Raw genomic sequence first — 57671 nt, forward strand, 5'->3', positions numbered from 1 at the left:
TCACTTCTTTTTTTAACTTCAATAACATGCTTTCGAATTTTGACTTCCATACATCATTTTTAATATTAACCAATTCTTCTTCATTCATTAAATCATCAAGAAGTTGATTCCAAGTAGTCACATTTACATGATTTTGGCAATCAAATATAATTTTTGCATCATCTTCATTCCCTGCACAATACAGGGTATCTCGAATTCCATTAAAATAGCAACTATCTACGATAGGCTTTCCAAGTATCTCTTTCATACCCTCTCGTAACGTAATTAAATAACTAATGAGATTTCCACTATCCACTGTTGAAATATATCTGGGTTTTAGTGGAATTAAAGTTCTTGTATCATACCAATTATATAGATGTCCATTCCATTTTTCTAATCGTTCAATAGTGGAAACCGTTTTTTCTATTAGATCAGTCATTTCACAACTTCCGATATATCCCAAATCTCTTGCTGTTAAAGTTGCAAGCAGTCCCAATCCGATATTTGTTGGTGACGTTCTTGCTGCGATACCTTTTGGTGGGTCCACCTGGTAATTGTCAGGTGCCAGATAATGATTTCCTGAATTTGAAAATTCTTCGAAATACCTCCATGTTTTTCTTGCGATTTTCCCCAATTCATACATATCAGTTTGCGAAATATTATCGGGTTTCTCCTTTATATCTTTACTAATCCAATACGCAATGAAAGGCGAGCTTGCCCAAAGGACAAAAAGGAATAGGCCAATTGGTATCGCTTCAGGTTTAAAAACAATTGCAACAAAAAGAATGAGAGGCGAAACTATAATCGAAACTTTCATCATCCATATATAACTTTTGAGAGAGTTCTTGTTTGTTTTCTCTACATTATCTGAGGTTTGCCATTCTAGTAAGTTCTTTTTTGTAATAATAACACGGTACAAAGTCACAATAATTGACTTGCACATAAGCCACGCTTCAAATGGTGAAAAGGTCAAAGTCAATAATGCCTGTAGAAGTGCCGCTTTTACTCCAGCTATAACCGGCACATAATGTTTACTACTTACATTTCCCAGTTCTCCTGCAAATATATATCCGATTGCCTCAATTATAAAAGGAAATGCCAACGAAACGACAAAAATGCCAATCCAAAAATACATACTTCCAGGTAGCACACAAAATCCCAAGGCAAGCATGATAAAGAGTGTTGGCGCTACAAGACTTCTTCTAAGATTATCAAATATTTTCCATCTAGAAAGTAACGTTAGCGGATTAGTCGACATTTTTTTAATACGATTTGAAAGCTTACCAAAAAGAAGTGGAAATAATTGCCAATCGCCTCTTGCCCAACGATGCATTCTTTCAGAATACGAATTATACCTAGAAGGAAATGAGTCAATTAATTTAAGGTCACCAACCAAACCTGTTTTCATATATGACCCCTCAAGCAAATCATGGCTTAATACTGAGTTGTCAGGGACAATATTTGTCATAACTTCTTGAAATACATGCAAATCATAAATTCCTTTTCCTGTATAAATGCCTTCACCAAATAAGTCCTGATATACATCTGAAATAGCATTGGCATAAGGATCAATACCTTCTTGCCCAGTGAAAATGCGTGAAAAAATTGAAGAGTTAGAACTCTCAACATCAACGTCCACCCTTGGTTGCATAATACCATAGCCTTCAGTAACAATTCCTTTTTTACTATCTACAATTGGCCTGTTTAGTGGATGTGACATCGTTCCTATCATTTTTTTGGCCATACCCATTGGAAGAATTGTATCACTATCTAAAGTGATAATATATTTTACATTTGAGAATGGGGGGTTTTTGCATGAAGAGTAAATAAAGCTTGTGTCCAATGACCCAAGAACTAGCTCATTGAATTCCATCAATGCTCCTCTTTTTCGTTCCCATCCAATCCATTTATTATTACTTTTATTAAATTGACTAGCCCTGTGGAAAAAATAGAATTTATCAGTCCCTGTTTTAGAATACTTTATATTCAGTTCTTCTATGCCACTCATAGCAGCTTCTATTATTTTTGTGTCGTTCTCTATAACCGATACTTTTGAATCTGCAAATGCTCCAACCAACGTAAAAAACAGATTATCTTCTCTATTTGACAGATAATGTCCTTCCAATATAGCTAACATTTCTTTGACACGTACTACATCTGGTAGCAATGTTGGTACAACGACAATCGTACTTAAGTTCTCAGGGATCCCATCCTTTAACTCCATTCTTGGAAATATAGCTGGTTTTAAACATTTACATACAATTAAATTTACTGCATTAACTGCAATCTCTGATGCAGGAATAAGGACACAAAACCCTGCTAATATAACTATAGGAAGAGAATGAAACCCATCAGATAGAATAGAATACTCTATCGCAAAATAAACAAGGAGTATTGTCAACAAGGAGATTGAACCCAGATACAACCACGTTGAATATTTTTTAAATATATTATCTCTTTCTGGTTTGAACTTATTTATAGGTTCTAGCATTTTTTTTAGTTTTTCGCGGCCTGGTCCTAGCAAATAGTATCCCACATGCCATTCACGGCTAATCTCTTGGCTTTCCAGACTGTCTGCTCTGTTTTCGTATGCACCTTTGGCAAGCTTAATGGCTACTCTTGCAATATGGATTTCTGACATTCTGTATTTATGCGCAAGCTCCTCAGCTTTCCCGATATAATTCATTCGAGTAAAATAATCCATAGACTGATATGTTCCATCTGGATCCCCTTTTAAAATCTGATCCACGAAGCTTAAATCCTCAAACATATCCTCCCAATCTAATGTAGAGAAATAATGAAGGCTAGTAATGCTGTTACTCATTGAAATTGTAATATCCGACTGTGCGCTATGTTCCTCCTGCGCAATATTCTCAGTACTAATACCTAGTTTAGCTAATTGGATATCCATTGTTTTTAAGACTTCTGCATAAATTCGTCCTGATTTTCTCAAACGATAGACCAAATGCTCGACAAACGAACGATTTTCTAAATCGACTGATTTCAAACTATTCTTGAATAACTTTATAGCTTTATTTGTGTCTATGCTATCATTAGAACTCCAAGTTTCAAAGTTTTCATCCGCTTTATGCCACTGATTTTGTGTTTGTTTAATATTCTCGCAAACATTCCTGATATTCTCTATAATCGCAAGCCTTATCACCAACGGCAATGCTTGTATCTCCCTATCAAAAAGGACACTATGTGACTGATAAGCCTTCAAATAATCCGAAAGTATTTTTTCATCCATTTGCCCGTTTGTATGTGCAACGAGTTCAAGAACAACATCAAATATTCTTGCATACCCAACTAATGGCCCTGATTGCAGAGCTGGAAGTTGCGAATAACTTTTTCGATTCAGGTCTCTCCTAAGTCCTTTTACCTGTTCTTCAATCACATAGAAGTTATCTAATAGCCATTCCGCTGCTGATGGAACGGCATATTTTTTTTGTATATCTTCATTCAGTTCCTTATATACAGTAAGTATAAAATTATAATTACTATTCATCCTTGTCATCGGCCAAGATGACTTTTTTTTATTTCCAAAAACAGAATGCCCCATTGCTATACTTTTTGCATGATATTCAAGTTCTTCACTTGAAAGTGAAGCATCATGAACGTTTATTTTACTATTCGATTTTAATTTTAATAAAATCAACAAAAGACATATGACTGCTAAGACAATCAGTACAATTCCTTCAATAAAAACTTTATCATAAACACTCATTTCAGTCTCCTTTTCGTAGTTATTTTAAATATCTTTTTCTTTAAATTTCACTTTCATTTTCTGCGACAGTAATAATTAAGTTGAAGTTAAATTCAGATAATATTTAACTTCTTATATAATTATAACACAATTTGGTATCTTTTTCATGTAAATTCAGAATACATGCATGTATTGCAAGATATTATTATTTATTTATCTTCTTTGATATCTTCCATAATCAATATCCAGCCAATAAAAAAAGACTATTTGATTTTCAAATTACTTGAAAACAAATGGTCTTTGTTTAATTATTCCTATATATTTAATTAATATACTGTTATAACACTATTGTATGCAATGATTGTCCCAAACGTATCCATTAAGTTGTATGTGATTGTATATCTACCAGCCACTGCAGTATTTACACTGCCACTTATAGAAATATAACTGGTAATGTCGTTACCATCCAAATCAACAGCATAAATGCCTTCCCAAAGGTTAATGGACGCTCCTACTGCAACTTGTTTATCTTTTACTCCTTGCAAATAATCGATTTTGTGTTGCACAATCTTATTGGTTGTTCCACCATCTGTGGGGTCATAACCAGTCCCAAATGGAAGAGTAACTTTATCCGCAATCGCAATTGCAGGTTCCTCTGCTGGATTTTCATATACCTCTACTACGGTTTCATTTATACAATTCTCATATATCCATTTGGAATCAGCTACCGTTAAATATATTGAGCCAATTGATGCTGCACTTCCTAACTTATTATAGGCGTCCGTAATTAACGAGGAACTTTTTTGACTACTATATGGTACTGAATGAATATAAAATGTGGGACCAATTCTTGACGTATATTGCGCATATTGATTCGTATCTAACATTCTCCACACAAACTTTTCGGAAATTTTATAACTGCCCATTGGCACATTTGAATTAACTGCGCATCGAAATGTTTTAAAAGCGATTGCCTTTCCAGTATTATCAATTTTAAATATTGTAATAAAGTATTTACTCTTATTTATTTTGATTAGATAGGAATTATTCTCTGCACTAAAATTAGTACTGCCAATTGTCCCATTTTCTGTTTCAATCGCAGCACTAGTATCTTCACTATTATATGTTTCTTGGGTACCTGGCAAATTAATATTTTTAAATGTAAAAAATATTATTATACCAAGTAGTAATAATATTGGTAGATATATCTTTGAATGGCTATTAAAAATCCATTTTTTTATATCATTTCTCTTCGACTTATGATACATATTATATTTCCTTATTAAATTCATTAAATAAAATTATAAATAATTTTATTTTATAAATTGATTTATTGTTTGATTTTATATGGTTCAATATTAAATTTAAAACTGTCGTTCTCTCATTTCAATAAATTTTTTAATCACTTCGATTGTACCATCAATTCCAAGTTTCCCACTATTCAAACACAGATCATATCCTTTGGCTTCGCCCCACTTCTTACTAGAATAATAATTATAGTAGCTTGCGCGACGTTTGTCAGTTTTCTGAATTAAATCAGCTGTCTTTGAATCATTTAGTTGATATATTCTCTTGATGCGATCAACTCTAGCAGATATATCGGAGGTTATCCATACACTGATTGCATGTGGATTACTTTCTAGTGCATAATCTGCACACCTACCAACGATTATACATGATTCTCTATCAGCTAGTTTTTTAATTGTTTCAAATTGTGCTAAAAACACTTTGTGATTAATTGGCATATCGACATAAGATGTTGTGTATCCTAATGAATACGTGTCCATTACTAGGGAATACAAAAAGCTGTTTGTAGGTTTTTCATCATGATTAATAAATAGTTCTTCACATAAGCCACTATCCTTTGCTGCTAATGCTAACAATTCTTTATCGTAGCACTTAATTCCTAATTCCTCCGCAAGTTTCTGACCAATCTCGTGACCTCCACTACCGAATTCACGTCCTATCGTAATTACAGTTTTCTTATTCATAATAGTACCCCCTTTGTATAAATATACAAGTTTATTATATGTACAGTATACAACGATTAAACAGATATTTCCAGTTGTTTTTATGATTTACCAATAATTTCACATAGTTTTTGGTAAATGCATACAATTATCATCTTATAATTTCATATTTTGACAATTTATTATATATTTGTACTTCTAAGTTCATTTTCAATTTCTACAGCTCGTGGTGTGATTCCGCATCCACCACACGCAGTTTCTTTGTACATCGTATCCATGTTTTCGCCTATCTCTTTCATTGCGTCAATAACTTGATCTACTGGCACTTGGCTTTCTATTCCGGCTAGGGCCATATCGGCACAGGAAAGTGCATTTACAGCTCCTATTACATTTCTTTTCACACAAGGAACCTCAACTAATCCGGCTACAGGATCACAAACAAGTCCTAATAAATTTTTGAGTGTCATTGCTGTAGCATGGCATATTTGCTCAACCGTTCCATTTTTAAGGAATACAAGTGCTCCTGATGCCATGGCTGATGCTACTCCAACCTCTGCTTGACAGCCACCAGCCGCCCCTGAAACAAATGCTCTTTCCGCTATTACTTGACCAATTCCACCGGCAACGTATAATGCTTGAATAATGTCTTTCTCGGAAATATCAGCGTATTGGTAATATGAAATCAAAACTGCTGGAATAACTCCGCATGACCCTGCTGTAGGTGCAGCGACAATTCTTTTCATACATGCATTTGATTCTCCCATTTTAAGTGCCTCAGCAATCACTTTTGTTGTAAATGATCCGCAATAGCTGTCTTTTTTATCTAAATATTCCAACATTTTCAGGCCATTTCCACCAACTAATCCACTTTTTGATTTTAACTTTCCATCATAATTATCGCTAGCATCAATCATAGCTTTCCACATTTGAGTCATTTTATTTAAAGATTCCTCTAACGTTATAGCACTTTCATTGATATCTTCTTCTATTATTATTTCATAAAATGATTTGTCTTGTTCTAAACATAGCTCAACTATTTTTTCCATTGATTTAAAAGACATAGAAACTCCAATCTCATATAATTATTTGGATTATTTAACCGCACTCAAATATGTTACTTTAATTACACCTTCTAGATGATTCAGCCAATCAATTGACTCATTGGGTATATCTTGGTCGGTCTCGATAACCATAACAGCATATCCACCTCTAGCGTCTCTAAATAATTGCATCGTTGCAATATTCACCGATTTATGTGAAAGTGTTGATGTCACCTCAGCGACATGCCCTGGTTGATCAATATTATGAACGATTAGTGTATTTTGTTCCCCTGAAAAATTTACAAGAATTCCATCAATCTTATTAATCAAAATTCTTCCACCACCAATTGAAGATGCTTGTACTTCAATTTCTCTACCATTTCTTCCAATCACATGAATCAACGCTGTATTAGGATGTGCATCTTTGATTGTTTTATATTCAAAATTATATTCAAATCCTAATTGATTCGCTATAACATCACTTTGAGGAATTCGCATATCATCTTGGAGCATACCAAGAAGTCCGGCAATTATAGCCTTTTGTGTTCCATGCCCAAAACCAGTTGCACTAAATGATCCATGTAATGTAATTGTTGCACTAACTGGTTCCTGTGCAAGCAAATGTCGTGTCACAAGTCCGATCCTTACTGCTCCAGCAGTATGCGAACTTGATGGGCCAACCATAATTGGGCCAATAATATCAAAAATATTCATTATAATGCTACCTCCTAATTATATTTTCCATATATATTGTTATGAAAAGTGATCTTATTATGCATTAATTATAAATAAAAAAGAGAGTATACAAGCCTGTATCGCTCAAACAATCTCTTTCCTAAATTAATTATTATATATTTCAATAAATTCAAGTACACGTACGAAATAATTTGGCAAAGGTGCTTCAAATTCAACATACTCCTTTGTTCTTGGATGAATAAATCCTAAAACACGGGCATGTAATGTCTGACCTTGTAAATTATATGGAGACTTTGCTGATGTATATACATCATCACCTAACAATGGATGTCCAATGCTTGCCATATGAACTCTGATCTGATGTGTTCTTCCAGTTTCTAATTGACATTCAACATAAGAAAACTTATTCATATTCTTTATGACTTTATAATGAGTCACTGCTCTTCTACCATCGAATTTATCAATAGCCATCTTTTTTCTATCATGAATATTTCTTCCAATAGGTGCATCAATTGTTCCTTCTTCTTCTTTAAAACTATTATAGACGATTGCATTATATTTTCTTGTAATTGAATGAACACTCAATTGCTCAGCCAGGCTATTGTGTGCGAAGTCATTTTTGCATACTACGATTAAACCGGTAGTATTCATATCGATTCTATGCACGATTCCTGGTCTCATTACACCATTTATTCCAGATAGGTTATCTTTGCAGTGAAACATAAGCGCATTTACTAGTGTTCCAGTATAATGACCAACTGCCGGATGCACAACCATTCCCTTTGGTTTATTAATAACGATTAGATCGTCATCTTCAAAGACGATATCAAGTGGAATATCTTCTGCAACTATTTCAGGTTGTACCAAATCAGGAATAGTAACATCTAATGAATCTCCTAATGAAAGTTTGTAATTTGACTTTACGATTTTATCGTTTACTGTTACACAATTATCCTTTATAAGTTTCTGCATATATGATCTAGAAATATCTTCGAGCTCATCTGACAGAAACTTATCTATTCTATTTCCTACATCATCTTTATCTATTATCAAATTAATTTTATCCATCTATGCCCATATCTTTCTTCGCTTTTTTTAGTGATAAAAAATTAAAATCTTCTTCTTTATATACAAAAAATATTAATATTATAAGTAATCCCATTGAAACTGACACATATATATCAGAAACATTAAATATTGGAAAATCAATTAATTTAAAGTAAACAAAATCTATAACATAACTATTTACAATTCTATCAATTATATTCCCAATTGCACCAGCACAGAGTAAAATCAATACACATCTAAAAGGTAGGTACTTCTTTTCATCAGGAGTTCGATATACAATGAAAGCAATAATAATTAACACAATGCAGGTAAATATGATTAATATAATTCTTCCACCACTAAATATTCCCCATGCTGCTCCTGTATTTCTAAGATAAGAAAATTCAAATACTCCTTTGATAATTACAAATGGACTATGTCCTTTTAATTTCATTTCAACTATATATTTTGTAAATTGATCGATTCCAACAAGTAAACACACGCTTATTATAAAAATGATTAGTTGCCTAGCTTTTTTAACGTTTCTCATATTAACTCCTACTCAACTGTATATAGTATATATATTATTTCTATTTTATTAGTATTTCTAAAGCTTTTTTCATTTCTTCATCTGTAACAGTTTTGTCAATATATGCATTACCAATCTCATTTAATAAAATAAATTTAATTTTACCTGCATCCATCTTTTTATCATTCTTAGAAATTGCGATTATATCCTCGATTGTAATCCCTGAAATGCTAGTAGGAAATTCGTATAATTTTAACATATCCAAAGCTTGTTCCATTTCTAATTCAGTTATATGTCCTCTATTCTTAGAGATTTCAAGTGAAGCTATCATCCCAAGTGCAACACATTCTCCATGATATAGCTTGAAATCCATTAATTTTTCAATTGCATGTCCTAATGTATGACCAAAATTAAGCAAAGCTCTTTCCCCTTGTTCTGTTGGATCAAGTTCTACTACTTTACATTTAATATTGCAACTCACAAAAATCATAGCTTCAAGTGTTTGCATATCTAATTCTTTAATGCTATCTGCATTCTCTCTAAGCCAATTATAATATGCTTTATCTTTAATAAAACCATGTTTGATTATTTCGCCAAAACCAGAATTAAATAATCTAGTACTCAGTGATTTTAAAGTAGCAAGATTAATATAGACCAATTGGGGTTGATGAAATGCGCCTACCATATTTTTATATGCCCTAAAGTCAACTCCGGTCTTACCACCAATACTAGAATCTACTTGAGCTAGTAATGAAGTTGGTATTTGAATGAAATCAATACCGCGTAGATATGTAGCAGCCGTAAATCCAGTAAGATCACCTACTACACCACCGCCTAATACGACTAACATATCTTTTCTATCAAATTGATTCATAATCAAAAATTCATATAAATCAGAAACTACGTCAAGATTTTTATTTTCCTCACCTGCCATAAATGAATAGATAAAGACAATATTTCCAGTCTTCTCTAACTCCGTCTTTACGGTATCAGCATATAGTTTTCCAACATTGCTATCGGTTACGATACATAGCTTTCTTCCTAAAACGGATAGCTTTGAAAAAGAATCAGATAAGTTCCTAAAATTCTCCTCAATCATGATATTATAAATTGGTTTTTGATCATAATGAACTGTAATTGTCTTCGACATAAATATAACCTTATTGTATCACATTTTTAAATTATGATACTGCTCATATAAATACAATCAAATAAATATACGAAGCACCTTTCGTTTTGAATTTTTGATTTATATATATTTATGAATTGTAGCAATAAATCGTCCTTTTTTAGTAACTCCAGAAGTTCCCAAATATTTGAATTTGCCTAATCCACGAACTGAAATAATATCGTTTTCTTTTAGATTATAACTATTTGTCGTCATAACTTTGGCATTAACAAATACTTTACCTTCTTCAATATTAGAAATAATACTTGAACGAGAAGACTCAAAACATATTGCCAAAACACTATCTAATCTCACCGATGAAATACTACCGCTAATTTCTGAATAGTTCAAAGATACTTCTTCATCAAACTCACTAACTTCACATATGACAGGAGTATGTTTAATCCTTGTAAGATTATCTATAACATACATTGCCATCTTATCAATGCAAAACACAAATGCACCCTTCTGATTGACCACTATATCTCCAATTTTACTTCTATCAATTCCTAAATTTAAAATTGCCCCTAAAAAATCCCGGTGAGTTAACGTGTCCGAAAACTTTGCATTTAAAGGCTTAATCAAAATAGTAACAATTGGAGGAAGTACTACGCTAGTGCTATCTATTGGTGTGATTGCAATAATTGTTCTTTCAGCTAAATTATAGCCACCTAAAGCTTCAAAGCTAACAGGTGGCATTTTTGATATTTCCCTTTTAAATAAACTTTGTTCGTTAATATTAAGAAAATCAGAAAACATTGGAATACCTCGTTGATAAGATGTATTCGCTAATTCCTTTAACCTATTAACTATAATCTGATCATCTTTATCCATCAATTAATCCTAACTAAAATTTTTCATTAAATGTAGTCAAATCAATTCCACCAGCTACAAGTTCTTGAAAATCTCCTGATACGTCAACATTAGGAGGTGTAATTATAAATATGTAATTTGTAATCTTTTGAAGGTTGCCACCAATAGAATAACTTGAGCCGGCTGAAAAATCGATTATTCTTTGAGCAACCTCTACATGAATTCCTTCAAGATTGAGAACAACTGCTTTTCCAGATAATAATGTATCTGTAATCTCTCTTGCATCTTCAATAGAAGTTGGTCTAATAACACATACTTCAAGGCCTCTATTATTCTTCATCTGAATCACCTTGCTTTTCTGTCTAGTAACTAATTTGTTTTGTTTTAAAGCCTTATCGTCAATTTCATTATCGTCATCTGGCTCTGATTTTCCACTAAATAAACGTTTTCTTGTAGATTTAGTTTCCTCATAATCATCTTCATCATTGCCATATCCATCATCGTAATCATCATCATAATCGTTATTAGATAAATTAAGAACATCTAATAATTTATTTATCATACCCATATTTAATTCTCCTATTATTTATTATAATTTCGCTCTCCAAAGATTGCTGTCCCTACCCTTACAAGTGTAGCACCTTCTTCTATCGCGACTATATAATCATTAGTCATACCCATAGACAAACTGTCCATACAGACATTATCAATGTTTTTGCTATTTATGTCAACACATAATTGCCTCAAAGAGCGAAAATATTTGCGATTTTCTTCAGGATCTACTACATATGGGGCACTTGTCATTAAGCCTTTTACTCTCAATCCTGGTAATTTTGAAAATAACCGAACAGCCTCTTCGGTTTCATCTATTGCATATCCGAATTTTGTTTGCTCTCCAGCTACATTTACCTCAATTAAAATACTTACTGTAAGTTGCTTTTTCACTGCCTCTTTGCTGATTTCTTCAGCCAATCTTAATGAATCAACTGAATGAATCATTGCGACTTTATCAACAATATATTTCACTTTATTTCGCTGTAAATGTCCTATCATATGCCATTCAATATCTTTTTGCATCGCCTCGTATTTATCTATTAGATCTTGAACTTTATTCTCGCCGAATTTTCTTATGCCTACTTCATATAACTGTTCAATCATTGATATCGGTTTTGTTTTACTTACAGTAATTAAGGTTACTTCTTCTTGTTTTCTACCAGCTTTTTCACAAGCTATTTTGATATTGTATTGCACTTCATGTAGATTATCAACTAACATACTTGCTCCCATTCCTGCGCATCTTTTATTGTCTCGCTCGGTGAGACAATGCGCATATCAAGTTCGTGCCATAGACACCAATATGATTTTTTTTATATCTGTCCCTAATATATAATAACATTTTCTTTCATATTATATCCGTCTAAAATAATATGGTCATATACTGTTATGCCATATAATGTACCTTTTTTGACAATACAATATTCTTTATTTTGTTCGATAATTTCAACTTTACGAAATGTTGTGTACCCTGTATTGACACAATACACACCTTTTAGGGCGGCCGTCGTACCAATAATATGACGCATAGTTGAATCTATCTTAACAATATTATCACCCGGAGAAAAATCTGCTGTATTAACATAACACAAAGTATCTGTTGTGCTATATATATTAACTTCTTTAAATTCGGTAACTAAGTTCCCATCTGAGTTTAAATGCTCACATAAAAATCCATAAGAATTACTATTGCCACCTGTTGTTAAATACTCCTTTGGAATCGTATAAAAATCTTTATCCACTAATGAAGTCACAGGGATTTTCAAACCGGTAGAATTAGATGCAATAAGCTCTATATCTAAAAATCTTTCATTGGCATATCGAATCATATATTTGCTCAAAGATAGCTTTCCATACATCCCACCGTTTTTTTCGACAATACTAAAATCAGCATTTGTAGTAATATCATCTTTTACAAATCTGATTTTAACTACAGATTTACCAGTCAACTCATATTTATCAATATCGCTTTGTACAAGTGGTATGTATACGAACCAATCTTCGCTTGTAATCACCTTGTATACTGGATTATTCGCAACAATCAAAGATTCTGTTTTAAGATTGTTTTTGGGATTATTATTTTTGTCAAAAACTGATGATGAAAGCTTATCTTCATTGAATTCTTCATATCCGTCGATTGCATACTCTACAACGCCGCTTGTATCTGATTTTATAGTCTGAAACAAGTTCTCGCTACCTGTTTTACTTATTATAGAATCAAGATTATTTACTATATTTTCATTAATTGACTGCAAAACAGTCGAATTAATATCTGCCTTTAAATCATATACTTTATTAAATTCATCACCTGAATAATCCACTTTAAAACTATTAAGTGTACTTTTAATTACTTTCAAATTATCAGCTGATAACGAATTTTTATCATTATTTAGTTGAGATAAGATTTCCGCCACTCTTCCTGTCTCATCAACCGTATATATCGTATCACCAACCTTAGCTTTGACGCCTTCTCTAATATAATAATTAATATTGCCCGAAAAGCTTGAATTGAATACTTTTTCTGTTCTTAACGCAATTCCTTTATATACACTATTGGAAGTAAGCGATCCAGCGTATACTTCGTAAGTTCTTACTTTGGATTTGGAAATGTACATTGAAATAAATGCAATCAAATATATAAGTATGATTGTAAAAATAATAACAGCAGCTCGAGGTTTTTTTCTAAACTTTACAATGTCTCTTCTACGATTTGCCATTTTAAACCTCCAGGATTTTATTAATATATTGTAGCATTTTAGATGTTAGTATACAAGCAAAAGCCTAGTTTTTTTCTATAAATCCACCATAATCTGCCATGAAATGCAAAAAGATTTCCATTTAATACCTTAATATTATTTGATATAACTTCAAACAATACTATATGTAATATTAAAATATATAAAGGAGGATTTTAAATGAGAAAAGGATTGGACTACGCTGCTTTAACAGTTGTAATAATCGGATCAATTAACTGGGGCCTTATAGGATTTATAAATTTCAATCTGGTTTCATTTTTATTTGGTGCAACAAGCATGCTAAGCAAAATAATTTATGCTGCAGTAGGAATTTGTGGACTTTATTTAATTAGTGCATATGGTAGAATTGAAGAAATAGATTAATATCACCTTTCATTAATAACCATATACTTACAAAATCCCCTTCACTTTAATAATGAAAAGTAAAGGGGATTTTAAGTAATACAAATCAGTCTTATTGGTAAATTTCGCGCCATTCCATATCTCCTCGATCGAGAGATTTTATTAACAATTCTCCAGTAGCCAAATTAGTAGCCAATGGTATATTATACATATCACATAAACTAAAAATATTATTAAAATCTGGTTCATGTGTCTGCGGATTCAATGGATCTCGAAGAAAAATAACTAAATCGATTTGATTATGCTCGATTTGTGAACAAAGTTGTTGTTCTCCTCCTAAATGTCCCGCTAAAAATTTATGCACAGATAAATTCGTAACCTCTTCTACTAAACGTCCAGTTGTTCCTGTTGCAAATAACTGATTCTTATTAAGAATTCCACGATATGCGATACAAAAATTTTGCATAAGTTTTTTCTTTGAATCATGAGCTATTAATCCAATATTCATAAGTCTATTACCCTCCTAATCATTATCATATGAATTCCTTTGCATACATATATTAATTACAACTCCCATACCACCAAACAAAGCGACTAATGAACTAAGTCCATAACTCACAAAAGGTAATGGTAACCCAGTATTTGGTAATAGCTTAGTTGCAACACCTACATTAATAAATGTCTGATAAGAAACTAATGCTGCCATACCACAGCAAATTAAGCGGCCAGTAAAATCCTTTGCTCTAATAGCCGCCAAAATACATTCAAATATTATCAATGCTAATAAAAGCAATACAATACATCCACCAGTAAATCCTAATTCTTCGCCAATTACGGCAAAAATAAAATCAGTTTGTGCTTCCGCTATGAAATTACCGTTTTTAATTGATGACGCATCATCATTATTAAGACCCTTACCCATTAATTGTCCAGAGCCAATTGCTTGAACGGAATACTTTTGTTGATACTTTCCAGCAGAATTAGCATCTGACTCGTCCGGACTCATAAATGTCAAAATACGGCCAACTTGATAAGGTTGAATTAAAATAGGTTTTGCCTGCTGAATATCTATTGCAACAACACCTATCATTACTACTATTGATAATACCATTATTCCAATTATTTTGTAACTTAAACCTGCACAATAAAGAATTGTAAATATTATCATACAAGTTAGTAAAGTAGTAGATAAATGAGGTTCTTTTAATACGAGTCCAACTGGAACACTTAAAAAGACCCCTAAAATCAATAAGAATTTCCAAGTGTTCAGTCTGTTCTTATACATTGAAAGCACTTTCGCTAAAGCTAAAATTAGCAGTATTTTTGAAAATTCAGATGGCTGAATCTGCACGAATCCAAAATCCATCCATCTTTTTGCATGATTAGCCTCTGTTCCAAAAAAGTGAACAAGTAGTAATAAAAATACATCTAACAAATACATAAGCCAGAAATACCTTAGCAGCCAATTATAATCAATAAGAGAAATAACAATTAATATTGCCAGACCAATTCCAATACCCTCAAATTGTCTAAGGGCAAGAGAAAAATTCTTGGCACTATTAATAACAAGTACTCCTATACCTGAAGTAATCAAGATTAAAATAACCAATCTGAAATTGTAGTAACGTAATTGAAATTTTTTAAACATAGCAACACCTTTTCGCGGTTATTTCTTTTCTAGCTTTCCATTCCTCAAATCTAAAATTGGAATATTTGCAAATAAAGCAGGAACAAAGCCATTATTATTTTCAGATTCTGTTTGTGTAATCTGAATATCAAGGCCTTCTGCGTCAATAACCATATATTTTGATATTACTTTAATAATATCATTTTTAATCATTTCCATAATCTCTGGTGAACAATTCGCTCTATCAGAAACAAGCAAAAGCTTAAGTCTGTCTTTTGCTACATCACTGGAATTTTTCTTTTTAAACATATCAAACAAACTCATTATTCAAACCCCCTCCAGATCAATTCTTTTTAAATATACTAGATATTTTTTGCCAAATATTACTTTTTCCACTTAAATCAAGTAGAGGCACTTCTTCACCAATAATTCTCCTGCAAATATTCATATATGCTTGTCCAGCTAAGCTGTCATCGCCTACCAACGGTTCACCTTGGTTAGTTGAAATTACAACATTTTCGTCATCTGGAACAGCACCAATTAAATTAATTGATAAAATATCTACAACATCCTCAATCGACATCATATCACCGCGACTTACCATATCCATTCTAATTCTGTTAACAATTAAATCGCTGCGTTTCATCTCTTCTGCTTCTAATAATCCAATAATACGGTCTGCATCTCTAATAGCTGAAACTTCTGGTGTTGTTACGATAAGTGCTCTATCTGCACCAGCAATTGCATTCTTAAAGCCCTGTTCGATACCAGCTGGACAATCAAGAATTATGTAATCAAATTCTTCTTTCAGTTCTTCTGTAAGCTTTTTCATCTGTTCAGGTGAAACAGCTGTTTTATCTCTAGTCTGAGCAGATGGAAGTAAAAACAGATTAGGATAACGCTTGTCCTTAATCAATGCCTGCTTCGCTCTACAATTCCCTTCTACGACATCTACAAGGTTATAAACGATTCTATTTTCTAACCCCATTACTACATCTAAGTTTCTAAGTCCTATATCTGTATCGATCAACACTACTTTTTTATTCAACATAGCAAGACCAGTCCCAACATTTGCTGATGTGGTAGTCTTACCAACGCCACCTTTTCCAGATGTAACTACAATTACTTCACTCATCCCAAATCCTCCTACAATTAATATATCGTTCTAATATACATTATGCTTAATTTTACAACTTAAATCAATAGGTTTTTAATAAATAAACAATAATCAGACAATTCTATACTCTAATATCTGACAAAACATCTTTTTCAAGCTTTTCTATATAGATATTTCCGTCTTCAACATATGCAATCTTGGCTTCACTCTTTTTTAATTTTGACTTTGTAGTTGAATCTGAACATCGAGCAATTACACTACCAATTCTAATCTGCATCGGATCCATCTCAATAGCCACCACAAATGCATCTTCATCGCCACCAGCACCAGCAAAAATATTCCCCTTTAAACTACCAAGAACAACAACATTACCTTTTGCTATTACTTTACCACCAGGATTCACATCACCAAGTATAATAATACTACTTTCTGATTCAAGGACTTGTCCTGAACGTAGGGTCCCTTTATAAAATTGACCACTATGTGCACACGATTCAGCGATTTTTGTATCAACAGCATTTTTAAAATACTGCTGGCGTAACTCATCATTATCAATCACACATACAATATTGAGTTCTGTTTCTTTATCTATTACATCCAGTATTTCTCTTTCTTCATTATCTGACAGCTTTCTTCCTTCAAATGAAATTGCCATATTCGCATTTTCAAAAAACTTAGAAGCACTAGTGAATTTTTCAATAAGACAATTTTTCAATTCATCGAATTCTATATTTTTATCTAAAACAACGACGATTCCATTCTTATTGCCTTTAATAACCACTGAATTATTCAATCATTCCACCTCAATTCTAAATATAAAACTATTTTCTAGTTTAATTCATTCCCATTATTTTATAAATGTTAGCTGTAAGTTCAGAAACATTACCAGATTTATAACCATTCGGAATTACTACTGCCATAGCGACCTGTGGAGCATCATATGGAGCATAACTGACAAACGTTGCATGATCGGGCTTATTCGAATTTTCCTGCGCAGTACCAGACTTACCAGCCACAATTACTTTAAATCCATTAAATGGAGCTTGAAAATCAATAACCATCTTCATTCCCGTATGGACTGCAGTCCATGTTGAACTACTTACATTATCCATTGTATTTGCTACAACAGCCGAATTATCTCGGATCAAGTTTCCCTCTGAGTCTGTAACTTTATCAACTAATGTTAAATCATGATTAATCCCAGAAGTTGCTACTGTAGATACATATCTTGCCAAATTCAAACAAGAATAATCATGCGTTCCTTGTCCAATTGCAGAGGCAATTGCGTTCGTGTTAGAAGCTTGAGGCTCTTTCTCATATATTTCAATGTTAGATTTTGTTGCAAGTCCTAACTGCTCCGCATATTTTTGTAATGTAGAGGTACCTTTTATAGAATTATACTTTCCATTTTCAAGTGCAAGCCGGTATCCAACATTGTAAAAAAATACGTTACAAGAATCTCTAATTGCCGTAGATACATCTCTATCACCATGTCCTTTGATTTTCCAACACTTCGGTGGCGGTGTAACTAGATCAAATGAACCACTACAATTAATCATTGTACTTGGAGATATAACACCTTCTTCAAGTCCTGCAATGGATGAACATAGTTTAAATATCGAACCTGGAGCTGTTTGAACCGAAGTTGCTTTGTCATACAGTGGTTTTGAAAGATCATTATTTAATTGATTATAATAATCCGCATCCACCGTCCCAGATAATTTGTTAATATCATATCCTGGATAGGAAACCAATGCCAAAACATCACCAGTATTAGGATTCGTTATTACACAGGATCCAGAACAAGGTTCCAAGGCTAACTGTGCAGGTGTAATCTCCTTATTCAAAACTTTTAACTTAATAAAATCAAATGGACCAGTTCTTCCGGAATTAAGAGAAGCATAATCGGCATCATTAGGAGCTAATACGCCTTGATCAAATAACATCAAACAGATCTGTCTACCGTTTACAGTGCCTGAACTTATAAGGCTCTTGTAAATTAATTTTTGGAACCCTGTATCACTTTGAATCTTATTAATGATATATTCAACTAGTGAGTTATATCCTTCTCGTAAGCTTGAATACTGTTCTGACGTAAGCTTTGACATATCAATCCAATTCTTTGAAATTGCATAAGTCAAATATTCTTCAAGACTAATATTACCAGCGCCCCATTTTTGATAAGTATCATCCGTCTCATCGATACTATCTTTGTTAATAATTTCGTTATCTTTAAGCATTTTTTCAATATAATTCATGTATGCTTTATTATCTTCTGAAAGTTTTGTATATACTGTCGAAGAATTCGTCGTAAGCTCATTATTGATTTCAGGAACCACTTGTGCTTGCTTACTCAAAAACGAATTATATACATCCGCTTCAACCGGTAAATCCTGACTAGCAATTTTATTTAATGAAATGATATTATTATCAATCAAAGCAAAATAAACCTTCTTAATTGGGATTGCCCAACCAGCTGTGGTTCCTTCATTATCTCCTAGACCAGGTTCTACTCGTGTTTCGATACCATCTTCATTCCTAATATTGGGATATAGGATATCAACCAACTTTTTTTCTATTGCATCATAAACTTTTTTCTGTAAATTAATATCAATGGTCAAATATATATCATTACCTGTCGCGGGTTGTGTTTCATCAAGTACTTCCGTCACTCGTCCAACTGTATCAACATATACCTTTTTTGACCCTTTTGTACCTTGAAGATCTAAGTCTAGTGACTGCTCAATACCTGCTTTACCAACAACATCATTCGCTTCATATTTAGTATTATCTGTCATATCACTACTAGATACGGTTCCAGTATATCCCAAGATATTAGATACGTAAACACTATCAACATATCTTCTCACATACTCTTCTTCAATCACTACTCCAGCTAATTGACCGGAATTTTCTAATATTGCAGCTACCGTTTTATCGGAAGCTTCATATGCAATTGTAAAAGACAAATATCTATTATAGGAATTGGCGGACATATATAGTCTAAGATTAATAATTTCCAACCTGTTTTGGACGGAATATTCAGACGACACTCCATATCCATTTTTTTCATCTGTGCTTAAATACTCTATGAGTTGCTGCGCTGTTACATTTTTTTGTTCATCTGAAAGAAGATTAATAGATTTTAATTTATAAACATCTCTCAAAAACCTTAACAATGACGTATCAGCAACCGTAAATTGAAAATTGCCGCTTTCATCAACTGTAATAGGTAAATCATTCGTTATTTTATCACCATTGCTCTCAATTAAATTAATAGTATTATTAATCGTTTCGTTAATGGTAGCATTTTTAGTTTCATTTGAACCATACGTACCACTATCACTAATCTTTACAGAGTAAGCCAATTCGTTATAAGCTAATAGCACCCCATTTTTATCAAAGATTCTGCCTCTTGTAGCCGCAATACTTGTATCTTTTTCAATTGATTTTGCTACATTCTCAACATATGATTGCCCATTGATAATCTGCAAACTGAAAAGTCGATTAATCAAGAGAAAAAAAAGGACAACAAAAACAACTATCATTGGTAAAAGTCTGGATTTAAAAAAGCTTAATACATCATCAATTATATTCCTAATCAAAATTTTTAACTCTCCTTTTTTCCTTACTCTCAAGCTTCGCATTCAAGAATACAAATGGCTTATAAATTATAATAGTTACAAATATGGTATATACTACTTCGGGTATAACAATTCTTGTCATATAATATAATATATCAAGTTTATTATGTAGTAAAAAGTTTCCAATATAAGCAAATAATTCAAATCCCATATTTCCAAGGAATAAAATCAGCAATGGGAACAACATTTCAGATTCCTCATATTTTTTATAGTAAAATCCAGCAAAATATCCAATATACATAAAAATAAGTGCTGTGAATCCTACAATATTATTGAAGAACAAATCATATAAAAGGCCACTCACCAAGCCCACATATATCCCTTCATTTTTACCATTTAAGAACCCAAACAAAACTGGAACAATTATTAAAAGATTCGGCGTGATTCCCCCTATTTCAATATATCTTCCATAAGTACTTTGGATGAGATACAAAAACACTATTAAAATTAATTCACCTATTTTTCTTTTCATAATGTTATTTTTTCTCCAAAATCACTAATACTTCCTGCAATTGTGAAAAATCTACCGCAGGTTCTAAATATCCAGATTGACTAAGATTATTCGGATCTAATTTTACATCTTTTAAATATCCGATAAGAATCCCTTCCAGATATTTGGTACTGATGTTTGATGTTACAATCTTATCTCCGTCTCGTACAACTACATCCGTTTTAAAAGACATAGCATGTATCAATCCAGAATCCATTAATTTCAAATCGCCTTTGATATTACATCCTTGGCTCGTGTTAATTAACATGCCGGTTACATTGCTGTTATCATCAATGATTGAACGCACAGTTGAACTGTCACTACCAACTTGTGTAACAATACCAACTAAACCTCCACCAGCAATAACATTCATATCAACTTCAATTCCATCATTACTACCTTTGTCTATTTGAAAAGTACTAAACCAATTACCTGGATCTTTACCCATCACTCTAGCTCCGACCTTTGTATATCCTGGATATTTTTCATCTAGTATATATAAATCACGAAGACGGGTTAGTTCATAGCTATCTTGTTTTAATTGGTTATTTTCTTCTACTAAAGCGTCAACTTGGCTTTGTAGTGTTACGTTTTTCTGCATCACTTCGCTTATCTCTTGCAATGTTGCTGCTTTACCAGACGTCCAAAGTCCAATGTTGTTCATTCCCTTTTGAAATGGAATAATAACTGTTGAAACTACGCTTCTTAATGGTGTTACTAACTTGTCAGTAAAAAACGAAACACCAATAAAAAGCAAACAAAACGCTGTAAACCCGATAAGCAAAGATTTAGATGAGAATAAAAAACCATACTTTTTCTTCATGGAATCAATTCCTTAATTATAATTTTTGTCTTGTGGTGTATATGCCACAGTTTTAAATGATGGAGTATTTACAACTCCCATAAGGCCTCTAACTACACTTTCAGATGGATTTTCAACAATATTAACATTAAGATTCGTCTCTTCTTTAATAAATCTTTCAAGATTGTTAATATTTGACGTACCACCTGTTACATAAATACCTGTATTAATTATATCAGCAGCAAGTTCTGGCGGTGTTCTTTCCAAAATCATCTTGATAGAATCCATAATTGAATGAAGTGGATCAACAATTGCACTATATATTACATCTGATGATATATCAACGCTTACTGGTAACCCAGAAACTACATTACGTCCAAATCCTTTACAAAATATCTCATCAACTTTAACTGCGCTTCCTAATTGTCTCTTCAAGTTTTCTGCAGTTTTACTTCCAATCACTAGATTATACACTCTCTTAACAGTGCTAATAATACTATCATCTAATCTGTTTCCACCAATCTTGACTGACTTGCTGATTACAATACCACCAAGTGATAAAACAGAAATTTCAGTTGTATCAGCTCCAATATTAACGATCATAATACCGCGTGCTTCAGTCACATCAATTCCAGCACCAATTGCATCAGCTACTGGCTTATCTACAATAAATACATTCTTAGCTCTAATTTTTGAATCAACGATCAATTCATAAAAAGCTCTCTTTTCAACTTCTGTAATATCAGTTGGTACCGCGATATAAAATTCTGTAGGTCCGTTTAATTTTTTGTTATCATTAATCAACTTAAAGAAACTTGAAAATAAAGTTTGCATATTCTCTATATCCGCAATCACACCATATTTTACTGGAAATGAAACCTTAATACTATCAGGTGACTTTTCATACATCTCATAAGCTTTATCTCCAACTGCAAATATTTCTTTTTTATTTGCAATTGCTATTATATTTTTTTCATTTAAAATTCTGCTTTTTTCCTTTGAAAACATCTTAAAATTACTTGTACCTATATCTACTCCATAAACGTTTTGTGCCATAATTAATGGGACTCCTTTCAAATTACATAATACCCTTTTCTCTTAAACTTGTATACTTATTATCTCCAATAATAATGTGGTCTATCAAGCGAATCCCTAATATTTCTCCAGATTCCTTAATTCTTTTAGTCACCATCAAATCATTATTGCTTGGTGTAGGATCACCACTTGGATGATTATGCAAAATAATAATTGAAACTGCATTATACTTAAATGCTTCTAAAAACACTTCTCTCGGTGTGATTAGTGATGCATTTACAGTTCCAATTGATAATACTGTATCATTAATCAGCCTGCATTTTGTGTCTAACATTGCAACTATTAGCTGCTCTTTTGAACTATGACGCATTTCCTCCATATAGTAATCAGCAATCGCTGAAGGATTATTAAAATTAAGTCTCATATAAGCACTAGATTTTGAAATACGCTTTGAAAGTTCTCCAATACATTGTATTTGAATTGCTTTCACTTTGCCAACGCCTTTAATATTCATCAGCTGAGGAATTGATAAGTTCATTAATCCAAAGAATCCTTGATTTTCCTTTGAATAATTCAAAATTGATTTAGAAAGTTGAATTGAATTAATACCTTTTGTCCCCGTCTTAATAATTACTGCTAACAGTTCAGCATCAGTAAGACTATTAACGCCTTGACCAATACACTTTTCATACGGCCTTAACTCACCCGTTAAAGACTTTACTCCTAAAAAATCATTCATCTGCTCTCCTTTTTTGGGATAAACAGACTTTTCTCAAATACAATTATAAAACTTTATAAATTATAATTGCCAATACTACTCCTATCAAACTAGCGATTGTAATCTTTATCTTAAGCGCAAATGTAATAACAATTACACCAAGATCTAATACGACTGGATTATCTTTAATGCCAAATTCATTTCCAAATCCCAGCCAGCTAAGAGCTGAAACACTTTTCGTTAATTCAGCAATAAATCCGCCCAGTACAATGCCTGCAAGGAGTAGCAAAAATAATGCCCAATTGTTTTTGCTCTTTGTAATAGCCATTTAAACGATTACCCCCATCATAATTAACATAGTAAAACAACTTGGATTATATCACTTTTTAAAGTCCTTGTATACCTTTAAATGTTCTATTTTTTCTACATTTTTCTAATAATCCTATTTGAGCACATTAGGAGAAGTCCTTGAATTGACTGGCTTCCATCATTTTTTGCATACTCATCAAAATTCCATATTTTGCATGATACCAAGTAAGTCCACCTTGAAAGAACACTGTATAGGGTTCTTTTAACGGTCCATCTGCACTCAGTTCAATGGATGATCCTTGAATAAATGCTCCAGCTGCCATAATTACATCAGAATCATAACCTGGCATTGCCCATGGTTCTGGAGTTACATAACTATCAACTGGTGCTGCTGCCTGAATACCTTTACAAAAAGCAATTAGTCCTTCTGGTGAATTAAGTTCTACCGCTTGAATAATGTCATGTCTAGATTCAGTACTATTTGGTATTACTTTAAACCCTAATGATTCATATACATTTGCGGCAAATATAGCGCCTTTTACTGCACCTGATACAACTGTTGGAGCAAGAAATATTCCTTGATAAAATGAGTGGTTCACACCAAGTGAAGCACCAACTTCTTTACCAAGACCAGGTGATGACAAACGAAATGCTGCTTGATTAACATATTCCGTTTTACCTGCAATATAGCCTCCACATGGGGCAATTCCCCCACCAGGATTTTTTATCAGTGAACCAACTATCAAGTCAGCTCCCACATCACTTGGTTCAATCGTTTCAACAAATTCGCCATAACAATTATCCACCATACAAATAACTTGTGGCTTGATTTTTTTAATAAATTCAATTAATTCGCCTATCTGTTTCACTGAAAATGTTGGTCGCGAAGCGTATCCTTTTGAACGCTGAATCGTAATAAGCTTCGTTTTTTCATTGATTGCATTTTTAATGTTTTCATAATCGAAATCACCATTTTGAAGTAAGTCCACTTGCCTATATGAAACTCCATATTCTGCGAGACTTCCCATTGAAGGTCTAATACCGATTATTTCATCCATTGTATCATAGGGTTTTCCTACTGGAGACAAAAGTTCATCTCCTGGCCTTAAATTCCCAGAAAGAGCAATGTTTAATGCATGCGTTCCACATATAATCTGTGTTCTGACCAGTGCCGCTTCTGTATGAAAAATATCAGCATATACTTTTTCTAGTGTGTCTCTTCCAGCGTCATTATATCCATAACCAGTGGACGCCTGAAAATGCATCTCACTAACTCTGTTTTTTTGCATTGCTAAAATGACTTTCATCTGGTTATATTCTGCAATTAAATCGATCGATTTAAAACGTTCTTCTAAGCCTTTTACGATCTTTTCTCCATACTCATATATGCCAGGAGAAATTCCCATCATTTTGTACATTTCTTTTGTAGTTTCGCTTATATCACTCATTATATACTTATATGCTCCTTAAATCTTATCTTATTTTTTCTATTAAATTGTTTGCTTTTGACTTATTTTCTTTTACTATTTTATATTTTCTTTTACTATTTTGTTTTTCTATTATTATTTTGTTTTTCTATTATTATTTGTATTTCATACTCTTTTTCATATTTCCAACATATTATTTTCTATTGACATCTTTTAAATTATTTAATTAGCAAAAATATTCTTTTCAGTTATGATATCAAGCATTTTCTCTAGCATTTCATCGCAATCATTATTATATTTAGAATAATCCATCCATACTACATCTGGTTCCCTTTTGAACCATGTTAGCTGTCTTTTAGCAAAATGCCTTGTATCCCGCTTCAAAATATAGATTGCTTCTTCTAATTCTATATTTCCGTCTAGATAATCTAATAACTCTTTGTAACCTAATCCTTGCATTGACACCATTTCCTTTGTGCAGCCAATATCTTTTAACTTCTTAACTTCGTCAATCAGTCCCTTTTCTATCATTGTATCAATTCTTTTGTTTATCCTATCATACAAAATATCTCTGTTGTTATTTAATACAAAATAAATAAAATTATAGGTTGATTGCTTTTGCATTTGTTCTTCATTATGCTTTGAGATTTGCTCTCCGGTTTGATGAAAATACTCGAGTGCCCGAATAACACGTTTCATGTTATTGGCATGAATATTTTCGGCAGATTTTTCATCAACTGTTTTCAGTATCTCATGTAGATATTGGGCACCATTTTCCGTCCCTATTTTTTCAAGTTCATGTCTATATCCGTCATCATTTTCGTTTTCTGTAAAATCAATATCATATAGAATAGCCTGGATATAGAATCCAGTACCACCTACAATGATTGGAATGTGATTACGACTATATATTTGTTCAATTGCTTTGTCTGCCATTTCTTTAAATTTGACCACATTAAATTCTTCATTTGGCTCAAGTTCATCTACTAAGAAATGTGTAACTCCATCCATCTCTTCTGGCATGATTTTAGCAGTACCAATATCCATATGCTTATATATCTGCATAGAATCAGCACTTATAATCTCTCCACCAATCGCCTTAGCCAATTTGATGGATAATTCTGTTTTTCCTACTGCCGTTGGGCCTGTGAGGATTATTAATGGTTTTTTATTCATAATGATTACCTAAACAATTCTTTTAAATTTCTTTTCTATTTCATACTTTGTCATAGAGATTAATGTTGGCCGTCCATGTGGGCAATTATATGGATTATCAGCTTCTAACAATTCATCTATCAAGGCTTTGGCCTCTAACGCAGATAATTTACTATTGCCTTTTACCGCTGCCTTGCAAGACATTGATGCAACTTTTTCAATAATTGCATCTGGGTTACGCGTGAGATTCTCATCAACTAAGCCATCAAGTATCTCAATTAGCAATCCTTTATCATCAATTGTTGGTAAATTTGCTGGTATTCCAATGACCTTGTACTCTTTGCCACCAAATGACTCAATCTCATATCCAAGTTTTACAAATATTTCTATGTGTTCATTCAGGAGCTGTTCTTCCCTCATGTTAAGACTCAATATAATTGGTGGATTAAGCATCTGTGAATCCATTTGCTTATCCTTTAATAAATTCATTGTTTTCTCAAATAAAATCTTTTCGTGGGCAGCATGCTGATCCATAATAAATAACTTGTCTTCAAATTCAATTAGCCAGTAAGTATCAAATAACTGTCCTACCACTTTAATTCGATTCCTATTTTGCTTATCTAACAATAAATCATCTGGAAATAGTTGAATCTGCTCTGATTTCTTTCCATAGTCGGATGCAATATTATCTTCCTTTAAAAGTTCCTCTGACCGTCTAATTTCAAACGGTTCTGGTAAGCGTTCCATTGGTTTTCTAGCAACTTCAATAATAGAATTATTCTCAGGCTTTATTTCAGTATTATTTATTTCAATACTATTTATTTGCGAATCACAAGTATTATAGGAATCCGGTTCTGATTGCACATATGAATTACACACTGGTTTATTACATGATTTGTTTTGAGTCTTTCTATCTACATTTAAAGTATCTGTACTTGATCCATCTGTATCTGAACCTGTTGGATCCGAGAAATTTGTATTTAAACCTGTTGGATTTGAACCAATTGTATTCGAAGCAGTTGTATTTGAACCATTTACACTAGAAATATTTGTATTTGAAATCATCGCATTTGAATCAGCTGTATTCGAAGCAGTTGTATTTGAACCATTTACACTAGAAATATTTGTATTTGAAATCATCGCATTTGAATCAGCTAAATTAGAAACAGTAGCTTCATTTGAATTTATAATAAAATCGGATCTCTTACTATTTTTAAATTCTACATTCGGTATTAATTCACGATTTGTAAGAGCTTTCCTTACTGCATTCAAAACAAACTCATATACGAATTCATTGTGTGAAAATCTCAGTTCCATCTTAGTGGGATGGACATTGACATCAATTATTTCGGGATTGATTTTAAAATGCATCGCTGTAAATGGATATTTATGCATCATTATGAAGCCTTTGTAAGCCTCTTCTATAGCTCTGGAAATAACACTGCTCTTAATATATCTACCATTAATATAATAATTTTCATAACTTCTATTACCTCTAGAAATCACAGGTTTTCCAATAAAGCCTTCTATCTCTATATCCTGAGTCTTATCTTTAACATTCAGTAAATTCGCTGAGATTTCTCTGCCATATACATGATAAATAATGTCTCTTAAGTTAGTATTACCTGAAGTATGGAGTTTGTTCTGATTATTATTAATAAATCTAAAAGATACATCTGGATGTGACAAAGCCAGATGTTCGATGAGCGAGTCAATATAGCCAGCTTCTGTAGAAGCAGATTTCAAAAACTTTCTTCTTACAGGTGTATTATAGAATAGGTTTCTCACAATAAATGTTGTGCCTTCTGGTGCACCGACTTCTTCCAGACTTATTTCTTTTCCACCTTCAATTACATATCTTGATCCTGAAAATGATTCCTTTGTTTTCGTTATCAATTCCACCTGTGCAACTGCAGCAATACTTGAAAGCGCTTCCCCTCTAAATCCTAAGGAAGAAACTACTGCCAAATCCTCAATTGATTTGATTTTACTTGTACAATGGCGTAAAAATGCAAGTTGGAGTTCTTTGGATTGAATGCCACAACCATTATCCGTAATTCTTACAAACGAAATACCACCGTCTTTAATCTCAACAGTAACTGCCGTTGCCTTCGCATCAATCGCATTTTCTATCAATTCCTTTACAATTGAAGCCGGCCGTTCAATCACTTCTCCAGCTGCAATTTGATTAATCGTATCTTGATCCAACACCTGAATCCCCATTCTACTCCTCCTTCCAAAGCTATTATTTCGTCATTAATTTTATCTTATCGCTTTTTAAGTAAATACATTTATCTCTTTATCTTCTTAACTTTTAGATTTTTACTTTTACTGTTTTTATTTCGTTTTTTTTTTCGTTTTTTGCTTTTCTATCTTTTCGCCATTTCGTAATTTTGCCTTTTCTTTTATCTCCAACATTAAGTCATAACTACTTAAGCGTGTGTTTCACGAACCGTTCTTTATCCCTTGGAAACGTAGCCAGTGAATATTAATTTATAATTATGCTTTCCCGCAGACCGTCTGAAAGCAGCGTTAATGTTATGTCAAGCCTCAGATAAAAAATGAGCGCAAGCGAGTCTTTTTATCATCCTTGAGGCTTGTAAAGAACATGCTGCTTGAAGGAAAGGCAAGGAAAAGCATAATTATAAATTAATATTCACTCACCACCTCCAACGCACTCCCTAAAACTCACACCCTAAGTAGTTCTATCCCAACTCACCAGCGATTCTTAATCTTGTTTTGCATCTTATATAGCATATTAATCGCATCAATCGGAGTCATATTCCCAATATTTGTTTCCTTCAACTCCATAATAATATCATCATTATTCACTGTATCAAACAAAGTCATCTGCTTCACTTCAAGATCATTTATATGGTTTGTATAAGTCTTATCTAATTTTTTTGAATATTGTGCAATATTTTTCGCATTTTGTAATATGTCAGCATCACTCAAGTCTTTGACAAGAACTTTCGCACGTTCAATTACTGAATCGGGCACCCCGGCTAACTTAGCAACCTGAATACCATAGCTCTTATCAGCACCGCCCGCGATAATTTTACGTAAGAACACAATATCATCACCTTGTTCTTTAACCGCTATACAGTAGTTATTTACACCATCAATTGTGCCTTCTAGTTCAGTAAGTTCATGATAATGAGTTGCAAACAACGTCTTTGCCCCTAAAAGTCTAGTATTACTAATATGTTCTACTACTGCCCAAGCAATACTAAGTCCATCAAACGTACTTGTTCCACGTCCTATTTCATCTAGGATTAAAAGGCTCTTACTTGTAGCATTTCTTAAAATATTAGCAACTTCTGTCATTTCTACCATAAATGTACTTTGACCTGATGCCAAATCATCGGATGCGCCTACTCTAGTAAATATCCTGTCAACGATTCCAATATTAGCAGATGTAGCCGGAACGTATGAACCGATTTGCGCCATAAGCACAATCAACGCAGTTTGTCTCATATAGGTTGATTTACCAGCCATATTCGGTCCTGTAATAATAGAAATTCTTTTGTTACTGTTGTCTAAATATGTATCATTTGCAACAAACATATCATTTGTAATCATCTTCTCTACTACCGGATGACGTCCATTTTTTATTTCAATGATACCTTTTTCATTGATTTTGGGCTTAATATAATTATTTCGTTCAGCAACCAACGCCAATGAAGCATATACATCAATTTTCGCAATGGCTTTGGCTGTATTTTGTATACGTAAAACTTCACTTGCGATTATATCCCTTACATTAACGAATAAATTGTATTCCAATGAGAATAATTTATCCTCCGCCCCTAAGATAATATCTTCTAGATTCTTCAATTCATCAGTCGTATATCTTTCAGCGTTACTAAGTGTTTGTTTTCTAATATATTCCGCTGGTACTAACCCTTTATATGAATTTGTAACTTCCAAATAATAACCAAATACCTTGTTATATTTAATCTTAAGGCCTTTAATTCCTGTTTTCTCTCGCTCCCTCGATTCAAGCTCAGCCAGCCAGTTTTTGCCTTCCGTCTTTGCTTTTCTTAATCGATCAGCATCCTCATGAAATCCGTCTTTGATGATACCACCTTCTCTTATTAAGATGGAAGGCTCGTCCACGATTGCATCATCAATCAACTTGTACAAATCCTGTAAATCATCGAGTTGTTCAAATGTTGATTCGATCAATTCACTTTTAAAGGACTTCAGAAGACCTTTAATATATGGCAACATTTCCAGCGAACTTTTAAATGCGATCAAATCTCTTGGGTTCGCTGATTTACAGCTAATTTTACTCATTAGGCGCTCTAAATCATAGATTGGATTTAAATACTCTCGTATTTCTTCTCTTGTGATCACTTCATTATTAAATTCTTCAATTACGGTTTGCCTTTTAAGTATCTCTTCTTTATCAATCAATGGTTGTTCAATCATACTTCGTAATTTTCTGGCACCCATTGCTGTTTTTGTTTTATCAAGTACCCACAGAAGGGAACCTTTTTTTTGTTTTTCACGCATTGTCTCCACTAATTCAAGATTTCTTCTTGAAGAACTATCAATTAACATATATTTACCTGTTGTATAAGGCAACAATGAAGTCAAATGTGATAATGAATTCTTTTGGGTTTGATACAGGTACTGCAAAAGCGCACCTGCCGCAATTACTCCCGTAGTATAATCTTTAAGGCCAAGTCCATCAAGACTTGTAATATGAAAATGCGCTTTTAACTTGTTAAGACACATCTCATCATCAAAATACCAGGAATCCAGTGATGACATTGATATTCCTAGCTTTTCATTTACTTGCTCAAGATTAATTCCACTCATATTAAAATACTCATTACAAATTATTTCCGAAGGAACAAATTTATTAATCTCATCAATAAGCGCACTTCCAGATTCCACTTCAGTAACAAAATAATCCCCTGTTGAAAAATCTGCAATCGAAAGACCAATAACATCGCCCAAATACACAATACTCATAAGATAATTATTTTTACCTGAATCAAGTGCTTGCATATTAAGATTTGTACCAGGCGTAACAACCCTTACCACTTCTCTTTTCACAAGACCTTTTGCTTGTTTTGGATCTTCTACCTGTTCACATATAGCAACTTTATAGCCTTTACTAACTAATTTGTTCAAATATCCATCTATGGCATGATAAGGAATCCCGCACATAGGCGCGCGCTCTTCCTGGCCGCAATCTTTTCCAGTTAATGTGATTTCAAGTTCCCTTGAGGCTGTGATTGCATCCTCAAAAAACATCTCGTAAAAATCACCTAATCTATAAAATAGTATGCAATCCTTATATTCCTCTTTTGTTTCGATATATTTCTGCATCATTGGTGTGAATTGTGCCACAATTTTGTCCTCTCAATCTAAAATAACTTTGCTTGTTTTATGCTCACAAACAAAGTTATTATATCATTTTATAATTGTAAAGAAAAGTAAAAAAGCCATTTTACTTATTATATATCAACATAAAGCAACAAATTACTTCGTTGTTTACTTTTTATAAGGTTTTATTGTAGCAGCTCTCTCTAGTGCAGCGTCAATTGTAGGACAAAAGTTTTCAAGCCCAACTTCCACATCGAATTTCGATCTTTGTAACATAGCCATAGGATGTTCGTTTACATGTGCAAATATTAGTACAATATGATGCTTTTGGCAAATTCTAAGAACATTCCAGAGACTATGAAGCGCACTTACGTCCATTGCTGGTACACTTCTCATACGGATAATTACTACATCTTTTGAAATATCAGAAACGATCTCCATAAATTTATCTGCTGCTCCAAAAAACATAGGTCCATTTATTTCATATACCAAGGTGTTTTTTGGTACCTTTTTCAGTGAAATACTATCTGAATCATTACTATCTTCTTCATCTTCATCTATATATTTCCAACCTTCAACATTGGTAACCTCGGCCATTCTTTTCATAAACAAAAGTGCAGCAAGTACCATACCAGCTTCAATGGCTATTACAAGATCAAAGAAAACTGTCATTAAAAATGTGGTGAAAAATACAATCAGATCGCTCTTAGGCGACTTTTTAACAAGACTCAAGCATTCTCTCCATCCACTCATGTTATAAGCAACCACGATCAAGATAGCTGCCAAAGCAGGCATTGGAATTAGCGCTGCAAGCGGCATACATAACAATAAAATCAGTAACAATGTAAGTGCATGAACCATTCCCGCGATCGGTGTACGTCCACCATTTTTTACATTTGCTGCGGTTCTTGCAATTGCTCCTGTCGCTGGAATACCACCAAACAATCCAGAAAATATATTTCCTAATCCTTGCGCAACCAATTCTATATTAGAACGATGCTTGCTTCCAATCATACCATCTGAAACTACACAAGATAAGAGTGATTCAATGCTTGCCAATATTGCAATTGTAAATGCTGGTGCAATTAATTTGCTGATCATTTGAAAATTCGTTTTGGGAAAAGCAAATGTAGGAAATTGTGCGGAAAGTGTTCCATACATACTTCCGATTGTATTTACATTCAATGCAGCAAATTTCACAATTAATGTAGTAGCAATAATTGCAATCAAAGAGCCAGGTATTGTTTTATTTACTTTAGGCCATAAAATCATAATTGTAAGCGCTAAAATACCAATCAAAAGTGTAGTCATATTAAAGCTTGAAATATGTGCTGAATATGCGCTGATTTTCCCAACAAATTCTGCAGGCATTGCGCCCATTTCAATACCCATAAAATCTTTTATTTGACCCGTAAAGATTCCAACTGCGATTCCGGCCGTAAAACCTGTGGTAATCGTATATGGAATATATTTAATCAAACTTCCAAGGCGAAACAATCCAAGTAAAACCATCATGATACCCGCCATAATTGTAGCAATGATCAACCCATCTATCCCAAACTCTGCAACAATTCCATAAATAATGATAACAAATGCGGCCGTAGGCCCGCCTATTTGTACACGACTTCCTCCAAAAAACGAGATAATGAAACCCGCAATAATAGCAGTATATAATCCTCTTTCAGGATTCACACCTGATGCAATCGCAAGTGCAATCGACAATGGTAATGCAATAATTGCAACTATAACACCTGCAATTACATCTTTCAAAAATTGTTCCTTACTGTAATTTTTCATCACAGAAAATAATTTTGGTTTTAACTTTTCCATACAACTTCTCTCTCCGCATTTTAAAACGATTTTTTTCTAAAAACTTTGTCAAATTAGTTTTAATTTTCTAACCCTAAATAATGTAAATCAATCAAACCATATATTTCTAACTCTTTACAAAAGCTAGAAATATATCCAATATTCGAATTCAATATCTTACACACATACCATATACTGTATTAAAACCCAATATTGTACGCTAGTTATACCGTGTAATGTATTCAAGCCCAACATTGTACGCTAGTTATACCGTGTAGATCGTGAATATGAATTTATAAGGATTGGTTTTGCGCACACCGGCTGAAAGCAGCGCTAATGTTTTTTCCAAGACTCAGATGAAAATCGAGCGCAAGCGAGACTTTTCATCATCCCTGAGGCTTGCAAAAAAACATGCTGCTTGAAGGAAAGGCAAGCAAAACCAATCCTTATAAATTCATATTCACTCAACACCCTATAACTCACCGCACAACACCCCAATATAGTAAAAGCCCTTGGACTGATCCAACTTAACATCCACGATTTTACCAATAAGTGAACTATCTCCTGGAAAATGTACCAGAATATTATTGCCCATACGCCCTGTCATAAGGCTTGGGTTATGTTCATTTACATCTTCCACAAGGGCTTTTACAATTTTACCCACATCTTTACCCGCTGTTTTTGAAGAAATACTTTTCACTTCTTTCAGTAATCGATTAAATCGTTCATTAATTACTTCTGGGGAAATCTGATCTTCCATAGACGCTGCTGGTGTTCCAGTTCTTTTTGAATATATATAAGTAAACGCACTATCATATTTTACTTTTCTTACGACGTCTAACGTTTCAAGGAAGTCCTCTTCTGTTTCTCCTGGAAATCCCACTATAATATCAGTTGTAATTGAGATATCTGGCATAGCCGCCTTGATTTTATCAACTAAAGCAAGGTAATGTTCTTTATCATATATACGATTCATTTTTTTAAGAATTGCACTACTTCCAGATTGAATAGGCAAATGCATATGTCGGCATATTTTTTTGGAATTCTTCATGACCTCAATAAGTTCATTTGACAAATCTTTGGGATGAGGAGTCATAAATCTAATTCTCTCTAATCCTTCAATTTTCTCTATTTCTATTAGTAGCTGTGCAAATGTTGTTTTGTCTTCTAATGTTCTACCATAAGAATTAACATTTTGCCCAAGAAGCATAATTTCTACTACACCATCTTTTACTAACTTTTCTATTTCCATAACAATCGCTTTCGGATTACGACTTCTTTCTCTTCCCCTTACATAAGGAACAATGCAATAACTGCAGAAGTTATTGCATCCAAACATAATATTTACACCTGACTTGAACGTATATTTTCTCTCTACAGGAAGTTCTTCAACTATTTTGTCTGTATCCTTCCAAATATCAATAATCATACTTTTTGAATCAAGTTTATCGCTAATTAATTCAGCTAATTTATAGATATTATGCGTTCCAAATATAATATCAACAAATCTATAACTCTTTTTTATTTTTTCTACGGCTTTCTCTTCTTGCATCATACATCCACATAATGCAATTATCATATGTGGGTTGATTTTCTTGCTGTTACTAATACGGCCAAGTCTTCCATACAAACGGTTATTTGCATTTTCTCTAACTGTACAGGTATTAAAAATAACGAAATCAGCTTCTTCTGATTCTGTTTGTTCATATCCGATTTCTTCCAGAATGCCAAGCAGTTTTTCTGAGTCTCTTGTATTCATTTGACATCCAAATGTAGTAACATTCGCTTTTAAAGGACGTCCTAATTTTTGGCTCAGTTGCTTCACATATTCATGGCATTTTTTTATATAATAATATTGTCTATCTGGCTCGATTTCCGGAGTCAGCATATCTAAATCAATATTTTCGATTAATTTTTCTATATCTATATTCATTAAGCACTAGATTCCTTTCCTATTTGTAACCATCTTTGTAGATACTTTTGTAGATAAATTCACACTAAAAATATAAATTATTGTGTTTATAATATAACCCTTTTTTTTACACAACGTAAATATTATATATACACATTAACAAAAAAGTCAAATGGTTTATCTCAAAAGCACTCTCCATTCTTTGTTTTACAAAAGAAATACAGCCAGTTATTTTTAGATAACTAGCTGTTCCAATTATGATTTCTTACTTAAATTTTAAGATGCTTTTGTTCGAATTTATATGGATTTACTGGCCGTCCATAGAAAAACCCTTGAATACAATCTGGTTTTAAAGATTTTACTATTTCCAATTCTCTTTCCGTTTCAATACCTTCATAACACACTTTAAGATTTAAGCTATGAGCCATATCTGTTATATGCTTTACAAGCCTATAATCATAATCGCTATGTTGAATATTTTTAATAAATACTCTGTCTATTTTTACCATCCCAAACATCATATCTTTAATATATCTAAAGTTAGAATAACCAGTTCCAAAATCATCAATTGCAAGTTCGATTTCTTTTTCCATAAATGATTTGAGTACATTTTTAGTTGCTTGACTAGATTCCAATTCACCACTCTCTGTTAATTCAAATACGATATTTTCATGAGGAATATCAAAGGAGTCAATACATTCTAAGGCATCTTTTACAATATCACTTTTTAACAATTGTACAAATGATAAATTTATATTCATTTTGAAACCAGAAATATTATTTTTCCATTCCTTGCACTGTTTTACAGCAGTGTGTATAATCCATTTTCCAAGCGGTATAATAAGCGAACTTTCTTCAAGTAAAGGGATGAATTCTACTGGTGATATATATCCATAAGTTTTATTTGACCATCTAACCAAAGCTTCTGCACCATAAACTGATTCCTCAACAACATTAATAATTGGTTGGTAATATAGTTCAAAACCTTCAAAGCCATTTTTAATTGATTTCCTCAAACATTCCTGAAGATCAATCTTCCTAATATATTTCAAATAGAAATCTTCACTATATTCAAAGTATGTATTTTTTCCATTTATTTTTGAATTATGAAGTGCAAATCTTGCGCTTCTCATGATTGAATCATAATCATCTGTTTGGGAATCAAAAAACACTGCTCCTGCAGAGATTGTATAAAATGTCTGATATCCAGATTTCTCTATTGAACGATCAATCTCTCGTCTTATCTTTTTGTATAATTCCTTCACTTTAGAACGCTCAGAAATATTAAAACTTTTACAAAATATTACAAACTCATCACCGTCTAGCCTGAACACTTCAGTATTGGAATGAATGCTTTTTTTGATACAGGAAGAGACATTCGACAATATTGTATCGCCAAATTCCATCCCACATTTTTCGTTAATTTCCTTGAAATTATCTATTCCAATTGATAATACATATCCTTTAAAATAGCCGTTCTTACTTAAATTCATATATTGTGATTTCAAAATATTTTCTCGATATAGACTAGTAACATTATCAATCTTACGATGCTTTCCTAATTCACCAATTCTACCAACTAGATATTGAGGCTTTCCATTATCATCTGAAACAACATGTCCCCTACAATTAATCCAAATCGGATTTCCCATCTTATCTAACCATCGGTATTCCAAATTGTGATCCGGCTGCCTTTGTTCCTTTACTGCCTCTAAATCCTTAATTAACATTTCGTAATCTTCTGAATATATAACACCTTTCAAGACTTTAGTGGCATTAAAAAAATGGGACTTATCTAAAGCAAATATATCCAAGGCTGATTCTGATAAAGCATAATGATCATTATCAAAATCTAAAATAAACATATAATCATCTGTACATTCCCCTAATATCGAAAGTGCATACTCGAACTGCGCAAAATCCACCTGCATTTTGTTTTTCATCTAATAAGCCTCCACCCTGTATATATCCCCAGGATATTTCAAGTTTTTTAAATATTTTTATAAGAAGTTGCTCTCATTAAGTATATCATTATTAGATATAATAACATAAATACTTTTATATGGGTATTATTTCCTTATTTTTATATATTTTATTTTTACTATTATGGTCTTACCTGTCCATTACCATAGATTATATACTTGTTTGTCGTAAGTTCTTTCAACCCCATTGGTCCTCTGGCATGAAGCTTTTGCGTACTAATTCCAATTTCAGCACCAAATCCAAACTCAAATCCATCTGTAAATCTTGTTGAAGCATTTACGTAGACTGCTGCTGCGTCAATTTCATTGAGAAATTTTTGAGAATTATCATAATCCTTGGTAATAATTGATTCTGAATGTTTTGTATTATATTTATTAATGTGAGCAATTGCTTCATCGATATCATTGACTATTTTAATTGATATAATATAATCTAAATATTCCTTACCCCAATCTTCCTCTGAAGCTAGCACCACTCTTGAGTCTATCGTTTGAGATAATTCATCCCCTCGAACCTCAACATTCTTTTCACTTAGTCTATCAATTACCTTCGGAATAAATGCATCGGCAATTGCTTTGTTAATAACCAATGATTCACATGCGTTACAGACACCAATTCTTTGTGTCTTGGCATTATATATGATATCAAGGGCCATCTCAAAATCCGCTGACTCATCAACATAGACGTGACAATTACCAGTTCCTGTTTCAATCACTGGAATTGTACTATTTTCAACCACAGTTTTAATAAGTCCTGCTCCACCACGAGGAATAATCACATCAATATATTTGTTTAAATGCATCAGCTCTTTTACTACTTCATGGTTCGTATCTGTGATAAGCTGAATAGAATTCGTATCAGCCCTTACACTATTCAATGCATCTGTGATTACTTTTACGATAGCAATGTTAGAATGAATTGCATCGCTACCACCTCTGAGTATTACAGCATTCCCTGACTTAAAGCACAAACCAAATGCATCAGCAGTAACATTTGGACGAGATTCATATATTATTGCAATAACACCAAGGGGAACTCTTTTATTACCAATAATTAAGCCATTAGGACGTTTTTTCATAGAGATAACTTCTCCTATTGGGTCTTCAAGTCCCACCAATTGAAATAGTCCTTCAGCCATGCCATTCAATCTGGCCTCTGTCAGTGTCAATCGATCAACTAATGCTGGTTTCATGCCATTTCTCTTAGCATTTTCAATATCGACGTTGTTCGCTTCTACTATGTAGATTTTGTTTTGCAAAATTGCATTCGCTACAGATGTTAGAGCATCGTTTTTTTCAATCGTTCCTAGCTTTCCTAGAAATGTGGACGCTATTCTTGCTTTTTCTCCAATTGATATAAGTGTGTCCATATGTTTATCCCTTTCTATACTATATTAGAATTCATTACAATGTTTATGAGAAGTAGTTCTTATAACCAAGTCTTGTGAAATAATAGCATCTACTTTCACATCAAATTCATCAGTGGCAATCGAATCAAAAATCTGAAAATCATATGCAAGTGCAAACTTTATATGCGAATTGGGCAATGCTAAATATTTATCATAAAATCCACCGCCATATCCGATTCTATGAAACTCCCTATCAAAAGCCAAACCAGGCATAATCAAAAACCCGTCTCGCAAGTCATCCGGCGAATCAAAAATCGGTTCCAAAATTCCATATGCACCAGGAGCTAAATCCGCCTCAATTGAACTGATTTTATGGAATTTTATTATATCACCATGTACCTTAGGTACATATACATTTTTTCCAATTGCAAGGCTTTTTTTAATGATATCAGTCGTAATAACTTCTTGATTATAATTAACATAAATATATATATTTTCAGCTTTTTTGTATTCCTCTTGTTTCATCAATAAATTCTGAATAGAGATACTCTTATCTATCACTTCCTGAGCATTCATTAAAGCTTTATTATTATTTACGCATTTTCTAATTTCCTTCTTTGTCTGAATTGCCATTATCCGTTTTCATCCTTTGTTCATGTCTTTCCTTAACATCAACCATTGTTCCATCTGGATTCTGTATTTTAATTGTATCTAGTGTTCCTCTTAAATTCTCGCGAAATGCTTTTATATAATCCGCCCTTAACTTCTTTTGTTCTATTGCCTCTATATCTGTCAAACCTTGTGTTTTTGCTTTTCCATATAATTCATTAACTCTATCAATATCTTTTTGAGTAAACATTTCCTTTTCCCTTCTAACCGCTTCTAACTTCTGCTAATTTGAGAAAATTAGCAAATTATCTTCTTCTGTAATTAGACATCCAACAAACTTCGCTTTTTCTCTAAAAATCACTTTGTTTAGCTCAGGATATTTGTATGCTACTATATTATAACTTTCTTTTCTAAAAGCAGTTTTTTTTATATGTTGTTCAACAATAATAATATCGCTTTTTATGAATTTAATGATATCTTGACTACCCAATTTCCATTCCACTTTTTGTGTATTCAAATTAATTAATTCGGTACTTTCTTTCTTTTCCGAAAGCAGATATGGGGAATCATTTATAATATATGTATGCCATAAATCAGAGATTCTAACCAAATTATTATTCACTCTAATCTTTGTCACTTTCGTATTATATTCATAAATAACAACTTCTTCTTTATGATTTTTAATGTCAACACGGGAAAATACAATATTTCCCTCTCTATATTTCATATATGGAAATGTTCGATTAGCGGAACCTTGATCTAGCTTTTCAATAAAAACTTGCTCCTTTTTCAAAACGAGATCCGAAATGAATTGTTTCACATTTATTGTGCCAATAATTTCTTTTGGCAATTTTTCAACTTCTACAGAATCATACAAGCCTTCTTCCAAAATAGAATAGCCAACTTTAATTGCGCATATATTGCCATCAATTGGAAGAACCTTATCTATCCCATACTTCCCTATTGTTTCATCACATATTTCAATTATACTTTCATCTTCAACACAATATAGATAATTCTCAATATCTAAAATCCCATTGTAAGTATTTAAAAAATCATTCTCAATAAGATCGATTGGTAACGGCTTGTGTGTCTCTTTTTGATTTTCTTTTTGTACAAAAATGTAGTTTTCATCTAGAATAAATAGCTTCACTGTTTTAATTGTTTCTAACTCAACCAAATTTTCTTTGAAAGTGAATACTATCTTTTCACTACCATCAGAAATCCCATATTGTATAAGTGAAATATTAATATTATCTTCCTCTAATCTTGATGCGGTTGTGAAAAATATATAGTCTTTATTACATTGAGAATTATATAGGCTAACAATGTCATACTTTTTTACTTTTGGAAGGATTTCCTGTCTAGTGTTATTTACAACATCAACAATATAAAGTTTCTTACCAGTAAAACTATTCAACTGATAGTTATCATCTATTTCTTGTAATATTAAATCTTCTTCAATTGGTATACATTTCCCATTTTCGAATTTACTTATCAATCTAATATTCACACTAACTCCCATCTGCTATGCGAATATAATTCGCATTATTTAGCATGCCCTAAAACAAGTTCACATTCACGATATCATATCTATCAGATCAAAATCAAAGCTTTGATTTGCCAAAAAAAGTGTTCCAATATTTTCACCATTCAGTATTTTTCTGATATTATCTAAATCATCGCCATTCGTAATAATCATATCTGCGCCAGAATGCGTTGCAATCTTAGCAGCTACTATCTTAGCCGCCATTCCTCCGGTTCCTACATTGCTACCCGATGTTGTTTTGCCCATTGCGGCGAGACTTCCATCAATCACGGATACTTCTTCAATGAATTTTGCATCTTTATTTGTATTGGGATCATCTGTAAATAATCCATCAATATCAGATAATAAAATCAACAAATCTGCTCCAATTATAGAAGAAACAATTGCGGACAATCTATCATTATCACCAAACGATTGTACTTGTTCAATCTCATACGTGGAAACTGTATCATTTTCGTTGACAATTGGGATTACGCCCAAATGCAATAATTCTTTAAAGGTATTTTCTGCGTTAGTACGGCTCACATCATTGAGAATTGTAGTCTTAGTCATTAAAACCTGTGCAGCCACTGTACTATATTCTGCAAATATTTTTTGATATACCATCATCAATTTTGCTTGTCCAACTGCTGCACAAGCTTGTTTTAATGGTAATGCTTCTGGATGGTTATCTAATCCAAGTGTTGCTCTGCCAACAGCAATTGCGCCAGAAGATACTAACACAACATCTTTACCTGAATTCTTTATATCGCAAAGTACTCGAACTAATTTTTCTATTTTGTAAAGATTCAACTTGCCTGTTCCCTCGTGCATTAATGATGACGAACCTATCTTAATTACGATTCTTTTTTTGTTTTTAATTAAATCCCTGTATTTACTCATTTTCAAAATGTACTCCCATAATATATTTTGCAAAATATCTATATACTATTTATTTTACACCAAAACCGTAAAATAGTCACTTATTTTATATATTTTTGTGCTATCTTCTCAGCTGTTTTGATACCATCAATGGCCGCCGATGTAATTCCCCCTGCATATCCAGCACCCTCACCACAAGGAAATAACCCTTTAATGCTACTTTCTCCTAAGTCATTACGAATAATTCTGACTGGACTTGATGTTCTGCTTTCTATACCTGACAACACTGCGTCCTCCATATTATATCCTTTGATTAAATTTCCAAAGTTATCTAATCCTTCGATTATTGTCTGAGAAATATATTCAGGTAAAATATTTCTAATATTAGCAAACTCATATGACCCTTTTATGCAAGGCGTAACCTGACCTAATTTAGTTGAAATTCTATTATCAATAAAATCTGATACCAATTGAACTGGAACACTTCCTTTTCCTTCTTTATATGCTGCGCGCTCAAGTTTTCGCTGGAACTCGATACCAGCTAATGGCCCAATACCATCGAAATCTTGTGGTGTTACCGTAACAATTAATGCGCTATTCGCATTTTTGCTATCTCGTCTAGAGTAGCTCATACCATTAATTGCAAGCATTTCTTTTTCAGATGAAGCATTTACTACATATCCGCCAGGGCACATGCAAAAAGAATATACACCTCTACCTGTTTTTGCTTGATAGGTTACTTTATAATCAGCAACTGGCAGATTCTTATAGGTTGCATCACCATATGTATTGTAATTAATAAATGCTTGTGGGTGCTCAATTCTAAGCCCTACCGCAAATGATTTACTCACCATCTCAATACCGATTTCATGTATCATTGCAAATGTGTCTCTTGCGCTGTGTCCAATTGCCATTACGACTGTATCGCAATCTATTTTTTCAGTTTTTAAATTTTGTTCACTTGTATCTTTCACGTGAATGGATTTTACTTCGTTATTTGGGGCATCAATTCCTTCCAAACATGTATTAAATCTAACTTCTCCACCTAAACTGATGATTTCTTTTCGAATATTTCTAACTATATCACATAAAACATCCGTTCCAATATGTGGCTTATTGTTATAAAGAATAGAAGAATCCGCGCCCGCTTCAACAAATGTTTCAAGCACTTTCGCAATTCTTCCACTTGGATCTTTAATCATGGTATTGAGCTTTCCATCAGAGAATGTACCTGCTCCACCTTCACCAAATTGTACATTAGAGTTGATATTAAGTTCATTTGTGTTCCAGAATTCATTAACGGCCTTCAAGCGTTTCTCCACACATTGACCACGTTCAACTACAATTGGCTTAAGTCCACAGCGAGCCAAAAACAATGCACAAAACATTCCTGCTGGTCCAAACCCAATTATGATTGGTCTCAAGGTATTCTCTTGATTATCAGATATCTGTGTACAAGGAAACGTATATTTATTTTCTGTAGTTAACATAACATTATTATTGTAAACTTTTTTAATTGTTTTATTTTCTAAGCTCTGATTTTTGATTTTGACATTTACTGCATAGACATAAAGAATTTCAGGTTTATGTCTTGCATCAATGGATCTTTTCACAATTTTATATTCAAACTCCAATTCATCACTCAGCTTTAATGAATGTTTGATTGCCTTTCGCATATCATCTTCTGAATGTATTGGTGATAGTTTTAGTTGATTAATTCTAATCATTCTTGCTCTCTTTCTCAATTCAAATATTAATTCCATTTCATATTGCTATCTACTTGCATTAGTGTCTTCTTGCATTGGCGTCTACTTGCATTTCTGACTACTTGCTGGCCGCAAATCCAGCCACGTATCCTGAACTCCATGCCCATTGAAGGTTATATCCTCCGCAAATGCCATCAACATCAACCAATTCTCCAGCAAAATACAAATCACTAACTATTTTGGACTGCATTGTTTTACTATTGATTTCACTCGTTTTTACGCCACCAGAACAAACTTGTGCATTTTCAAATGAATTAAACCCAGTTATAGGTACAACAAATGCTTTTATAATTGATATTATTTTTTCTAAAGGATCTATTTTATTGCTTACAATATCATTAAGATTCACATTCGCACGCTTAAGGACTGCACCTACTAACTTTTTATTCAGTAAACCGGTTAAAAATTGTTCCATTGTCTTATAGCCATCATCTAAAATACGACTTTTTAACATAGTAACCAAATCAGACTCATTTATTAGTGGCAACATATCAATCACAACTTCAGTTTTACGATTTGAATCTACAGCTATAACTGCAAAACGGCTAATTTGAAATACTGGTATTCCAGAAATACCGTAGTCTGTATATTGCACTTCTCCAGTATCTGACGCAACAAGTTCATCATCAACCATTAGTTGTACTTTTCCTTCACTTCGAACGCCAGACATCATCTTACAAAGATTCAAATCTGACTTTAACTGTACTAATGCAGGTAGCGGCTTAACAATCGAATGTCCTAGCGCCTTTGCAAGCTTATAGCCTGAACCATCGGAACCAGACTTCGGTGCAGCATTTGAACCAGTTGCAATAATTAACTTTTTGCATGTAAACTGGCCTTTCGTAGTATTTATCTTAAATAAATCATCTGTTTTTCCTATGTTTATAATATCAATATCCGTATTGATAGAAACTTTTTGGTGTTCTAATTCAAGCCTCAAAACATCTAACACAGAGGATGCCTGTTCTGAATTCGGATAAATATAACCATTTTTACTCTTCGGATATATTCCTAAGCTTTGAAAGAAATCCATCGTATCAGATACACTGAACAAATCAATGATATCCATAACGAAATCTTTATCATCACACAAATAGCAATCCTTTTGTAATGCAGTATTTGTAATATTGCATTTTCCATTACCTGTTTGTAATATCTTTTTTCCAACTCTGTCTGAATGATCAAGAATTCCAGTATTTAAGCCATTTTTTGCAGCGGTGATTGCTGCAATCATACCTGAAGCTCCACCACCTATTACGATACAATCAAAATACATCTAAATCCTCCTAAAAAATCAATATAGCACTAATTATAATGCCTCACGACATTTATCGCAACAAAAATAACCCTTACTTCACAGAAATGGGGCGTGATTCCTATGGAACCCCACCCCATTTCTATATGATATCAGTAATAATTTGACCTATATTTTATTTCTCTAGCTTGTATACGTTTCGAGAAAATTATACAATTCTTTCTGACTACTAATTTTTTTCCCATTTACGATTTCTCTTTGAACTGATTCCGGTAAATTAGATAGTTTGATCGTTGTATTATCATATAACGTGGTCTTGTCCTCTAAATATATCGTAAGATACCCGTTCTCCACAAAAATATAGTATACACTTGGCAAATCCGCTGTACTAAATGATTTACGCACAATCACCTTCTTACTCGAAAACGAAGCCAATTCATATGAAATAATTCCCTGTGCTTTATCTGTAAGCGTAGGCGTAATCATATACGTTCTAAGCTCTTTTATCAATTTTTCTCTGGTATATCCTAGATACTGTAGCGGTGTCGAAATCTTTTCTTCTGTTAAGCTTTTCGTATCAATATTATAGTATTCAATCACATATTCTGTTACATTAGAAATTATTTCTTCGCTGTTGGCATCAACTGCCTGCGTAGGGATGTCATTTACTTTATAATCATTCCCATTATTGGAAAAATATTTAACTGAATAAGCATAGCTGACGAAATATACGCCAACCATTAATATTATAAAAAGGCCTGCAAGATACACTTTTTTCATATCAACTCCTATCTATATGCTCGCGCATACAATCAAGATATAATAAATTATGTGTATATTATCTGCCAATTTTTACAATTTATTCAATTATTTACAAATATTTACCTTCTAATTACTAAAATGAAATACATTAGGTATCAAATCACCGATTCTATATTCTTTCGTTTCTTCCCCTTGTGACAGAACTATGATTCCATCAGCTTGCATAAATTCTGCCATGACCTGTCTGCACATTCCACATGGATATGTAAATTTATCTGAAGATGAGACAATTGCTATTTTCTTGATGTTTTTGTTACCAGCTGCAATTGAAGCATATATAGCAACGCGTTCTGCACACATTGTGGCCCCATATGAAGCATTTTCTATGTTACAGCCTGTATAAATGCTACCCTCATCACTAAGCGCGGCTGCGCCCACTTTAAAGCGTGAATAAGGTGAGTATGAATGAATCATCGCCGTCTTAGCAAGATTAACTAATTTTTCATTTTCCATTGATATTTTCCTGCGTATGCTTGTCCAAATCTTTATTTTCCTGTTTAATGCTTATCTTATCATAATAATATTTGATTACATCTTTCCTTGTAATAATACCCATAAAAAGATTTCTGTCATCTACAACCGGTACAAAGTTTTGAACCATTACTTTAAAAAGCAAATCATCAATTGTAGCGCTTATTTTAACTGGTGGGTTCCAATTTTCTCTCATGATATCTGTAATTTTATATTCTTCATGGTGTTTATTTCCAAAAGATTCCTTATCTAGCATATGCCAAAGAAAATCTCCTTCATTAACGGTTCCAATGTATTCTCCGGACCTATTCAAAACAGGAATTGCTGTATAATAATACGCTTTAATTTTTTCTAATCCTTGTTTTAACGAATCATCACCATATACATATGCCACTGTACTTTTAGGCATTAACAAAAAAAGTATGTTCATTTTTATTTACCTTTCGAAATAATTAATTTTTATTTTATAATTCATAAATTTTAATAATTCAATCATTATTGTATGCTATCAAGAATTTTAACAGAACTTTCGCTCGTTGCTTCGATTTGACAAATCCATGTTTTTCCTTGATTTAATATAATTTCTTTTCCATCTTTATCGTAATATTTTGTTGGACCATATTCAGTACTATTTTTCCATGTAACCGCCTCCGCCTTACCATCTGTAATATAAAGACCTTTGCCTGTTCCTGTTACAATATAATTTGGTGTTCCAGTTGGCCAATATGTACCATTTACATATTTCACAAGAATATTTTTATACTTTAGTTGCTCTCCAGTTTCAGCATCAATTTGCTTAGCACCAAACTGGAACCTATCGTATTGTTTATCTATTTGATCATAAGTGAAATATGGTTTATTATAAACATATCCCGGATAAAATTCAAGGCATGTCTGTCCATTCTCAATTGTAACATCCTTCGTATCGTCATTATCAAATGTAAATGGCTGTTGGTAATTGTCGGGATATACTGTTGGATATCCTTTACTAGCAGCACTTTCCATAATTCCACTCCATGATGTATAAGCATTATGAGGTGCCTCTCTATCAGTAGATCTATAGAAATTGCAATACACCATTCCATCTAAAGAATGCATTAGTTTTTTTTGTAGATATTCTTCTGCATATTCTGAATATCCAAAATGAACATACGTTGCTTCAAATTCTTTTGCAAAGAAAAGATAGTAAGTTCTGCAGCTTCTAACCGGTCCGATTTTCTCTAACATCGTACAATTTTCAAACACTCCACACAGTCTAGTGATTCCACCTTCTACAAGAGATTCAAACACAACATCAGCATAGCTTAATGATGATTGTGGCATTGCTTCAAAGATATTGCTATACATAACCGCTACTGGCGAATTATTAACGGTTGTTGAATCTACCCATAATCCTGAAAGTCTGCTCCTAGCCTGATTCAAATGCAGATCTTGCACTGGCGCTTGTATTTTTGTTTCTATCTCGGTTTCCGTTATATTCTCTACCAATACAGAATCATCTTTATAGTCATCCTTTTTTGAGGAACAACTTACAACCACACTAACTATAATGATTATAATTGTGATTACTAATATACCAATTATAACCATCTTTCCCTTAATTTCTTTAAAATTAAATATTCCCCAATTCATTTTGTCCCCTTTTATTAACGAAATATACCCAAATTGTTTAATACTTCATTCTGCTTTGCTTCCATAATTTCAGCTTCTGCTGGAACCATATGATCATATCCAAACAAATGCATCATACTATGTGCTACCAAAAATGCTAATTCCCGTTTTATAGAATGTCCATATTGTTGCGCTTGTTCAATTACCTTCTCCACCGAAATAACGATATCACCGAGCATTAGCTCTCCCGTGTCCGGGTTGAAATAATCCTCTGATTTGTCTTCAATCCCTTCAAAATCAGAAGGATTTTCATAATCAACCATCGGAAATGATAATACGTCTGTCGGCGAGTCAACCGCCCTATGTTCTTTATTAATTTGATGAATCTCATTATTATCAGTAAGTATTACGTTTACTTCAGCCTCATATGGGCATTTTTCATAATCAATTGATTCATTAATTACTGATTTTATTATATCTTCATACGGTATATTCAATTCGATTTCAGTTTCATATTCAATATTAATAGTCACTTTTACTCCTATGTTAGTTATTAGGCTAACTTTTCCCTAAATACTTTTTTTTGTTACTTTTTTTTGATTTAACTCTTCTGTATTTTCATACTCTTCATAAGCTTTCACTATCTTTTGAACCAACGGATGTCTAACAACATCTTGATTTGTTAATTTCACAAATGCAATGTCCTCTACATTTTGCAATACATTAATTGCCACGTCAAGTCCTGATATTGCATCCTTGGGAAGATCCTTCTGGGTCCTATCACCTGTTATAATCACTTTAGAGCCAAAACCAATACGCGTAAGGAACATCTTCATCTGTGCCGGAGTAGTATTTTGTGCCTCATCCAATATTATAAATGCGTTTTCCAGCGTTCTTCCTCTCATATAAGCTAGTGGTGCAACTTCTATAAGACCTTTTTCCATATTAGCCATAAAATTTTCCGAACCCATAATTTGATAAAGAGCATCATACAAAGGTCGCAAATACGGGTCCACTTTACTTTGCAAATCACCAGGTAAAAACCCTAATTTTTCTCCAGCCTCAATTGCGGGCCTTGTCAATATTAATTTACCAACTTCATTGTTTTTAAATGCATCAATTGCCATTGCCATAGCTAAATATGTCTTTCCTGTTCCAGCTGGACCTATACCAAAGACAATTGTATTGCTTCTAATCATGTCTACATATTGCTTTTGTCCAAGCGTCTTTGGCTTTATAGGTTTTCCCGATATGGTACGACACACAAGATTCTTATCCACTTCAAGAATTGCGTCTTGATTATCTTCAAGAGAAAGTGATAATGCATAATTCACATTCTGCTCAGTAACATTATTGTTTCGTTTTGATAATTCAACTAGATTATGAATCACTGCTGTAGCCCTCTTCGTACTAATTTCAGGTCCTATAACTTTAACATTAGAATCTCTTGCTATTATAGTTACTTTTAGTGTTTTCTCGATTTTCTTAATATACTCATCGAACTGTCCAAAAACATTCTTACTATGTTCCATAGGAATATCTAAAATGCTTTCAACTATACTCATTGGCTGCCTACATCCTTTTCCGGTTCAATCGTTGGTGATATGGTAACATGTTGTGTCATCGCTTCAGTTACATCTATTTGCCCACTCATTACATACTTATCATTTATCACCTCTATTTTAGCATTACTACCTATAATTTGGATACCCTTTTCTTTCAATTTTTTCAAAAAAATCGAATAGTTATTATTCAGTATTTTCCGTGCTTCCTCATCGCTATAATTGCCTTCTGTCATATAATATTCTTGATATACTTTTTCACCGGTTCTAACTGGCAAACAGAAATTATCTGTAAGATGTAAAACCGAATCTTCAGTAAAAACATCGTATTCATCAAACCTTTTAAAACTAATTCCCAACTCTATTTGTTTTCCCCAAACATTGTATGTTCTTTTTGTTATTGTTCTTCCAGTATATGTTTTATATTCATGTTTCAATAAAAGTTCATCATTATATTCATATTTTGTATTTATATATACATCTGCGTCGCTACAAACATAATTATTTTTAATAGGTTCCTTTGCATCATTATATATCACAACTGTCCCGCTAACCAATACCATTCCCTCTGTTACAGAATCACCAACTTTTACTTTTGGAATTCCACTTCGGGTAATGATTTTAGTTACGATGCCACTTTTTGTAGCAATAATATCACTAATTTCATTGCTACTTTTTTTAATAACATCTCCATCATTTTCCTTTATATGAATAATCAACCTAGTTCCACTGATTTCAGCTGATACCCATGTGATATCTGAAAATTCACTTCTTATTTCGCTTTCCAAATCATTACAATTTATTGTTTTCACTAATATTCCTGGCTCAATATTATTTTTATTTAGATAGGTAAGTAACATATTATCCGTGTACATCAAATTACCCTCTATGCTTATGTCCCATACAAAAAGCGACATCCCATACAGCATGATTGCTGATAAAAAAATGCCAATGATGAAAGAATAATGTTTTCTATATTTAAACATAAAAAAAGGGAGACCAAACCTTTTTTTAATAATAAGTTTCATTTTTGTCTTTTTCAATATTTCTTTCAGTGTTTTAAAGTCTTTCGCACTAATGTAGAAAGCATATTTATCTTCTATATTTTGTAAATCCCACGTTTTTATGTCTCTTGCCTTACATAAATTCAAAAATCGTTCTGGCGAATTAGAATCTATGATAACATAAAGATATCCTTTAAAATATCGAAACAACTTGGTCAATTTGCGCTACACCGCCTGACTTTATGAACTATTATAATTCTATACATTTTATAATACCTGTTATATGTATTTCTTCTGAATTGAAATAATCAATAACAAGGCGGCTTCCTGTTATCTTGATCGGGCCTTTTTTTGTCATAAGTTTTACGCAGTCACAGTTGTATTCCATTATAGACTTGAAATTTTCAATATGAACCTCACAATTTCCAGTTGCAGTAATTACAGGCATCCCAAGTACAACATCCTTGGGAAGATTAAGTGCATTTACAATTCCCATTAAGCCGCACCCCTATATACTCTTACATAAATATATTCATTACTATTTTAAAATATGTATTGGTATTTACCATATGGCTATTCGCCATATCTATCTTCAATTTCTTCTTCTAACATTTTCAACTGCTGCGCATATTGACGGAACTCATTATTTCTTTCACTATTAAGCAAATTTTTCTTGTAGCACATTTGATGTTCCATACTTGCCCACAAATCCATTGCCATTGTACGAAATTGTACTTCAACGGGGAAATATTCTTTCCCATTTACATAATATACAGGTACGCCAAAAACAATATGGTAACTACGATAACCATTTGGCTTAGGTTCATTGATATAATTGCATTCTTTTATTACAATTAAATCACTTTGCTTTTTTAGAATTTCTACAATCGCATAAATATTTTGAATAAAATAGCAAATAACTCTTATTCCAGCAATGTCATTCAATTCATTTTTTATATTATCTACAGTAACTTGTATTTTTTTTCTTATTAATTTATCTTGAATACTTTCCTTCGTTTTTATACGACTTTGAATATGATGGATTGGTTCACTATGATAAGTAAGTTTATAATCTAATATTAATGTGTCTAAACGTGTTGAAATATTTTTATTTGCTTCTCCATATGGTTGAATTAATTGTATATAGTCCATACCTGTAAATTGATTTTTAAATATCTTCTCCACTATGTTCCTCCAACTAATCTGTAGTCATATTTATATTATATATGCTTTAGCATGACACAATCTCTAGTCTGTTTATGAATGTGTTTTTAAATACATAATAATTTTACAATATATTTGCAAACTAACTGTGATTTACTTGTGAAATAATGATGAATTTATATTTTCCTGCAAATGAAAAATAACCGATGCATATGCACCGGTTATTATAATTAAATTAATTAAATTTACGTTTTCTTGCTGCTTCAGACTTTTTCTTACGTTTAACACTTGGTTTTTCGTAATGTTCTCTTTTACGGATTTCCTGTTGGATACCAGCTTTTGCACAGTTTCTTTTGAATCTGCGTAAAGCACTATCTAAAGTTTCATTATCTTTAACGATAACATTTGACATATTAACCTAACCACCCTTCTGTTGCAGATTGTGCACAACAATACATCGGGTATTAATTTATTGCACATAGAAGATTATAGCATATTTTAAACATTCGTCAACTACTTTTTTACAAAAAATGACCAATTCATATACTTTTGATACAATAAATATATAATAAAATACCTTTTAATTATGCTCTTCCTATATCATATTTAAAAATATGAAATTTTATATCTAAATTTTTATAATTGTAATGCTAAAACTTCTGACGCTTTAGAAAGCATTTCATCAATTCCAGCTGCATTCTTTCCACCTGCTTGAGCCATATTAGGACGACCGCCGCCACCGCCTCCAACAATTGAAGCGATACCTTTAATCAGATTCCCTGCATGCGCTCCCTTGGCGATAACATCGTCTGTGGCCATTGCAATAATATTTACTTTATCATTTCCTTGTGAGGATGCCAATAGGATTACACCTGAGCTAATCTTGTCTTTCAACTGATCGCCCAAAGTTCTAAGTGAATTCATATCCACATCAGCTAACTTAGTCGCCAAAAACTTAACACCTTTTATTTCCTGAACATCAGCTAATACATCACCTAGTGACTCTTTCGCTATCTTGTTCCTCAGTTTTTCGTTTTCACTTTGGAGTGCTTTGATTTCTTCATTCATTGATGTAATCTTTTTAATCAGCTGAATAGGCTCTGTTTTAGCAGCCTTAGAAGCCTCATGGAGTTTGTTTTCAATATCTTTATAGTAGTTGATAACACCATTACCTGTTAAAGCTTCGATTCTTCTTACTCCTGCAGCAATACCTGTCTCAGAAACAATCTTAAACAACATAATAGTACTTGTATTAGCAACATGAGTACCACCACAAAGTTCAGTCGAGAACTCTCCCATTTTAACAACACGTACTTTATCGGTATATTTTTCACCAAATAAAGCCATCGCTCCAGTTTTCTTTGCTTCATCCAAATCCATAACGTCTGTTACAACAGGAAGTGCTTTCATAATATTTTCATTTACAATATCTTCTACTTTGGCTATTTCGTCAAGTGTAAGACTTTGGAAATGAGTAAAATCGAATCGTAATCTATCAGTAGAAACATATGAACCAGCCTGTTCAACATGTGTACCAAGTACCATTCTTAGCGCTTTTTGAAGTAAATGTGTTGCACTATGATTTTTGTTCGTATCTAATCTTTTAGCAGTGCAAACTTCCAACGTAACTTTATCACCAGACTTAATCATACCTTGGGTTACTTTACCAACGTGACCTATTTTTCCGCCTTTTAACTTGATTGTGTCTGATACTTCAAATGTACCATCGGCTGAAACAATAAATCCAGTGTCACCCTCCTGACCACCCATAGTTGCATAGAAAGGAGTTTTGTCAACAATAATTGTACCAACATCACCATCAGATAATCCTTGAACAATCTCAGTTTCAGAAGTGAGTACTGAGATAACTGATTCAAGTTCGAGTTTATTATATCCGTCAAATTCACTTGTCACTGAAGAATCGATATCATCATACACCGTTTCATCAGCACCCATGTAATTTGTAGTTTTTCTTGCATTTCTAGCCATTTGGCGTTGTTCATTCATCGCAGACTTGAAACCATCTTCATCTATAGATATACCTTTTTCTTCAAGAATCTCTCGTGTTAAATCAAGAGGGAATCCGTATGTATCATAAAGTTTAAATGCATCAGCACCTGATAATACTTTTTCGCCCTTTTCAGACATAGCTTCTTGTAATTCAGCTAAAATGCTAAGGCCTTGGTCAATTGTGTTATTAAACTTTTCTTCTTCTTCTGTCAGTACTTTGAAGATAAATTCTTTTTTGTCCTCTAATTCTGGATATCCGTCTTTTGATTCCGTAATTACAGTACTACAAAGTTTTGAAAGAAACTTTCCTTCAATTCCAAGTAACCTACCATGTCTAGCAGCTCGTCTCAAAAGTCTTCTTAAAACGTAACCTCTTCCTTCATTGGAAGGCATAATACCATCTGATACCATAAATGTCACAGAACGAATATGATCTGTAATCAAACGAATTGAAACATCCGTCTTTAGAATCATACCATATTGCGCGTTTGCCAGCTTACATACTTCATTTCTAACCGCTTGAAGAGTATCTATATCAAAAATCGAGTCAACATTTTGAACAGCTACTGCAAGTCTTTCAAGACCCATACCTGTATCGATATTCTTTTGAATCAATTCTGTATAATTACCTTTGCCATCACTATTAAACTGCGTAAATACATTATTCCAGATTTCCATATATCTGTCACACTCACAGCCTACTGTACAACCTGGTTCGCCGCAGCCGTACTTTTCACCTCTGTCATAATATATCTCTGAACACGGGCCACAAGGGCCTGCGCCATGTTCCCAGAAGTTATCTGCTTTGCCCATTCTAAATATTCTTTCAGGAGCAATACCGATTTCTTTATTCCATATTTCAAAGGCTTCATCATCTTCTTCGTAAACGCTTGGATAAAGCCTGTCAGCCTCTAATCCCACAACCTCTGTCAAAAATTCCCAAGACCAATGTATCGCCTCTGTTTTAAAGTAATCACCAAAAGAGAAATTTCCGAGCATTTCAAAAAATGTACCATGCCTTGCTGTCTTTCCTACATTTTCAATGTCACCTGTTCTGATACACTTCTGACAAGTTGTTACTCTATTACGAGGTGGAATCTCTTGGCCTGTAAAATAAGGCTTAAGTGGTGCCATTCCAGAATTAATTATCAATAAGCTGTTGTCATTATGTGGAACAAGCGAAAAGCTATTCATCTTAAGATGATCTTTGCTTTCAAAAAATTCCAAGAACATTTTTCTTAGTTCATTAACACCATAGTTCTTCAATGCTTTGTAACCTCCTATATTTTCAGCATTTTCTGCTTATATTTAAAAACGTCTTTATGATATTATCATACTAAATTCTACATTTCAACCAAATTCCCTAATTTTCTACGACCTCAAGAAGCAAAACGCCTAGTTTTCTTCGCGTTCACCAATCAAACTACCTAGTTTTCTACGCCTTCATCAATCAAACTACCTAGTTTTCTACGCCTTCATCAATCAAAAGATTATCTCCATCAGCAGCCGTTGTCGCTAAAAGATCACATCTTTCATTCATCTCATGACCTGCATGACCTTTTACCCAATTAAAATTCACATTATGAATCTCTTTTGCTTTCAAAAGTCTCTGCCATAAATCTACATTCTTAACCGGTTCATTCTTACCGCGTTTCCAACCTTTTTTTATCCAGCCATCAATCCACTTTTGATTAAATGCGTCCGTTACATACTTAGAATCCGAATACAACTCAACTTCACATGCTTTCGTAAGTCCCTCAAGGCCTGCAATTACAGCCATCAATTCCATTCGGTTATTAGTTGTTTTCTTAAATCCCCCACTAAACTCTCTCGTATGAAGTTCCCCATTCCCATCCCAAAAATGCAACACAGTTCCATATCCCCCCGGCCCATTAGGATTCCCCCTAGCCGCCCCATCCGTATATATATCCACTTTCACACAAAATCCTCCTAACATTATGAATTTAATTCATTATTCATTATTTGCTTATCTTATCTATTACTTGTTTATTATTTGTTTGTTTATTATTTGTTTGTTTATTATCTGTTTGTTTATCTGTTTGTTTTTAGTTTTTAGTTTTTAGTTTTTGGCTTTTGGCTTTTGGCTTTTAGCTTTTGCCTTTTAGCTTTTGCCTTTTTCCTTTTTTACTTTAATATTGATTAAACATACCCGCCTAAAATGATTACTTTGCTTATGCAGTATAATCTGACGGTATGATAAGTTACTTATGCATTCATTTTTGTGCGTCAATATAAAAGGTTCGCTGTCTGACGAACGAAGTGAGGAGTTCGAACTTTTTATATTGGCTTTCGCACAAAAATGAATACATTAGTAACTTACATACAAGGAGGTTATACAGCATAATCAAAGTAATCATTTTAGGCTCTAAGCTTTTATTCTATATTACCCCACTTGCCATCCCTACTAAATGCCTCAGCCATCCTTTCAGAAGTCTGAATGATCTTCTTGTCATACCCAATAATTCCAAGCAACTTAATCGCGTTTCTTGATGTAGCACGTCCTTTAAATAACTTATAATTAAACAATATGTCATCATCCGAAACTTCTTCTTCGAAATGATAATTACTATAATATTTTTCAAGTATCGATGTCAACTCAATATCATGTGTTGCCGCAAAAGTCATAACATTACAGTTTGTAAAACTATACAAAATCTGTGATGAGGCAGCAATACGCTCTACCGTATTCGTTCCTCTAAGCACCTCATCCACGAAACATAGCACTGGAATATCGCTTAAATTCATAACATCCAGAATTCTCTTGAGTGCTTTAATCTCAACAATATAATAGCTTTCACTACTTCCTAAATCATCTTGAAGTGCCATAGATGAATAGATTCTAAAATAATTGGCTTTATACCCCTTTGATGGACTCGTATATATTGTCTGTGACAAAATTGCATTGATTGCAATTGTCTTTAAAAATGTTGACTTTCCGGATGCATTTGAACCTGTTAAAAGTATAGACCTACTCTCACTCATAGAATTTGTGACAGGATCACTAATAAGTGGATGATATACATCTGTAACATCAATCTTAAGGTTTTCATTTTTACTTAGATTAGGGGTTGTCCAATAAGGTAATAATTCTCTAAATGAGGCAATTGAAATAGTAGCCTCAATTTTTCCAAGCGATTCAACTAGCGCATATATATCTTCTATGTGATTGTTTAACTTCTTCACCATTTGATTAAATTTAACCAAATCTAAATGTGTAATCATTCTTACATAATCCAAAATAATCTCTGGAAGGGAACCATCCGCTGCGCCCGAGCTTAGAATGGATGAATTCTTGACAATCGTATCGAAAGTTTTTTCGAGTGCTTTAAATTCTTGATTATACTCACTTAATTCAGGTATATCAAGTTTTTCTAATTCTTTTGCACACGATACCATATTTACAATATGCTTTACACATATAAAATAACGGTCAACTTTACTTTTATATTTGTAATAACTGATAATACACAGACCAGTTGCTGCAATAATTGCTAATACACCCAACTGCGCATTCAATAAAAAGCAATATAATACTGATGCAGAAAAAATAACATTACAAAGATAATGAAATATATTTTTCCCAGGCACAAGATTGACAATCATATCTACATAATCAGTGACAGATATTCCACTTGCATATCCTAAATGTAAATATTTTCTCTGAACGTCCAGTCTTTCTTTTTCATGAGTTCGAAAGAACTCTGCAAGTCTATGTCTTTCTAATAATTGCTTGGAATCTTTTTCTGGTTTTCTAAGTATTTTGTATAAATATTCTCGTCCTACTGAAGAATGTGTATTGTTCATCATCATAAATATTCGATCCATATCTAAATCATTCCATGTGATGTCATCAACCACATTACTATCCGACTCACCACCTCTAAAATAATGTGATATATTTTCAAATTCATCATATGATAGATCTTTGTTTGGTTCTTTTCCCCAGCTATTCCTCAGCATATTCGTAATTCTGATTTTTGTTTTTCTAGTTGTATCAATATACATAAATATAAGTATTGTAAATACCACTACCATAAATATTACCCATTGCGTACTATCCATAAATCCCTCCGTGCTTTTATAATTTTAGCCATTAATGTCCATATTATAACATAATTTAACTGATAGGTAAATTATATTTTAGACACTA

The 57671-nt window shown here is 32.9% G+C and carries 51 protein-coding genes (1 of these 51 only partly in view); 1 reads left to right on the forward strand and 50 read right to left on the reverse strand.

Going from position 1 to position 57671, the window contains the following annotated elements; all coding sequences use genetic code 11:
* From BMY18_RS11095 to BMY18_RS11150, 12 genes are all read right to left on the reverse strand, one after another.
* Positions 1-3706, reverse strand: the 5' end (the start) of a protein-coding gene (locus BMY18_RS11095) for a GH36-type glycosyl hydrolase domain-containing protein (protein ID WP_092453988.1). Its footprint begins 5027 nt before the window's first position; 3706 of the gene's 8733 nt are visible here — the first part of the coding sequence; its start codon is at positions 3704-3706; the stop codon falls past the left edge of the window.
* Between the two features lie 305 nt (positions 3707-4011).
* Positions 4012-4953 (reverse strand): L,D-transpeptidase family protein, encoded by a 942-nt coding sequence (locus BMY18_RS11100; protein WP_170841380.1) that lies wholly within the window; start codon positions 4951-4953, stop codon positions 4012-4014.
* A gap of 96 nt (positions 4954-5049) precedes the next feature.
* Complete coding sequence (locus BMY18_RS11105) at positions 5050-5676, reverse strand: cytidylate kinase-like family protein (protein ID WP_092453992.1); 627 nt, start codon at positions 5674-5676, stop codon at positions 5050-5052.
* A gap of 161 nt (positions 5677-5837) precedes the next feature.
* A complete protein-coding gene (gene sdaAA / locus BMY18_RS11110) occupies positions 5838-6716 on the reverse strand; it encodes an L-serine ammonia-lyase, iron-sulfur-dependent, subunit alpha (RefSeq protein WP_092453994.1) in 879 nt (292 codons plus the stop codon).
* A 30-nt stretch (positions 6717-6746) separates the two neighbouring features.
* Positions 6747-7409, reverse strand: a complete 663-nt coding sequence (gene sdaAB, locus BMY18_RS11115; protein ID WP_092453996.1) for an L-serine ammonia-lyase, iron-sulfur-dependent subunit beta — start codon at positions 7407-7409, stop codon at positions 6747-6749.
* Between the two features lie 126 nt (positions 7410-7535).
* On the reverse strand, positions 7536-8459 hold the full coding sequence (locus tag BMY18_RS11120; RefSeq protein ID WP_092453998.1) for an RluA family pseudouridine synthase: 924 nt from the start codon (positions 8457-8459) through the stop codon (positions 7536-7538).
* Positions 8452-8988, reverse strand: coding sequence for a signal peptidase II (gene lspA, locus BMY18_RS11125; protein ID WP_092454000.1), 537 nt, complete (start codon positions 8986-8988; stop codon positions 8452-8454). Before lspA ends, BMY18_RS11120 begins: the two co-directional genes overlap by 8 nt.
* Positions 8989-9028: 40 nt before the next feature.
* Positions 9029-10117: a 3-dehydroquinate synthase gene (gene aroB, locus BMY18_RS11130; RefSeq protein WP_092454002.1), complete on the reverse strand. Its 1089-nt coding sequence runs from the start codon at positions 10115-10117 to the stop codon at positions 9029-9031.
* A gap of 99 nt (positions 10118-10216) precedes the next feature.
* Complete coding sequence (locus tag BMY18_RS11135) at positions 10217-10969, reverse strand: YlmH/Sll1252 family protein (RefSeq protein WP_092454004.1); 753 nt, start codon at positions 10967-10969, stop codon at positions 10217-10219.
* Positions 10970-10982: 13 nt separating this feature from the next.
* Positions 10983-11516 (reverse strand): cell division protein SepF, encoded by a 534-nt coding sequence (locus BMY18_RS11140; protein ID WP_092454006.1) that lies wholly within the window; start codon positions 11514-11516, stop codon positions 10983-10985.
* Positions 11517-11530: 14 nt separating this feature from the next.
* Positions 11531-12223: a YggS family pyridoxal phosphate-dependent enzyme gene (locus BMY18_RS11145; RefSeq protein ID WP_092454250.1), complete on the reverse strand. Its 693-nt coding sequence runs from the start codon at positions 12221-12223 to the stop codon at positions 11531-11533.
* A 104-nt stretch (positions 12224-12327) separates the two neighbouring features.
* Entirely contained in the window at positions 12328-13719 is a 1392-nt protein-coding gene (locus BMY18_RS11150) for a biotin/lipoyl attachment domain-containing protein (RefSeq protein ID WP_092454008.1), read from the reverse strand.
* A 198-nt stretch (positions 13720-13917) separates the two neighbouring features.
* On the opposite strand from BMY18_RS11150, the gene BMY18_RS11155 reads away from it, so the two are divergent.
* On the forward strand, positions 13918-14121 hold the full coding sequence (locus tag BMY18_RS11155; RefSeq protein WP_092454011.1) for a DUF378 domain-containing protein: 204 nt from the start codon (positions 13918-13920) through the stop codon (positions 14119-14121).
* Between the two features lie 91 nt (positions 14122-14212).
* Here the strand turns inward: BMY18_RS11155 and mgsA are convergent, their stop codons facing one another.
* The 38 genes from mgsA to BMY18_RS11345 all read right to left on the reverse strand — a co-directional run bounded on the left by mgsA (position 14213) and on the right by BMY18_RS11345 (position 57583).
* The gene (mgsA, locus tag BMY18_RS11160) at positions 14213-14608 is read right to left on the reverse strand and encodes a methylglyoxal synthase (RefSeq protein WP_092454013.1); all 396 of its coding nucleotides are present in this window, start codon (positions 14606-14608) and stop codon (positions 14213-14215) included.
* A gap of 15 nt (positions 14609-14623) precedes the next feature.
* Positions 14624-15748 (reverse strand): FtsW/RodA/SpoVE family cell cycle protein, encoded by a 1125-nt coding sequence (locus tag BMY18_RS11165; RefSeq protein WP_092454015.1) that lies wholly within the window; start codon positions 15746-15748, stop codon positions 14624-14626.
* 18 nt (positions 15749-15766) lie between these two features.
* Complete coding sequence (minE, locus tag BMY18_RS11170) at positions 15767-16051, reverse strand: cell division topological specificity factor MinE (RefSeq protein ID WP_092454018.1); 285 nt, start codon at positions 16049-16051, stop codon at positions 15767-15769.
* Positions 16052-16070: 19 nt separating this feature from the next.
* Entirely contained in the window at positions 16071-16862 is a 792-nt protein-coding gene (minD, locus tag BMY18_RS11175) for a septum site-determining protein MinD (protein WP_092454020.1), read from the reverse strand.
* 103 nt (positions 16863-16965) lie between these two features.
* Positions 16966-17637 (reverse strand): septum site-determining protein MinC, encoded by a 672-nt coding sequence (gene minC, locus BMY18_RS11180; RefSeq protein ID WP_092454022.1) that lies wholly within the window; start codon positions 17635-17637, stop codon positions 16966-16968.
* Between the two features lie 40 nt (positions 17638-17677).
* Positions 17678-20449 carry a penicillin-binding transpeptidase domain-containing protein gene (locus tag BMY18_RS11185; protein WP_092454024.1) on the reverse strand — a complete coding sequence of 924 codons (2772 nt, stop codon included), beginning with the start codon at positions 20447-20449 and terminating at the stop codon, positions 17678-17680.
* Complete coding sequence (mreD, locus tag BMY18_RS11190; protein ID WP_092454026.1) at positions 20442-20960, reverse strand: rod shape-determining protein MreD; 519 nt, start codon at positions 20958-20960, stop codon at positions 20442-20444. The genes BMY18_RS11185 and mreD overlap by 8 nt, the downstream gene beginning before the upstream one ends.
* Positions 20961-20964: 4 nt before the next feature.
* A complete protein-coding gene (gene mreC, locus BMY18_RS11195) occupies positions 20965-21735 on the reverse strand; it encodes a rod shape-determining protein MreC (protein WP_330385975.1) in 771 nt (256 codons plus the stop codon).
* A gap of 78 nt (positions 21736-21813) precedes the next feature.
* Positions 21814-22836 carry a rod shape-determining protein gene (locus BMY18_RS11200; protein WP_092454030.1) on the reverse strand — a complete coding sequence of 341 codons (1023 nt, stop codon included), beginning with the start codon at positions 22834-22836 and terminating at the stop codon, positions 21814-21816.
* A 22-nt stretch (positions 22837-22858) separates the two neighbouring features.
* Positions 22859-23554, reverse strand: a complete 696-nt coding sequence (gene radC, locus BMY18_RS11205; RefSeq protein WP_092454032.1) for a RadC family protein — start codon at positions 23552-23554, stop codon at positions 22859-22861.
* 43 nt (positions 23555-23597) lie between these two features.
* Positions 23598-23861, reverse strand: a complete 264-nt coding sequence (locus BMY18_RS11210; RefSeq protein ID WP_092454034.1) for a DUF4321 domain-containing protein — start codon at positions 23859-23861, stop codon at positions 23598-23600.
* Between the two features lie 127 nt (positions 23862-23988).
* Positions 23989-25290, reverse strand: a complete 1302-nt coding sequence (locus BMY18_RS11215; protein WP_092454035.1) for a methionine gamma-lyase family protein — start codon at positions 25288-25290, stop codon at positions 23989-23991.
* 201 nt (positions 25291-25491) lie between these two features.
* Complete coding sequence (gene miaA, locus BMY18_RS11220; protein WP_092454037.1) at positions 25492-26445, reverse strand: tRNA (adenosine(37)-N6)-dimethylallyltransferase MiaA; 954 nt, start codon at positions 26443-26445, stop codon at positions 25492-25494.
* A 9-nt stretch (positions 26446-26454) separates the two neighbouring features.
* Entirely contained in the window at positions 26455-28647 is a 2193-nt protein-coding gene (gene mutL, locus BMY18_RS11225) for a DNA mismatch repair endonuclease MutL (RefSeq protein WP_092454039.1), read from the reverse strand.
* A 492-nt stretch (positions 28648-29139) separates the two neighbouring features.
* Positions 29140-31788, reverse strand: a complete 2649-nt coding sequence (mutS, locus tag BMY18_RS11230) for a DNA mismatch repair protein MutS (RefSeq protein WP_092454041.1) — start codon at positions 31786-31788, stop codon at positions 29140-29142.
* 144 nt (positions 31789-31932) lie between these two features.
* A complete protein-coding gene (locus BMY18_RS11235; protein ID WP_092454043.1) occupies positions 31933-33594 on the reverse strand; it encodes a SulP family inorganic anion transporter in 1662 nt (553 codons plus the stop codon).
* Positions 33595-34045: 451 nt separating this feature from the next.
* Positions 34046-35506 (reverse strand): tRNA (N6-isopentenyl adenosine(37)-C2)-methylthiotransferase MiaB, encoded by a 1461-nt coding sequence (miaB, locus tag BMY18_RS11240; protein WP_092454045.1) that lies wholly within the window; start codon positions 35504-35506, stop codon positions 34046-34048.
* Between the two features lie 248 nt (positions 35507-35754).
* Positions 35755-37428: a bifunctional diguanylate cyclase/phosphodiesterase gene (locus tag BMY18_RS11245; RefSeq protein ID WP_092454047.1), complete on the reverse strand. Its 1674-nt coding sequence runs from the start codon at positions 37426-37428 to the stop codon at positions 35755-35757.
* Positions 37429-37589: 161 nt separating this feature from the next.
* On the reverse strand, positions 37590-38837 hold the full coding sequence (locus tag BMY18_RS11250) for a glutamate-5-semialdehyde dehydrogenase (RefSeq protein WP_092454049.1): 1248 nt from the start codon (positions 38835-38837) through the stop codon (positions 37590-37592).
* A 24-nt stretch (positions 38838-38861) separates the two neighbouring features.
* Positions 38862-39449: a 5-formyltetrahydrofolate cyclo-ligase gene (locus BMY18_RS11255; protein WP_092454051.1), complete on the reverse strand. Its 588-nt coding sequence runs from the start codon at positions 39447-39449 to the stop codon at positions 38862-38864.
* Positions 39421-39675 (reverse strand): DUF896 domain-containing protein, encoded by a 255-nt coding sequence (locus BMY18_RS11260; protein WP_092454053.1) that lies wholly within the window; start codon positions 39673-39675, stop codon positions 39421-39423. The genes BMY18_RS11255 and BMY18_RS11260 overlap by 29 nt, the downstream gene beginning before the upstream one ends.
* A gap of 33 nt (positions 39676-39708) precedes the next feature.
* The gene (locus BMY18_RS11265) at positions 39709-40938 is read right to left on the reverse strand and encodes a hypothetical protein (RefSeq protein ID WP_092454055.1); all 1230 of its coding nucleotides are present in this window, start codon (positions 40936-40938) and stop codon (positions 39709-39711) included.
* A 66-nt stretch (positions 40939-41004) separates the two neighbouring features.
* Entirely contained in the window at positions 41005-41856 is an 852-nt protein-coding gene (gene proB / locus BMY18_RS11270; RefSeq protein WP_092454057.1) for a glutamate 5-kinase, read from the reverse strand.
* Positions 41857-41936: 80 nt separating this feature from the next.
* The gene (locus BMY18_RS11275; RefSeq protein ID WP_092454059.1) at positions 41937-43562 is read right to left on the reverse strand and encodes an NAD(P)/FAD-dependent oxidoreductase; all 1626 of its coding nucleotides are present in this window, start codon (positions 43560-43562) and stop codon (positions 41937-41939) included.
* A 97-nt stretch (positions 43563-43659) separates the two neighbouring features.
* Positions 43660-44877, reverse strand: a complete 1218-nt coding sequence (locus BMY18_RS11280; RefSeq protein ID WP_092454061.1) for a BaiN/RdsA family NAD(P)/FAD-dependent oxidoreductase — start codon at positions 44875-44877, stop codon at positions 43660-43662.
* Between the two features lie 162 nt (positions 44878-45039).
* Positions 45040-45636, reverse strand: a complete 597-nt coding sequence (locus tag BMY18_RS11285) for a hypothetical protein (protein WP_092454063.1) — start codon at positions 45634-45636, stop codon at positions 45040-45042.
* Positions 45637-45744: 108 nt separating this feature from the next.
* A complete protein-coding gene (locus BMY18_RS11290) occupies positions 45745-46131 on the reverse strand; it encodes a cytidine deaminase (RefSeq protein WP_092454065.1) in 387 nt (128 codons plus the stop codon).
* Positions 46121-46579 carry a CBS domain-containing protein gene (locus BMY18_RS11295; RefSeq protein WP_092454067.1) on the reverse strand — a complete coding sequence of 153 codons (459 nt, stop codon included), beginning with the start codon at positions 46577-46579 and terminating at the stop codon, positions 46121-46123. Before BMY18_RS11295 ends, BMY18_RS11290 begins: the two co-directional genes overlap by 11 nt.
* Positions 46580-46644: 65 nt before the next feature.
* Positions 46645-47781 (reverse strand): DUF3048 domain-containing protein, encoded by a 1137-nt coding sequence (locus BMY18_RS11300; protein ID WP_092454069.1) that lies wholly within the window; start codon positions 47779-47781, stop codon positions 46645-46647.
* Positions 47782-47795: 14 nt separating this feature from the next.
* The gene (ybeY, locus tag BMY18_RS11305) at positions 47796-48293 is read right to left on the reverse strand and encodes an rRNA maturation RNase YbeY (protein ID WP_092454071.1); all 498 of its coding nucleotides are present in this window, start codon (positions 48291-48293) and stop codon (positions 47796-47798) included.
* Positions 48294-48329: 36 nt separating this feature from the next.
* On the reverse strand, positions 48330-49325 hold the full coding sequence (locus tag BMY18_RS11310) for a PhoH family protein (protein ID WP_092454073.1): 996 nt from the start codon (positions 49323-49325) through the stop codon (positions 48330-48332).
* A complete protein-coding gene (locus BMY18_RS11315; RefSeq protein ID WP_092454075.1) occupies positions 49322-50545 on the reverse strand; it encodes a sporulation protein YqfD in 1224 nt (407 codons plus the stop codon). The genes BMY18_RS11310 and BMY18_RS11315 overlap by 4 nt, the downstream gene beginning before the upstream one ends.
* Before the next feature lie 31 nt (positions 50546-50576).
* Complete coding sequence (locus BMY18_RS11320; RefSeq protein WP_092454077.1) at positions 50577-50822, reverse strand: YabP/YqfC family sporulation protein; 246 nt, start codon at positions 50820-50822, stop codon at positions 50577-50579.
* Positions 50823-50899: 77 nt separating this feature from the next.
* Positions 50900-51511, reverse strand: coding sequence for a GTP pyrophosphokinase (locus BMY18_RS11325; RefSeq protein WP_330385976.1), 612 nt, complete (start codon positions 51509-51511; stop codon positions 50900-50902).
* 214 nt (positions 51512-51725) lie between these two features.
* Positions 51726-51902, reverse strand: a complete 177-nt coding sequence (gene rpsU, locus BMY18_RS11330) for a 30S ribosomal protein S21 (protein WP_091229026.1) — start codon at positions 51900-51902, stop codon at positions 51726-51728.
* 224 nt (positions 51903-52126) lie between these two features.
* Complete coding sequence (gene alaS, locus BMY18_RS11335; protein WP_092454079.1) at positions 52127-54766, reverse strand: alanine--tRNA ligase; 2640 nt, start codon at positions 54764-54766, stop codon at positions 52127-52129.
* A 193-nt stretch (positions 54767-54959) separates the two neighbouring features.
* Positions 54960-55439 (reverse strand): ribonuclease HI, encoded by a 480-nt coding sequence (gene rnhA / locus BMY18_RS11340; RefSeq protein ID WP_092454081.1) that lies wholly within the window; start codon positions 55437-55439, stop codon positions 54960-54962.
* A 455-nt stretch (positions 55440-55894) separates the two neighbouring features.
* On the reverse strand, positions 55895-57583 hold the full coding sequence (locus BMY18_RS11345) for a MutS-related protein (RefSeq protein ID WP_092454083.1): 1689 nt from the start codon (positions 57581-57583) through the stop codon (positions 55895-55897).
* Between the last annotated feature and the right edge of the window lie 88 nt (positions 57584-57671).

This window comes from [Clostridium] fimetarium (assembly GCF_900111235.1).
GTDB classification, from domain to species: Bacteria; Bacillota; Clostridia; order Lachnospirales; family Lachnospiraceae; genus Clostridium_N; species Clostridium_N fimetarium.

Bases quoted from the DNA above. Each gene is read 5' to 3' on its own strand.
- BMY18_RS11245 (WP_092454047.1), bottom strand. From the start codon at position 37,428: ATGAAAAACAAAATGCAGGTGGATTTTGCGCAGTTCGAGTATGCACTT.
- minE (WP_092454018.1), bottom strand. From the start codon at position 16,051: ATGAGTTTGTTTGATATGTTTAAAAAGAAAAATTCCAGTGATGTAGCA.
- BMY18_RS11120 (WP_092453998.1), bottom strand. From the start codon at position 8,459: ATGGATAAAATTAATTTGATAATAGATAAAGATGATGTAGGAAATAGA.
- BMY18_RS11295 (WP_092454067.1), bottom strand. From the start codon at position 46,579: ATGAACATACTTTTTTTGTTAATGCCTAAAAGTACAGTGGCATATGTA.
- BMY18_RS11210 (WP_092454034.1), bottom strand. From the start codon at position 23,861: ATGGCTATTACAAAGAGCAAAAACAATTGGGCATTATTTTTGCTACTC.
- rpsU (WP_091229026.1), bottom strand. From the start codon at position 51,902: ATGTCAAATGTTATCGTTAAAGATAATGAAACTTTAGATAGTGCTTTA.
- mreD (WP_092454026.1), bottom strand. From the start codon at position 20,960: ATGAAAAGAAAAATAGGTGAATTAATTTTAATAGTGTTTTTGTATCTC.
- mgsA (WP_092454013.1), bottom strand. From the start codon at position 14,608: ATGAATATTGGATTAATAGCTCATGATTCAAAGAAAAAACTTATGCAA.
- BMY18_RS11320 (WP_092454077.1), bottom strand. From the start codon at position 50,822: ATGGGAATTGTAAATGCACTTAATCTTCCCAAGGATGTTGTACTTGGG.
- proB (WP_092454057.1), bottom strand. From the start codon at position 41,856: ATGAGTAAATACAGGGATTTAATTAAAAACAAAAAAAGAATCGTAATT.
- BMY18_RS11290 (WP_092454065.1), bottom strand. From the start codon at position 46,131: ATGGAAAATGAAAAATTAGTTAATCTTGCTAAGACGGCGATGATTCAT.
- BMY18_RS11285 (WP_092454063.1), bottom strand. From the start codon at position 45,636: ATGAAAAAAGTGTATCTTGCAGGCCTTTTTATAATATTAATGGTTGGC.
- BMY18_RS11215 (WP_092454035.1), bottom strand. From the start codon at position 25,290: ATGAGTGATATAAGCGAAACTACAAAAGAAATGTACAAAATGATGGGA.
- mutL (WP_092454039.1), bottom strand. From the start codon at position 28,647: ATGGGGATTCAGGTGTTGGATCAAGATACGATTAATCAAATTGCAGCT.
- miaA (WP_092454037.1), bottom strand. From the start codon at position 26,445: ATGAATAAAAAACCATTAATAATCCTCACAGGCCCAACGGCAGTAGGA.
- BMY18_RS11310 (WP_092454073.1), bottom strand. From the start codon at position 49,325: ATGAGTATAGTTGAAAGCATTTTAGATATTCCTATGGAACATAGTAAG.
- BMY18_RS11145 (WP_092454250.1), bottom strand. From the start codon at position 12,223: ATGTTAGTTGATAATCTACATGAAGTGCAATACAATATCAAAATAGCT.
- BMY18_RS11200 (WP_092454030.1), bottom strand. From the start codon at position 22,836: ATGGCACAAAACGTTTATGGAGTAGATATAGGTACAAGTAATTTTAAG.
- lspA (WP_092454000.1), bottom strand. From the start codon at position 8,988: ATGAGAAACGTTAAAAAAGCTAGGCAACTAATCATTTTTATAATAAGC.
- sdaAB (WP_092453996.1), bottom strand. From the start codon at position 7,409: ATGAATATTTTTGATATTATTGGCCCAATTATGGTTGGCCCATCAAGT.
- BMY18_RS11150 (WP_092454008.1), bottom strand. From the start codon at position 13,719: ATGGCAAATCGTAGAAGAGACATTGTAAAGTTTAGAAAAAAACCTCGA.
- BMY18_RS11105 (WP_092453992.1), bottom strand. From the start codon at position 5,676: ATGAATAAGAAAACTGTAATTACGATAGGACGTGAATTCGGTAGTGGA.
- BMY18_RS11235 (WP_092454043.1), bottom strand. From the start codon at position 33,594: ATGGAAAAGTTAAAACCAAAATTATTTTCTGTGATGAAAAATTACAGT.
- BMY18_RS11135 (WP_092454004.1), bottom strand. From the start codon at position 10,969: ATGGATAAAGATGATCAGATTATAGTTAATAGGTTAAAGGAATTAGCG.
- BMY18_RS11255 (WP_092454051.1), bottom strand. From the start codon at position 39,449: ATGGCAATTCAGACAAAGAAGGAAATTAGAAAATGCGTAAATAATAAT.
- BMY18_RS11165 (WP_092454015.1), bottom strand. From the start codon at position 15,748: ATGTTTAAAAAATTTCAATTACGTTACTACAATTTCAGATTGGTTATT.
- BMY18_RS11250 (WP_092454049.1), bottom strand. From the start codon at position 38,837: ATGGACACACTTATATCAATTGGAGAAAAAGCAAGAATAGCGTCCACA.
- BMY18_RS11100 (WP_170841380.1), bottom strand. From the start codon at position 4,953: ATGTATCATAAGTCGAAGAGAAATGATATAAAAAAATGGATTTTTAAT.
- BMY18_RS11300 (WP_092454069.1), bottom strand. From the start codon at position 47,781: ATGAATTGGGGAATATTTAATTTTAAAGAAATTAAGGGAAAGATGGTT.
- BMY18_RS11280 (WP_092454061.1), bottom strand. From the start codon at position 44,877: ATGTATTTTGATTGTATCGTAATAGGTGGTGGAGCTTCAGGTATGATT.
- radC (WP_092454032.1), bottom strand. From the start codon at position 23,554: ATGAATGATTTTTTAGGAGTAAAGTCTTTAACGGGTGAGTTAAGGCCG.
- BMY18_RS11345 (WP_092454083.1), bottom strand. From the start codon at position 57,583: ATGGATAGTACGCAATGGGTAATATTTATGGTAGTGGTATTTACAATA.
- minD (WP_092454020.1), bottom strand. From the start codon at position 16,862: ATGAGTGAAGTAATTGTAGTTACATCTGGAAAAGGTGGCGTTGGTAAG.
- BMY18_RS11155 (WP_092454011.1), top strand. From the start codon at position 13,918: ATGAGAAAAGGATTGGACTACGCTGCTTTAACAGTTGTAATAATCGGA.
- aroB (WP_092454002.1), bottom strand. From the start codon at position 10,117: ATGTCGAAGACAATTACAGTTCATTATGATCAAAAACCAATTTATAAT.
- BMY18_RS11275 (WP_092454059.1), bottom strand. From the start codon at position 43,562: ATGATTAGAATTAATCAACTAAAACTATCACCAATACATTCAGAAGAT.
- miaB (WP_092454045.1), bottom strand. From the start codon at position 35,506: ATGAATATAGATATAGAAAAATTAATCGAAAATATTGATTTAGATATG.
- BMY18_RS11140 (WP_092454006.1), bottom strand. From the start codon at position 11,516: ATGGGTATGATAAATAAATTATTAGATGTTCTTAATTTATCTAATAAC.
- BMY18_RS11260 (WP_092454053.1), bottom strand. From the start codon at position 39,675: ATGTTTACTCAAAAAGATATTGATAGAGTTAATGAATTATATGGAAAA.
- sdaAA (WP_092453994.1), bottom strand. From the start codon at position 6,716: ATGTCTTTTAAATCAATGGAAAAAATAGTTGAGCTATGTTTAGAACAA.